This window comes from Allobosea sp. LjRoot90, from assembly GCF_964254315.1.
GTDB lineage: Bacteria > Pseudomonadota > Alphaproteobacteria > Rhizobiales > Beijerinckiaceae > Allobosea.
In genome coordinates, this window is the sequence record NZ_CAXUTF020000005.1 from 1 (window position 1) to 56,215 (window position 56,215).

General features: G+C 65.3%; 56 protein-coding genes (1 of these 56 cut by a window edge). 42 read left to right on the top strand and 14 right to left on the bottom strand.

The genetic code is table 11. The features are described 5' to 3' along the window. Positions 1-14: 14 nt before the first annotated feature. The 4 genes from phnE to psrA form a co-directional block, all read right to left on the bottom strand. Positions 15-818 carry a phosphonate ABC transporter, permease protein PhnE gene (gene phnE / locus ACSQ3M_RS18535; RefSeq protein WP_436151554.1) on the bottom strand — a complete coding sequence of 268 codons (804 nt, stop codon included), beginning with the start codon at positions 816-818 and terminating at the stop codon, positions 15-17. 15 nt (positions 819-833) lie between these two features. Beyond that, on the bottom strand, positions 834-1,643 hold the full coding sequence (phnC, locus tag ACSQ3M_RS18540; RefSeq protein ID WP_436151555.1) for a phosphonate ABC transporter ATP-binding protein: 810 nt from the start codon (positions 1,641-1,643) through the stop codon (positions 834-836). A 29-nt stretch (positions 1,644-1,672) separates the two neighbouring features. Further along, a complete protein-coding gene (gene phnD, locus ACSQ3M_RS18545) occupies positions 1,673-2,548 on the bottom strand; it encodes a phosphonate ABC transporter substrate-binding protein (RefSeq protein WP_436151556.1) in 876 nt (291 codons plus the stop codon). A gap of 78 nt (positions 2,549-2,626) precedes the next feature. Beyond that, positions 2,627-3,715, bottom strand: coding sequence for an iron-containing alcohol dehydrogenase PsrA (gene psrA, locus ACSQ3M_RS18550; protein ID WP_436151557.1), 1,089 nt, complete (start codon positions 3,713-3,715; stop codon positions 2,627-2,629). Positions 3,716-3,823: 108 nt separating this feature from the next. On the opposite strand from psrA, the gene ACSQ3M_RS18555 reads away from it, so the two are divergent. The 4 genes from ACSQ3M_RS18555 (at position 3,824) to ACSQ3M_RS18570 (ending at position 7,367) form a co-directional block, all read left to right on the top strand. Continuing rightward, on the top strand, positions 3,824-4,708 hold the full coding sequence (locus tag ACSQ3M_RS18555; protein ID WP_436151558.1) for a LysR substrate-binding domain-containing protein: 885 nt from the start codon (positions 3,824-3,826) through the stop codon (positions 4,706-4,708). 197 nt (positions 4,709-4,905) lie between these two features. Next, positions 4,906-6,192 (top strand): flavin-containing monooxygenase, encoded by a 1,287-nt coding sequence (locus ACSQ3M_RS18560; RefSeq protein ID WP_436151942.1) that lies wholly within the window; start codon positions 4,906-4,908, stop codon positions 6,190-6,192. A 79-nt stretch (positions 6,193-6,271) separates the two neighbouring features. After that, entirely contained in the window at positions 6,272-6,688 is a 417-nt protein-coding gene (locus tag ACSQ3M_RS18565) for a RidA family protein (protein WP_110490447.1), read from the top strand. Positions 6,689-6,692: 4 nt separating this feature from the next. After that, positions 6,693-7,367, top strand: a complete 675-nt coding sequence (locus tag ACSQ3M_RS18570) for a DUF1028 domain-containing protein (protein ID WP_436151559.1) — start codon at positions 6,693-6,695, stop codon at positions 7,365-7,367. A 15-nt stretch (positions 7,368-7,382) separates the two neighbouring features. On the opposite strand, the gene ACSQ3M_RS18575 is transcribed toward ACSQ3M_RS18570, so the two are convergent. From ACSQ3M_RS18575 to ACSQ3M_RS18600, 6 genes are all read right to left on the bottom strand, one after another. Next, positions 7,383-8,336: a LysR family transcriptional regulator gene (locus ACSQ3M_RS18575; RefSeq protein ID WP_436151560.1), complete on the bottom strand. Its 954-nt coding sequence runs from the start codon at positions 8,334-8,336 to the stop codon at positions 7,383-7,385. Between the two features lie 72 nt (positions 8,337-8,408). Further along, positions 8,409-9,557, bottom strand: a complete 1,149-nt coding sequence (gene argE / locus ACSQ3M_RS18580) for an acetylornithine deacetylase (protein ID WP_436151561.1) — start codon at positions 9,555-9,557, stop codon at positions 8,409-8,411. Positions 9,558-9,578: 21 nt separating this feature from the next. Continuing rightward, positions 9,579-10,277, bottom strand: a complete 699-nt coding sequence (locus ACSQ3M_RS18585) for an ABC transporter ATP-binding protein (RefSeq protein ID WP_284171972.1) — start codon at positions 10,275-10,277, stop codon at positions 9,579-9,581. Next, positions 10,264-11,064 (bottom strand): ABC transporter ATP-binding protein, encoded by an 801-nt coding sequence (locus ACSQ3M_RS18590; RefSeq protein ID WP_436151562.1) that lies wholly within the window; start codon positions 11,062-11,064, stop codon positions 10,264-10,266. Before ACSQ3M_RS18590 ends, ACSQ3M_RS18585 begins: the two co-directional genes overlap by 14 nt. 4 nt (positions 11,065-11,068) lie before the next feature. Further along, positions 11,069-12,238: a branched-chain amino acid ABC transporter permease gene (locus ACSQ3M_RS18595; protein ID WP_436151563.1), complete on the bottom strand. Its 1,170-nt coding sequence runs from the start codon at positions 12,236-12,238 to the stop codon at positions 11,069-11,071. Between the two features lie 10 nt (positions 12,239-12,248). Continuing rightward, positions 12,249-13,166 (bottom strand): branched-chain amino acid ABC transporter permease, encoded by a 918-nt coding sequence (locus ACSQ3M_RS18600; protein WP_436151564.1) that lies wholly within the window; start codon positions 13,164-13,166, stop codon positions 12,249-12,251. Between the two features lie 307 nt (positions 13,167-13,473). Between ACSQ3M_RS18600 and ACSQ3M_RS18605 the strand changes: the two genes are divergently transcribed. The 12 genes from ACSQ3M_RS18605 (at position 13,474) to ACSQ3M_RS18660 (ending at position 25,245) form a co-directional block, all read left to right on the top strand. Next, positions 13,474-14,610 carry a branched-chain amino acid ABC transporter substrate-binding protein gene (locus tag ACSQ3M_RS18605; RefSeq protein ID WP_436151565.1) on the top strand — a complete coding sequence of 379 codons (1,137 nt, stop codon included), beginning with the start codon at positions 13,474-13,476 and terminating at the stop codon, positions 14,608-14,610. 191 nt (positions 14,611-14,801) lie between these two features. Next, positions 14,802-15,722, top strand: a complete 921-nt coding sequence (locus ACSQ3M_RS18610; RefSeq protein ID WP_436151566.1) for a helix-turn-helix domain-containing protein — start codon at positions 14,802-14,804, stop codon at positions 15,720-15,722. Positions 15,723-16,192: 470 nt separating this feature from the next. Next, positions 16,193-17,440 carry an MFS transporter gene (locus tag ACSQ3M_RS18615; protein WP_436151567.1) on the top strand — a complete coding sequence of 416 codons (1,248 nt, stop codon included), beginning with the start codon at positions 16,193-16,195 and terminating at the stop codon, positions 17,438-17,440. A 16-nt stretch (positions 17,441-17,456) separates the two neighbouring features. Further along, positions 17,457-18,296 (top strand): dihydroorotate dehydrogenase electron transfer subunit, encoded by an 840-nt coding sequence (locus tag ACSQ3M_RS18620; protein WP_436151568.1) that lies wholly within the window; start codon positions 17,457-17,459, stop codon positions 18,294-18,296. Next, positions 18,293-19,255, top strand: coding sequence for a dihydroorotate dehydrogenase (locus ACSQ3M_RS18625; protein WP_436151569.1), 963 nt, complete (start codon positions 18,293-18,295; stop codon positions 19,253-19,255). Before ACSQ3M_RS18620 ends, ACSQ3M_RS18625 begins: the two co-directional genes overlap by 4 nt. Beyond that, positions 19,252-20,547, top strand: coding sequence for a hydantoinase/carbamoylase family amidase (locus tag ACSQ3M_RS18630; protein ID WP_436151570.1), 1,296 nt, complete (start codon positions 19,252-19,254; stop codon positions 20,545-20,547). Before ACSQ3M_RS18625 ends, ACSQ3M_RS18630 begins: the two co-directional genes overlap by 4 nt. Then, entirely contained in the window at positions 20,544-21,224 is a 681-nt protein-coding gene (locus tag ACSQ3M_RS18635) for an orotate phosphoribosyltransferase (protein ID WP_436151571.1), read from the top strand. Before ACSQ3M_RS18630 ends, ACSQ3M_RS18635 begins: the two co-directional genes overlap by 4 nt. Positions 21,225-21,269: 45 nt before the next feature. Next, positions 21,270-22,787: an aspartate ammonia-lyase gene (locus ACSQ3M_RS18640; RefSeq protein WP_436151572.1), complete on the top strand. Its 1,518-nt coding sequence runs from the start codon at positions 21,270-21,272 to the stop codon at positions 22,785-22,787. A gap of 49 nt (positions 22,788-22,836) precedes the next feature. Next, on the top strand, positions 22,837-23,142 hold the full coding sequence (locus ACSQ3M_RS18645) for a hypothetical protein (protein WP_436151573.1): 306 nt from the start codon (positions 22,837-22,839) through the stop codon (positions 23,140-23,142). A 322-nt stretch (positions 23,143-23,464) separates the two neighbouring features. Further along, on the top strand, positions 23,465-23,884 hold the full coding sequence (locus ACSQ3M_RS18650) for a hypothetical protein (RefSeq protein ID WP_436151574.1): 420 nt from the start codon (positions 23,465-23,467) through the stop codon (positions 23,882-23,884). Between the two features lie 186 nt (positions 23,885-24,070). Next, the gene (locus tag ACSQ3M_RS18655) at positions 24,071-24,652 is read left to right on the top strand and encodes a hypothetical protein (protein WP_436151575.1); all 582 of its coding nucleotides are present in this window, start codon (positions 24,071-24,073) and stop codon (positions 24,650-24,652) included. A gap of 89 nt (positions 24,653-24,741) precedes the next feature. Continuing rightward, positions 24,742-25,245: a hypothetical protein gene (locus ACSQ3M_RS18660; RefSeq protein ID WP_436151576.1), complete on the top strand. Its 504-nt coding sequence runs from the start codon at positions 24,742-24,744 to the stop codon at positions 25,243-25,245. Positions 25,246-25,420: 175 nt separating this feature from the next. On the opposite strand, the gene ACSQ3M_RS18665 is transcribed toward ACSQ3M_RS18660, so the two are convergent. Beyond that, positions 25,421-26,431 (bottom strand): SphA family protein, encoded by a 1,011-nt coding sequence (locus ACSQ3M_RS18665; protein WP_436151577.1) that lies wholly within the window; start codon positions 26,429-26,431, stop codon positions 25,421-25,423. A 179-nt stretch (positions 26,432-26,610) separates the two neighbouring features. On the opposite strand from ACSQ3M_RS18665, the gene ACSQ3M_RS18670 reads away from it, so the two are divergent. The 19 genes from ACSQ3M_RS18670 (at position 26,611) to ACSQ3M_RS18760 (ending at position 48,703) form a co-directional block, all read left to right on the top strand. Then, positions 26,611-26,856 (top strand): hypothetical protein, encoded by a 246-nt coding sequence (locus tag ACSQ3M_RS18670; protein WP_436151578.1) that lies wholly within the window; start codon positions 26,611-26,613, stop codon positions 26,854-26,856. Between the two features lie 39 nt (positions 26,857-26,895). Further along, positions 26,896-27,774 (top strand): hypothetical protein, encoded by an 879-nt coding sequence (locus ACSQ3M_RS18675; RefSeq protein WP_436151579.1) that lies wholly within the window; start codon positions 26,896-26,898, stop codon positions 27,772-27,774. Between the two features lie 140 nt (positions 27,775-27,914). Beyond that, entirely contained in the window at positions 27,915-29,510 is a 1,596-nt protein-coding gene (locus tag ACSQ3M_RS18680) for an arylsulfatase (RefSeq protein ID WP_436151580.1), read from the top strand. 209 nt (positions 29,511-29,719) lie between these two features. Continuing rightward, entirely contained in the window at positions 29,720-30,943 is a 1,224-nt protein-coding gene (locus ACSQ3M_RS18685) for a DUF1214 domain-containing protein (RefSeq protein WP_436151581.1), read from the top strand. Between the two features lie 174 nt (positions 30,944-31,117). After that, positions 31,118-32,569, top strand: a complete 1,452-nt coding sequence (locus tag ACSQ3M_RS18690) for a DUF1254 domain-containing protein (protein ID WP_436151582.1) — start codon at positions 31,118-31,120, stop codon at positions 32,567-32,569. 17 nt (positions 32,570-32,586) lie between these two features. Then, positions 32,587-33,618: a DUF1254 domain-containing protein gene (locus tag ACSQ3M_RS18695; RefSeq protein WP_436151583.1), complete on the top strand. Its 1,032-nt coding sequence runs from the start codon at positions 32,587-32,589 to the stop codon at positions 33,616-33,618. Between the two features lie 56 nt (positions 33,619-33,674). Further along, positions 33,675-34,658, top strand: coding sequence for an HAD family hydrolase (locus tag ACSQ3M_RS18700; RefSeq protein WP_436151584.1), 984 nt, complete (start codon positions 33,675-33,677; stop codon positions 34,656-34,658). 44 nt (positions 34,659-34,702) lie between these two features. Next, positions 34,703-35,623: a formylglycine-generating enzyme family protein gene (locus tag ACSQ3M_RS18705; RefSeq protein ID WP_436151943.1), complete on the top strand. Its 921-nt coding sequence runs from the start codon at positions 34,703-34,705 to the stop codon at positions 35,621-35,623. Positions 35,624-35,750: 127 nt separating this feature from the next. Continuing rightward, positions 35,751-37,379, top strand: coding sequence for an arylsulfatase (locus ACSQ3M_RS18710; RefSeq protein WP_436151585.1), 1,629 nt, complete (start codon positions 35,751-35,753; stop codon positions 37,377-37,379). Positions 37,380-37,563: 184 nt separating this feature from the next. Beyond that, positions 37,564-38,550 carry an AAA family ATPase gene (locus tag ACSQ3M_RS18715; RefSeq protein ID WP_436151586.1) on the top strand — a complete coding sequence of 329 codons (987 nt, stop codon included), beginning with the start codon at positions 37,564-37,566 and terminating at the stop codon, positions 38,548-38,550. 10 nt (positions 38,551-38,560) lie between these two features. Then, positions 38,561-39,562 (top strand): DUF58 domain-containing protein, encoded by a 1,002-nt coding sequence (locus ACSQ3M_RS18720; protein WP_436151587.1) that lies wholly within the window; start codon positions 38,561-38,563, stop codon positions 39,560-39,562. Then, a complete protein-coding gene (locus tag ACSQ3M_RS18725; RefSeq protein ID WP_436151588.1) occupies positions 39,559-40,026 on the top strand; it encodes a DUF4381 domain-containing protein in 468 nt (155 codons plus the stop codon). The genes ACSQ3M_RS18720 and ACSQ3M_RS18725 overlap by 4 nt, the downstream gene beginning before the upstream one ends. 2 nt (positions 40,027-40,028) lie before the next feature. Then, on the top strand, positions 40,029-41,048 hold the full coding sequence (locus ACSQ3M_RS18730; RefSeq protein WP_436151589.1) for a VWA domain-containing protein: 1,020 nt from the start codon (positions 40,029-40,031) through the stop codon (positions 41,046-41,048). Beyond that, the gene (locus ACSQ3M_RS18735) at positions 41,045-41,959 is read left to right on the top strand and encodes a VWA domain-containing protein (protein WP_436151590.1); all 915 of its coding nucleotides are present in this window, start codon (positions 41,045-41,047) and stop codon (positions 41,957-41,959) included. Before ACSQ3M_RS18730 ends, ACSQ3M_RS18735 begins: the two co-directional genes overlap by 4 nt. Beyond that, the gene (locus ACSQ3M_RS18740; RefSeq protein ID WP_436151591.1) at positions 41,956-42,585 is read left to right on the top strand and encodes a tetratricopeptide repeat protein; all 630 of its coding nucleotides are present in this window, start codon (positions 41,956-41,958) and stop codon (positions 42,583-42,585) included. The genes ACSQ3M_RS18735 and ACSQ3M_RS18740 overlap by 4 nt, the downstream gene beginning before the upstream one ends. After that, entirely contained in the window at positions 42,582-43,844 is a 1,263-nt protein-coding gene (locus ACSQ3M_RS18745) for a hypothetical protein (protein ID WP_436151592.1), read from the top strand. Before ACSQ3M_RS18740 ends, ACSQ3M_RS18745 begins: the two co-directional genes overlap by 4 nt. Positions 43,845-43,864: 20 nt before the next feature. Continuing rightward, a complete protein-coding gene (locus ACSQ3M_RS18750) occupies positions 43,865-44,125 on the top strand; it encodes a DUF3302 domain-containing protein (protein ID WP_436151593.1) in 261 nt (86 codons plus the stop codon). After that, on the top strand, positions 44,122-45,063 hold the full coding sequence (locus ACSQ3M_RS18755) for an HlyD family secretion protein (RefSeq protein ID WP_436151594.1): 942 nt from the start codon (positions 44,122-44,124) through the stop codon (positions 45,061-45,063). Before ACSQ3M_RS18750 ends, ACSQ3M_RS18755 begins: the two co-directional genes overlap by 4 nt. Before the next feature lie 1,018 nt (positions 45,064-46,081). Beyond that, complete coding sequence (locus tag ACSQ3M_RS18760) at positions 46,082-48,703, top strand: helix-turn-helix transcriptional regulator (RefSeq protein ID WP_436151595.1); 2,622 nt, start codon at positions 46,082-46,084, stop codon at positions 48,701-48,703. Between the two features lie 684 nt (positions 48,704-49,387). On the opposite strand, the gene ACSQ3M_RS18765 is transcribed toward ACSQ3M_RS18760, so the two are convergent. Then, entirely contained in the window at positions 49,388-49,645 is a 258-nt protein-coding gene (locus ACSQ3M_RS18765) for a hypothetical protein (RefSeq protein WP_436151596.1), read from the bottom strand. Between the two features lie 309 nt (positions 49,646-49,954). Between ACSQ3M_RS18765 and ACSQ3M_RS18770 the strand changes: the two genes are divergently transcribed. The 7 genes from ACSQ3M_RS18770 (at position 49,955) to ACSQ3M_RS18800 (ending at position 54,696) form a co-directional block, all read left to right on the top strand. Further along, the gene (locus tag ACSQ3M_RS18770; protein ID WP_436151597.1) at positions 49,955-50,182 is read left to right on the top strand and encodes a hypothetical protein; all 228 of its coding nucleotides are present in this window, start codon (positions 49,955-49,957) and stop codon (positions 50,180-50,182) included. A gap of 150 nt (positions 50,183-50,332) precedes the next feature. Continuing rightward, positions 50,333-50,755 carry a GFA family protein gene (locus ACSQ3M_RS18775; RefSeq protein ID WP_436151598.1) on the top strand — a complete coding sequence of 141 codons (423 nt, stop codon included), beginning with the start codon at positions 50,333-50,335 and terminating at the stop codon, positions 50,753-50,755. Positions 50,756-50,953: 198 nt separating this feature from the next. After that, entirely contained in the window at positions 50,954-51,925 is a 972-nt protein-coding gene (locus tag ACSQ3M_RS18780; RefSeq protein ID WP_436151599.1) for a hypothetical protein, read from the top strand. A gap of 178 nt (positions 51,926-52,103) precedes the next feature. Continuing rightward, positions 52,104-52,586 carry an Hcp family type VI secretion system effector gene (locus ACSQ3M_RS18785; RefSeq protein WP_436151600.1) on the top strand — a complete coding sequence of 161 codons (483 nt, stop codon included), beginning with the start codon at positions 52,104-52,106 and terminating at the stop codon, positions 52,584-52,586. Between the two features lie 164 nt (positions 52,587-52,750). Then, positions 52,751-53,596 carry a methyltransferase domain-containing protein gene (locus tag ACSQ3M_RS18790; protein ID WP_436151601.1) on the top strand — a complete coding sequence of 282 codons (846 nt, stop codon included), beginning with the start codon at positions 52,751-52,753 and terminating at the stop codon, positions 53,594-53,596. A gap of 314 nt (positions 53,597-53,910) precedes the next feature. After that, entirely contained in the window at positions 53,911-54,453 is a 543-nt protein-coding gene (locus tag ACSQ3M_RS18795) for a DUF3455 domain-containing protein (RefSeq protein WP_436151602.1), read from the top strand. Positions 54,454-54,546: 93 nt separating this feature from the next. Continuing rightward, complete coding sequence (locus ACSQ3M_RS18800; RefSeq protein ID WP_436151603.1) at positions 54,547-54,696, top strand: hypothetical protein; 150 nt, start codon at positions 54,547-54,549, stop codon at positions 54,694-54,696. 331 nt (positions 54,697-55,027) lie between these two features. Here the strand turns inward: ACSQ3M_RS18800 and ACSQ3M_RS18805 are convergent, their stop codons facing one another. Then, positions 55,028-55,969, bottom strand: a complete 942-nt coding sequence (locus ACSQ3M_RS18805) for an ABC transporter permease (protein ID WP_436151604.1) — start codon at positions 55,967-55,969, stop codon at positions 55,028-55,030. After that, positions 55,966-56,215, bottom strand: partial view of an ABC transporter permease gene (locus tag ACSQ3M_RS18810; RefSeq protein WP_436151605.1) — the 3' end only. The gene runs 848 nt beyond the window's last position; 250 of the gene's 1,098 nt are visible here — the last part of the coding sequence; its start codon lies off the right edge, out of view; the stop codon is at positions 55,966-55,968. The genes ACSQ3M_RS18805 and ACSQ3M_RS18810 overlap by 4 nt, the downstream gene beginning before the upstream one ends.

Consider the following 56,215-nt stretch of genomic DNA (forward strand, 5'->3'; position numbering starts at 1 on the left):
TGTGTCGGCGCCGATCAGCGGATCAGCGCCCTGACGCGGGACGAAATCAGGTCGGCCACCAGGACCATGGCGAGGATCACGAGGATGCAGGTCGCGGTGTCCTGGTATTTGAAGAGCTTCATCGAGGAGACGAGCTCGAAGCCGATGCCGCCGGCGCCGACCATGCCGAGCACCGTCGACTGGCGGACATTGGTCTCGAGCCGGTAGAAGATCGTCCCGAGCCAGGTCGGCAGCACCTGCGGCAGCACGCCGAAGAAGAAGGTCTTGAATGGGCCGACCCCGGCCGAGCGGAAGGCCTCGAGCGGCCCCTCGTCGATATCCTCCATCGCCTCGGCGAAGAACTTGCCGAGCATGCCGGCGCCATGGATGGCGAGGGCGAGCACACCGGCGAAGGGGCCGAGCCCGATGGCGGCGACGAAGATCAGCGCCAGGATGATCTCGTTGATGCCGCGCATGCAGTTCAGCGCCTGACGCGTGGCGTGATAGATGACCGGGCTCGGGCTGAGATTGCGCGCCGCGAAGAAGCAGACCGGCAGAGCGATGACGACGCCGAGCAGCGTGCCCCAGACCGCGACCTGCAGGCTTTCCAGCGCCGGCTGCCAGAGCCGCTCGAGGAATTCCGGGTTGGGTGGCATCATCCGGACGAGGAAATCCACCATATAGGGGATGCCGTTCCAGAGATTGCTGGCGTTGATCTGGGAGCCGATCGCGGCCCACCAGAGGAAGACCAGCATGGCGAGTGCGATGAAGCCGACGCCCCACCAGCCGAAGCGGCCCTGTGGCGGGCGGATGACGAGTTGCAGAGTTCCGAACGACATTGGTTTCTCCCCCCGTCAGGCGGTTGCGGTGGCGATCATCGGTGCCAGCACGGGCTGGCTGGTCGGGCGCGGCTTCAGCACGCGGCTGATGCCGGGGTCCTCGAGGCCGGGATAGATCTGGTGGACGATCTCGGAGGTCAGGTTGTCCGGCGTGTCGTCGAAGACCACGCGGCCACCGCTCAGGCCGACGATGCGCTCGCCGAACTCGACGGCATAGTCGACCTGGTGGAGATTGCAGATCACTGCGATCCCTTCCTCCTTGCAGATCGCCTTGAGGTAGCCGAGCACGATCCGCGAGGTCTTGGGATCGAGGCTCGCCACCGGCTCGTCGCAGAGGATCACCGCCGGCTGCTGCGCCAGCGCCCGGGCGATGCCGACGCGCTGCTGCTCGCCGCCGGAGAGCTGGTCGCCGCGCGAGTTCGCCTTGTGGGCAAGCTCGACCCGCGCCAGGCAGTCAAGCGCGATCGCGACATCCTGCCTCGGGAAGAGCTGCAGCATGCTGAGGAAGGACGACAGGCCGGCCATGCGGCCGACGAGGACGTTCTTCAGCACCGACAGGCGCTTCACCAGGTTGTGGTGCTGGAAGATCATCGCCACCGGCCGCTTGCCGCGCGCGCCCCGTTTCAGATCGAACACCTTGCCGTCGATGACGGTGCGGCCCGCATCGGGAAGGGCGAGCCCGTTGATGCAGCGCAGCAGCGTCGACTTGCCGGCGCCGCTGGGGCCGAGCACGACGAGGAACTCGCCGGCTTTGACGCTGAGGTCGATGTCCTGCAGGACAGGGCGTCCTGCATAGGACTTCTTCAGCCCTTCGATCTTGATCATGTCGCTTCCTCCGCCGGTCGCGTTCGCGACTACTTCATCCTGGTGAGATCGAGCTTCAGCACCTTCGCCGTCTCGCGAATGATGTCGTAGGCTTGGTCGTTGGTCTCGACGAAGCGGTTGAGCTTGCCCTGGTCGGCCCAGGTGATGTCGCGGATGTCCAGGAAGGCCGACTTGATCTTTGCCTTCAGATCCTCGGGCAGGTTCTTGCGCCAGCAAGTCGGCGATTCCGGGATCGGGTCCGACTCCCAGACGACGTGGATGTCGGCGCGATCGACCAGCTTCTTCTGCACGGCGGCATCGAGGATGCGGTCGGCGATCGTCGCGGCGTCGACGCGCTTGTTGGCGACGGCGAGCGCATTGGCGTCATGCGAGCCGGTGAAAAGCACACGGCCAAAATCCTTCTCCGGATCGAAACCGAGCTTCATCAGCCCGGCTTTCGGGAAGAGGTGCCCCGAGGTCGAGGACGGATCGACGAAGGCGAAGGTGCGACCCTTCAGGTCCTTCCAATCGTTGATGCCGCTATCCTTCCGCGCAATGATCTGGCTGCGATAGTAGCTGCGGCTCGACTTGGCCGTCTCGGCGGTCGCGAAGGCCTCGATGGCCGCGACCGTGGTGCCGAGCACATAGGAAAACGGGCCGAGATAGGCGACGTCGACATGGTTCGAGCGCATCGCCTCGATCACACCGTTATAATCCGAGGCGACGAAGCCCTGGACCTTGATGCCGAGGTTCCGCTCAAGCGCGGCGAGAAGCTGCGCGCTTGATTCCAGCATCGCCCGCGAATCCTCTGATGGGATCAGCCCGACGCGGATCAGCTTGGTCTGGGCGCGAACCAGGGCCGGCGCCGCCAGCACCGCTCCCGCGGCCAGTGAACTCTTCAAAATCGTCCGGCGTGAAATGGTCATGTCATCCTCCCAAGATGATCCGGCGATCTTTGCGAACTGCCGGTGAACCGTTGTGGGCGTCGTAGGCCGGTGTTGAGCTCAGGCGGCCATGGCTGCCTGCCGTCCGATGAAGTTGCGGCCGCGTTCGCCTTCGAGCGCCTTGCCGACCAGGCGGTTCCATTCGCCTGCGGAGACGCCATAGGCGGCGGGATCGGTCGCGACGCCGAGATCCCTGAGGAAGGCGCCGAGACGTTCGGCCCCCGCTTCGAGATCGGGACCGAAGACCCGGCGCAACGCCGCGTCGCATTGCGGCTGCGCGCCCATCGCCCAGCGCATCACCATCGGTAGCGAGAAGGAGCAGGCGATGCCGTGGATCGTGCCGCTCTTCAGCGTGATGTCGTAGGAGATGTTGTGGGCGAGCGCGGTCTTGGTGTTGGAGAAGGCGAGGCCTGCGAGCAGGCTGGCGCGCATCTGCCGCGACCGGAGTTCGACATCGCCCGGCCGCTCCAGCAGGCGCGGCAGCGTATCGATGATCTCGCGGGCAGCCTCGACCGCATAGTTAGCGGATACCGGATTGCCGTTGACGTTCCAGATGCTTTCAAGCGCATGGGACAGGGCGTCGAGCCCGGTCGCCAGCGTCAGGCCGCGCGGCGCACCGACAGTCAGGGCAGGGTCGAGCACTGCCGTCTCCGGGTAGAGCCTGGGATGAGCGAGCGAGTATTTGCTGCCATTGGCCGAGTCCCAGACCGTCGCCCAGGAGGTGACCTCGCTGCCGGTGCCGGCCGTGGTCGGCACGGCGATGATCGGGATGATCGTGGTCTCGTCGAGCGGCGTCTTCTCGACCAGATGCCGGCGCACGGTCTCGAAATCGCCGCCGCTGGCCGCCAGCACCTTCGCGGCATCGATCATCGAGCCACCACCGAGCGCGACGATGACCTCGGCTGGCTCGGCCGTGCCGAACTGGCGGCAGGATTCAGCGAGGTCGGCGCAATCCGGATTGGTCTCGATGTTGGTGATCGATACGACCGGCGCGCCGGCGACTGCCGTCAGCCGGACGGAGAGTTCGCGGAAGAGCGGCTGGTCATAGGTGACGAGGGCCCAGCGGCGGTTACCGATCAGGCCGGCGACCTCGTCGAGCAGGCCGGACCCAAAACGGATCTTCACGGGGTTCCAGTACGCCCAGTTCATGCGTTCCATCCTCGAAAATGCGCCTTGCCGGCTCTGTTGCGAGGATGTTCACAGAGCCCTGTTCCTATAACAAATTGATTTTTTGATCCGAATGGATAGAAATTATCTATGCGTTACACTCAACTCAGATCCTTCCATAACGTCGCGAACGCGGGTGGATTCAACGCCGCGGCCGACGCCTTCAACATCAGCCAGCCGACCTTGACGGCGCAGGTCGGCGCGCTGGAGGAGGAGTTCGGCGTCGAGCTCTTCGTCAAGCGGGGGCGGCGGCGCGAGCTGAGCGATACCGGGCGCCAGCTTCTCGCCATCACCACCCGCCTCTTCGCCGAGGAGGCCGAGGCGCTCGCCTTCCTGACGGAATCGCGCGAGCTCAGGACGGGCCGACTTTCGATTGGCGCCGTCGGGCCGGTTCACGTCACCGAGATGCTCGCAGCCTTCAACCTGGCCTATCCGGGCATCGAGCTTGCCGTGAAGATCGGCAACTCCACCGAGGTACTCGCCGATCTCGCCGCCTACCGATGCGACGTTGCAGTCCTCGCTTACATCGATGAGGACGACAGGCTCCTGACCATCCCCTATCGCCGCCATCCTGTGGCGATCTTCGTGCGACGCGATCATCGCTTTGCCGAGCGCCGCAGCATCCGGCTGCCGGAGCTGGAAGGGGAGCCGATGATCGTGCGCGAACAGGGGTCGACGACGCGGCGCGCCTTGGAGGGAGCGTTGGCCGAGACGGGTACCAAGCCCAGGTTGGTCATGGAGATCGGCAGTCGCGAGGCCGTCCGCGAGGCGGTGATCCGCGGGCTCGGGATCAGCTATGTCTCAGAGGCCGAGTTCGTTCCGGACGATAACCTGAAGCTGATCCCGATCGACGGTGCCGAGGTCTACACCTACGCGCACGTCGTGGTGATGAAACAGCGCGAGAACGGCCGGATCATCAAGGCCTTTCTCGATGTCGTTCGCCGTACACGTGGTGCTTTCGACGCCGGCATATGAGGATCGTGACATAGCGGCAGGGAATCCTTGGACACTGGCTGTGCCGGCGGCGGCGGGGACCAGGTGCCGGGTTTAGGAAAATCCAAATCACCACAGCAAGAATTCGTATTTTTACGATGCTGACGCCGCCGGTAGACCAAGGCCGGGGTTGGGATTTCCCGCAGGGGAATTCCTCCGGATTCGGCAAGAGGCGAACAATGTCAGTTGAGCAGATCGACACGCTCGTCGTCGGCGGTGGCCAGGCGGGGGTCGCGATGAGTGAGCATCTCGGCCGAGCCGGCGTGCCCCATGTCGTTCTCGAGCGAAGCCGCATCGCCGAGCGCTGGCGCTCCGAGCGCTGGGACTCGCTGGCCGCGAACGGGCCGGCCTGGCACGACCGCTTTCCGGGCCTCGAATTTTCCGACGTGGATGGTGAGGTCGGCCCCAACGACTTCCCGCCGAAGGAAACGGTCGCCGACTATTTCGTCGCCTATGCCGAGAAGATCGCGGCACCGATCCGCTGCGGCGTAGAGGTTCGGCATGTCGAGCGGCTCGCTGGCCGGCCGGGGTTCCGCGTCGAGACATCGGCGGGGATGATGGAGGCCAACCGGATCGTGGTCGCGACCGGTCCGTTCCAGTGCCCGATCGTCCCCCCGGTGGTTCCGTCGGAAACCGGCGTGCTGCAGATGCATTCCACCGCTTATCGCAATCCCGGCCAGCTTCCCGAGGGGGCCGTTCTGGTGGTCGGATCGGGCTCTTCGGGGACGCAGATCGCCGAGGAATTGCTGGAATCGGGGCGGCGCGTCTACCTTTCCGTCGGGCCGCATGATCGTCCGCCGCGGGCCTATCGCGGCCGCGACTTCTGCTGGTGGCTGGGTGTTCTCGGCAAGTGGGATGCCGCCGCGCGGGAGCCGGGCACGGAGCATGTCACGATCGCGGTCAGCGGGGCGAATGGCGGCCACACGATCGATTTCCGGCGCCTGGCGGCACGGGGACTGCTCCTCGTCGGACGGACGCAGGCCTGTGAGAACGGCGTGGTCAGCTTCGCGCCCGACCTCGTCGAGAATCTCCGGCGCGGCGACGCTAATCTTCACGCCTTGCTGGATGAGGCCGATGCCTACATCGCCCGCAATGGCCTCGACCTGCCGGAGGAACCGGAGGCACGCACTATCGTCGCGGATTCCGATTGCGTGGCAAATCCCATCGCCTCGCTCGACCTGGCGCAGGCCGGAATCGGCACGATCATCTGGGCGACGGGTTTCACCGCCGACTACAGCTGGATGAAGGTCGACGCCTTCGACGCAAATGGTCGTCCGCAGCACCAGCGCGGCGTCTCGTCCGAGCCCGGTATCTACTTCCTGGGCCTGCCCTGGCAGTCGCGGCGCGGCTCGACCTTTATCTGGGGCGTGTGGCACGACGCCAGATATCTTGCGGACCAGATCACGATCCAGCGCAGCTACTCAGCCTATCACGATGCCATGCAGCGCGAACTCGCGAACGCATGACTGTCGAACAAGAACCCGAGTTCGGCGCGCGGGCCCCGGGGCCGTTCGCGTCGAGCATGGTCTGACCAAGGAGGCCGAGATGGCACATACCCGCATCCGCAAGTTCAACACCAAGGACACCTATCCGGAGCAGAAGCTCGACAACGACCTGGCGCAAGCCGTCGTCACCCGAGGCGGCCGGATCGTCTGGCTGCGCGGCCAGTGCCCGCAGAACCTCGACGATGCCGTCAACCTCGACAGCCATGACCCGGTCGAGCAGACTCACAAGGTCATGCAGAACATCAAGCAGCTGATCGAGGAAGCCGGCGGCGAGATGGCGCATCTGGTCAAGGTCGTCGTCTACCTGACCGACGTCCGCCACCGCGAGGCCGTCTACCGCACGATGGGTGAGTATCTCAAAGGCGTGCATCCGGTCTCGACCGGGCTCGTGGTGCAGGCGCTGGCCCGGCCGGAATGGCTGGTCGAGATCGACGGCACGGCCGTCATTCCGGATTGAGCCGATGACCTTTTCTTTGGTCGCCCGCTGCGCACAGACAGGCATGTTCGGCGTCGCGATCTCGTCCTCCTCGCCTGCGGTCGCTGCTCGCTGCTCCTATGCTCGCGCGGGCGTCGGTGCGGTGGCGTCGCAGAACGTCACGGACCCGACCCTGGGTCCGTTGACCCTCGACCTGATGGAAGAAGGCCGGAGCGCGGCGGAGGCGATCGCCGAGGTCCAGAAGCGCGGCCGGTTCATCGAATACCGGCAAGTGCTGGCGGTCGACCGGAACGGGATGACGGCGATCCATTCCGGGCCGAACTCGCTCGGTATCTGGACCTCGGCGCAGGCCGAGAACGTCGCATCGGGAGGAAATCTTCTGGCAAATGACGGCGTTCCCCAGGCGATCGTCGATGGCTTCCTCGCAAGCTCCGGCCATTTCGGCGACCGGCTGATTGCCGCCATGCGCGCCGGCCTGGCCGCAGGTGGCGAGGCGGGACCGGTCCGCTCGGCAGGGCTCAAGATCGTCGACAAGGTGAGCTGGCCGGTCGCCGACCTGCGCTGCGACTGGACGGAAGACTGCCCGATCGAAGCGATCGCGACGGCCTGGGACGTCTACAAGCCGCAGCTCGACGCCTATATCCAGCGCGCGCTCGATCCGCGCGCGGCACCGTCCTACGGCGTGCCCGGAGACGAGTGAGAGAGCGACAGCCGTCTACGGGTCGATTCGCGTGCGCTCGGTCATGGCGGGGGCGACCATGCCGGGGATATAGGAGCGGGATATGCGCGCCTGGCAGTGCGCCTGGAACGCCGCGATCAGCTTGGACTTGGCCAGCGTGCGCAGCGTCGCGACGCCGATCGTCATCGGACGATGCTGCCCCGCCAGCCGGATCGAGACCAGCTTGCGGCCATCGAGCGCCTGATCCGAGCGCGGGCGGACATTGAACAGCGCATAGCCGGCGCCGTTGGCCACCATCGCCCGGACGACGTCGGGATAGGCTGATCGTGCCGTGATCGTCGGCGTGATGCCGGCGGACATGAACAGGGCGACGAAATACTCCCGGCTCAATGGCAGGTCGAGCAGCACCAGGGGCTGATCGGCAAGCTCATCCAGCGTCACGGCGCTCTCGCGTGCGAGAGGATGGGTCTCGGCGACGACGATGTAGGGCGGCAGACTGACGAGCTGCGAGAACTCGATGTCCTCGGGAATCTGCAGATCATAGGTCAGGGCCAGATCGATCTCGGAGCGCCGCAGCCCTCTGAGCAGGTCCTCCTGGTGCCCCTCGATATGCAGGATCTTCGTGTCGGGAAAGGCGGAAACGAAGCCCTGAGACAATTCCGGGACCAGCATCGGGGCCAGTGTCACCATGCAGCCGAGGGACAGCGTGCCGCGTACCAGGCCGCTGGTTTCGTCGGCGACGGTGTAGAGGCTCTCGGCCTGGGCGACGACGCGCTTGGCCTCGGCGAGCAGCGCCCGGCCGACCGGCGTCAGCGACAGCCCCTGGGCATGGTGGCGAATGAAGAGCTGGGCTTTCAGTTCGCGTTCGAGATGTGAAATCGCCGTCGAGATCGAAGGCTGGGAAATGTGGATTCGTTCGGAGGCGAGGGTGATGCTGCCCGTTTCGCCGGCTGCGATGAAATATTCCAACTGACGTAGGGAAAAGCGCATGTGGCAGCATAAAGCACGCGGAGCCCGCGCCGCAAAGCGCGCTCATGTGCTTGCGCCGGGCAGCTTTGTGCCTCAGGCCGCGACCCTGTCGAGCAGCCGCGCCATGAACCGGTCGCAGGCGGCGAGCTGGTCGAGCGTGATGAACTCGTCAGGCTTGTGGCCCTGATCCATCGAGCCCGGGCCGCAGACGAGCGCCGGCACGCCTAAGCGGCTGGAGAACAGGCCGCCTTCCGTTCCGAAGGCGACCTTGTGCGTCGCACCGTCGTCGAGCAGCGCGGCAATGAAGCGGACGGCCTTGGATTCAGCCGGTGTGGCAAGGCCCGGATAGTCGTTCAGACGTTCGATCCTGATCGCGGCCTTAGGGTGTGCCGCCTGCTGAGCGGCGGTCAGCGCAGCGGCCTCGTCCATCAGGCCATCGAGGATCGCGACCGGATCGTCGGCGGCAACGTTGCGAATCTCGAAATCGACGGTGCAGAGCGAGGGCACGATGTTCAGCGCCGTGCCGCCGGCGATCACGCCGGCATGGATCGTCGTGTAGGGAATGTCGTAGTCGTCGTCGCGCGCGCCGCTCTCGGCCAATTCGTCCTGCCGCCGCCGCAAGGCCCCGACGAAATCGCAAGCCAGATGGATGGCGTTGAGCGCTTTCGGGGCCAGTGCGGAATGGCCGGAGACGCCGCAGCAGGTCACCCGCGCGGCGAGCTTGCCCTTGTGCCCGGTCGCGATGCGCATCTGCGTTGGTTCGCCGATGACCGCGAGCCTGGCGGTGAAGCCTCGGGTGGCGAGGAGATCGATCAGGGAGCGGACGCCGACGCAGCCGATCTCTTCGTCATGGCTCAGGGCGAAGTGCAACGGCGTTTCTAGGTCGCGCGATGCGGCCCGCGCGGCCAGCGCCAGTGCCGAGGCGACGAAGCCCTTCATGTCGGCCGTGCCGCGCCCGAAGGCGCGGCCGTCGGCCACCCTGAGCTGGAACGGATCGGAGCTCCAGGGCTGACCCTCGGCCGGCACCACGTCGGTGTGGCCGGACAGCATGATGCCCGGCCGGTCGCGCGGGCCGATGGTCGCGAAGAGATTGGCCTTGCGCCCGCCTTCGGCCTCGACGAGCTCGCTCTCGATGCCGTGCCCGGCGAGGAAGGCGCGCACGAAATCGATCAGCGGGCGGTTGGGATCCCTGCTGACGGTGGAGAAGGACACCAGCTTTTCGAGGATCGCCAGCGTGTTCATGTCGGCAGCATCGCGCGAGCGTCAGAGATAGAGATGGCGAACCGCGTCGCTGCCGAGAAGCTCCGCTGCGGTGCCGGAGGCGACGACGCGGCCCTTCACCAGCATGATGCCGCGATTGGCGATCGACAGCGCGGTCTCGGCGTTTTGCTCGATCAAGACGACCGTCGTGCCGCGGCGGTTCACCTCGGCGACCGTGTCGAAATACTCGTCGATCAGCTTGGGCGAGAGGCCAAGCGAAGGCTCGTCCATGATCACGAGCTTCGGCTTGCCGACGAGCGCGCGCGCCAGCGCCACCATCGCCTGCTCGCCGCCAGAGAGCGTGCCGGCGCGCTGGCCGATGCGGTCGCGCACGCGGGGGAAGAGGGTCAGCATTTCGTCCAGCCGATCGGCGAAATCCGCCTTCAGGCCCTGCGCCTCGTAGCCGAGGCGGATATTGTCGCGCACCGTGATATCGGCGAAGAGGCGCCGCCCTTCCGGCACGAAGCCGATGCCGAGCCCGCTTAGCGCCTCGGTACGCAGGCTCGAAAGCTCCCGCCCCATGATCTCGATGCGCCCCTTCGCGAGGGGCAGGAGCGCCGATATGGCGCGGAAGGTCGTGGTCTTGCCGGCGCCATTGGGGCCGAGGATGCAGACCAGCTCGCCCTCGCCGACATGGAAGGAGACGTCGCGCAGCATGGCGACGACACCGTAATTGGTGTCGACCTTGTCAAGCTTGAGCATTCTGCGCCGCCTTTCTGCCGAGATAGGCTTCCTGCACCCGCGGAATGAGACGCACCTCCTCATAGGAGCCCTCGGCCAGCTTCTGGCCGTAGTCGAGCACCAGCACGCGGTGCGGCAGCGAGGCGACGAGGCGCATGTCGTGCTCGATGATCATCATCGCGAGCTCTGGCCGCTCGGCGCAGATCGCGCGGATGTCGTCCATCAGCGCGTCGGTATCGGCGTCGTCCATGCCGGAGGACGGCTCGTCGAGCAGCAGCACCTTGGGCTCGCTCGCCAGCGCGCGGGCGATCTCGAGCCGCCGGCGGTCGGCCTGCGGCAGTTCGGCGGCAGGGCGGTGGCGCTGCTCGTAGAGCCCGCGCGAGACGGCCTTGAGTAGCCGCTCCGCGATGGCGGCCGCCTCGGCGAGTTCCGCTTCGGCCTTGGATCGCCGCAGGATCGCGTCGAATATCCCGGTCTTCATGTGGGTGTGACGGCCGATGATGACGTTGTCGAGCACCGACAGGTCGCCGAACAGCCGGCTCGACTGGAAGGTGCGGGCAATGCCCTTGCCGACGATGCGATGCGCCGGCTGGCCGTTGAGCCGTTCGCCGGACAGGCGCACCTCGCCGGAGGAGGGGACATAGATGCCGGTGATGATGTTGAGCAGCGTCGACTTGCCGGCGCCGTTGGGGCCGATGATACCGAGGATCTCGCCCTTGCGCAGGGTGAAATCGACCTCGGCCATGGCGACGAGGCCGCCGAAGCGCATCGTCAGGCCGGAGCCTTCGAGGATGACGGGAGCGGACATAAGCTTAGCCTCCGTAGCGCCGCAGCCGCTGCGGGAAGATGCCCTGCGGGCGGATCATGAGGAAGGCGATCACGGTCACGCCGAAGAACAGGATGCGGTAATCGGAGAAGGCGCGGAGCTTCTCCGGCAGCATCGTCAGCAGGAAGGCGCCGACGATGACGCCGAGGGTGTTGTCCATGCCCCCGGCGATCACCATCGTCATGATCGTCACTGAGACCAGGAAGGTGAAGTTGTCCGGCGAGATGAAGCCGACATAGAAGGCGTAGATCGTGCCGGCAAAGCCCGCGAGGAAGGCGTCGACCACGAAGGCGAGGACCTTGTACCAGGTCGCGTTGATGCCCTGGCAGCGCGCCGCCAGCTCGTCCGCGCGCAGCGCGTTCCAGGCGAGCCCGATCCGCGAATGATGCAGCCTGGCGGCAAAGAGGATCGAGACCCCGACCAGCGCTGCCGAGAGATAGTAAAAATTCGCCTGCGACGGCAGCGAGTGGCCGAAGATGACGAGCGGCGAGGCGAAGGAATGCCCGAACAGCTCCGGCGCCGGAATGCCGACCAGCCCGTTCGGGCCGCCGGTGAATTCGAGATTGTTGAGGAGCTGGTGGACGACGACGCCGAAGGCGATGGTGACCAGCGCGAGATAGCTGTCGCGCGTCCGCATCGAGGGTACGCCGAGCACGAAGCCGAAGATCGTCGCGACCACCGCCGCTGCCGGCAACGCCAGCCAGAAGCTGACATCCCAGTTCAGGGCCAGCAGGGCCGAGGCATAGGCCCCGATGCCGTAGGAGGCACCGGTCGCGAAGTTCGGGATGTTGGCGCTGCCGAGCTGGAAGTTCAGCGCCAGCGCCAGCACCGCATAGAGCTGCGCGATGATCAGCAGGTGAAGCGCATAGGTGCTCTTCTCCAGCAGGAAGGGGAACAGCAGCACGATCGCAACGCCCAGCAGCGTCGCAAAGCGGCTCTGGGCCGAGAAGGAGCTTTCGATCCGGGCCTCGACCGTGGGCAGGCGTTGCAGCCCGACCAGCACGATGGCGAAGAAGGCGAGCAGCCCAACGACCACGCGCCAGTCTTCGACCAGCAGGAACTGCCTGAGGAAGGCGGCGCTGCCGATCTCGGTGAGCGTAACGATGGAGAGAGCGGCGGCGGCGCCGGAGGTTCCGCGCGTCGCTGTCACGGACACGGACATCGGCTCAGACCTTTTCCACGATGGTGCGGCCGAGCAGGCCGGCAGGCCGGAAGACGAGGACGCAGATGACGAGCAGGAACACGAAGACCAGCCGATAAGAGGCGCCGTTCGGGACCGTGGCCTGCACCAGCGTGTCGAGGCCCGCGATGAGCAGGCTGCCGATGATCGCGCCGGGCATGGAGCCGAGCCCGCCGACCACTGCGGCCGAAAAGCCGATCAGGCCGACGTCGACGCTGAAGTCGAAGCGGACGATGCCGGCATAGCCCGCGAAGAACAGGCCGCCAATGGCGCCGATGGCCGAGGCGATGAAGAAGGTGATCTGGAAGATCCGCGCGGGCGAGATCGAGACGAGGCGGGCCGCATCCCTGTCCTGCGAGACGGCCTTGATGTGCAGGCCGAGCCGCGTCCGCTCGAGCATGTAGAACAGCAGGCCCACCGAGAGGACCGAGACCAGGATCGCGACGAGGTTGAAGGCCGGGATGGTGACGCCGAGGACCTCGATGCTGCCGGGCACGAGCCTGGGCACGGCATGCGGGTTCGATCCCTGCGGGTACAAATGGCGGATCAACTCGCGCAGGACGATGCCGAGCGCGACGGTCGCGACCAGCGCCATCATCGCGGGAGCATTCTGGAAGCGCTTGATCACGAGATAATAGAGCACCACGCCGAGCAGGCCGGTGACGATGACAGCCAGCAGTACCGAAAGCACGATGGCGCCCACCGCAGGCGAGCCGCCGAGGGATGCGCTCACTGTCTGCACGGCCGCGAGCGCCAGGAACGGCGCCAGCAGCGACACATCGCCATGCGAGAAATGGATGATGTTGAGGACGCCGAAAAGCAGGCTGAATCCGACCGCGACCAGTGCATAGATCGAGCCGAGCGTGATCCAGTTCAGGAGCTGCTGAACCAGTTGCTCTGTCATTCACGTCCCCTCGCGTTTGCGCTGCCCCTGCCGGGACGTGCCGCAATTGGTTTTCGCTGTGCACCAGAACCGAAGCCGGCAAGAGTCGCAATTTCGGAATCCCTGCTTTGCTTGTCTTGAGGCAAGTCAGGCTCGCCCGTCATTCGCCGGCCTATGGGGCGCCGGGAGGCCTGCTTCGGCAAAACCGAAGCTCTGGGCGCAAAATATCCGATTTGCTTCAGGTTTCCTGAAGGGCAGATGGTCGAGCCACGATGTCGTCGGTGACGCTCACGGAGCCGGACACATCCAATTCCTTGAGGAGGGGATCATGCCTTTCAACCCGAATACCGGAGAGAAGTCCCTGGGCGCGTTCGTGCGCGCGGCCATCGTCGGGACGGCGCTCGCCTTGGCGTCGACCACCGCCATGGCGCAGGAAACCATCAAGCTGGGCTTCATCGGCCCGCTGAGCGGCGGCAACGCCCAGCAGGGCCTGTCGGCCCGCAACGGCTTCCAGCTCGCGATCGACCAGGCCAATGCCTCCGGCCTGCCCTTCAAGATCGAGCCGGTCATCCTCGATGACGCCGCCAATCCGCAGACCGGCGTCTCGGCCGCGATCAAGCTCACCAACGACCCGCAGGTCATCGCCGCGGCCGGCCACTGGAACAGCGGTGTCGCGCTGGCGACGATCCCGGTGTTCCAGCGTGCGGGCGTGCCCTTCATCGTCTGGGGTGCGATCTCGCCGAAGATCACCGAGCGCAATAATCCGATGGTCTCGCGCGTCGCGACCACGCTGGTGAACACCAACGAGCCACTGGCCAAATGGGCGGCGGAGAAGGTCGGCAAGAAGATCGCGATCGTCTCCGATACCAGCGATTACGGCGCGGCCAACACCCAGAACTTCGAGAAGTTCTACAAGGCGGCCGGCGGCAGCATCATCGCCACCGAGGCCGCGCCCGTCGGCACGACGGACTTCCGCGCGCTGCTGACGAAGATCAAGGCCGCGTCTCCCGATGCGATCTATTTCGGCGGTGTCGTGACCGAAGCCGGGCTGGTGCGCCAGCAGATGGTCGAGCTCGGCATGAAGCAGCCGATGATCGGCGTCGACGGCTTCCACGATCCGGCCTTCATCAAGATCGCCGCCGCCGCCGCCGAGGGCACGATCGTCGGCATCGCGAAGGAGAAGGACAATCCGCAGGTCGCCAAGCTCAGGGACGACTATGCGGCCGCCAAGTTCGCCGAGCCGTCGACGACCTACACCAAGAACGCCTATGATACGGCGAACATTCTGATCGCCGCGATCAAGAAGGCCGGCACCAAGGACAAGGCCGCGATCGCCAAGGCCATCCGCGAAACCCAGCATGACGGTGCGCTGGGTCACACCAGCTTCGACGAGAACGGCCAGACCAAGCTGCCGGTCGAACTCGAACTGCGCACGGTGAAGAACGGCGCCTGGGCGGCCTACTGATCCTGGCCCGCGACTGGGGCAGCTTCTCAGGCTGCGCCGAATGATCATTGATGACTTCGGAGTGGGCTCGCGGACGACGCGAGCCCTTTTCTTTGGCGATCTTCTCCCGGTCAACCGGCGTTCGCGCCGAGTCGAAAAGCGCTGTATCTGATATGGCATTGTGAGATTCGGCAGATCCCCAGGCAGGTTTGATGATCCGGTTCGACGAAATCGGTGAACGCCTGAAAGCCTACCGCCTGGGGCGGAGGCTTTTGGCCGAAGACGTTGCCGAGCGGCTCGGAATCTCGCGGGCGGCGGTCTACCGGATCGAAGGCGGCGGCGTCGTCAAGATCGAAACCCTGGAACGGCTGGCGGTCCTGCTGGAGACGACCGTTGCCTCGCTGCTCGGGGCCGGCGTTGAATATTATTCCAGCCCGATCAGCTATTTCGAGCGGATGCGGCAGATCGAGGAGCAGGCGGACCAGGTCATCGCCCACTTCCCGCCGCTGTCCTATCTGCTGACCTCGGACGGTTACTCCGGCTATTTGCGGCAGACTCTCATCGAAGCGCTTCCGTCTCATATCGCGGAGCCTGAGCAGGCGATTGCAGAGATCGACGCGATCATCGCGATCCTCGATGATCGCAAGCGGGCGCGCAAACGGCGCCGGCTGAGTGTCGTCAATTTCGTCAACGTCCTCGAGATCGAACGCTGGCTCAAGCTCGGCGTCGTCGGCCGGTTCAACCTGCCGGATAGCGAGTTGACCCGGCGGCGTCTGGCCGCACGAACCGAGATCGAGCACTTGATCGGCTTGATCGAGAGCGAGCCGATGGGGGTCCAAATCGGCCTGATCGAAGAGACGCTGCCGAACATCACGTTCCAGTTGTTCCGCACCTCGGAAAAGACGCTGCTTGGATTGAGTCCCTTTCGCCTGGGCGGCGAGTTGCCGAATATCCGGTCGGGTATCGCGATGCTGACCGCGGATGAGGAACCGGTGCGTCTCTACGAGGAGATCGCCAACGACCTTTGGCGCCGCGCCTTGAAGGGCAGCGAGGCCGGAGCGGTGCTGCGGGCCGCCATCGAGCGCTCGGGGATCGCGCGGTCTGCGCGAAATCAAACATCAGAGATCGCCTGACGGGGCAGCTCCGGGTCGTCGGATCGAAGGCGTTGCCTTTGTCATCCGCCAACAGGCCCCGCTCCCGATCTGGAGTCAGCTTCACCTCGATATCTTCCAGTCTGCACGACGCGGCCCCTTCGCGGCGCGCGAATGAGCCAGCTCGGTCCATCGATCAGGCTGTCTCGCAAGCCCGCGAGCTGCCTTGTCATCTCTCTTGTCGCAAAATTGAGATTAGTATTGCAATTGAGATTTTATCGTGAGATAGGTGACTGAGAAGCGGCGTTGGGCTTGCCCAGCGCAGACGGGATTTTCCGCGGCCGAGATTGATCCTTCGGCCGCCAAGAGACGCATTCGGGCGTCCTGAGAACAGTGGGCGGACGCCCAAACTTCAATGGTTTTGACCGGGCCGGCAGCGGCGCGCGGAACGCGCGCGCCGATCTATTTGCGTTTCAGCACGCAACGAAAAAAGCAAAACGGGGGAATTTGCCGTGAGTGACAACCAGGCAGCCATAACCGGCTCCATCGCCATTTCCGCTCCGACCGAGGTCGACAGCAAGGCCCGCAAGGCCCTGTGGGGCGCCGCCATCGGCTATGCCATGGACGGCTTCGACTTGCTGATCCTCGGCTTCATGCTGCGGACGATCTCCGCCGATCTGCAGCTCACCCAGGGCCAGGCCGCCTCGCTCGTCTCCGCCACGCTGATCGGCGCGGTGCTCGGCGGCATCGGCTTCGGCATGCTTTCGGACCGTATCGGCCGCGTCCGCGTCCTGACCTGGACGATCGTCCTCTTCGCCGTCTTCACCGGCATGTGCGCGCTGGCGCAGGGCTATTGGGATCTCCTGATCTACCGCACCATCGCCGGCCTTGGCCTCGGCGGCGAATTCGGCATCGGCATGGCCCTGGTCGCGGAGGCCTGGCCGGCCTCGAAGCGGGCGCGCGCCTCGTCCTATGTCGGTCTCGGCTGGCAGGTCGGCGTGCTGGCGGCGGCGATCGCCACCCCGATTCTGCTGCCGACGATCGGCTGGCGCGGCATGTTCGCCATCGGCATCCTGCCGGCAGTCGCGGCCTATTTCATCCGCCACTCGCTGCACGAACCGGAAGTCTTCGTCGCCCGCAGCAAGGATCGGCCGAAGGAGTCGGCGCTGCGCCTGCTGGTCAAGGACTGGGACACCACCAAGCTGAGTCTCGGCATGGTCGTCCTCTGCTCGGTCCAGAACTTCGGCTATTACGGCGTGATGATCTGGTTGCCGAATTATCTGGCGACCCGCTTCGGCTTCGCCCTGACGCAGTCTGCGGTCTGGACCTCGGTCACCATTGCCGGCATGGCGGTCGGCATCTATGCCTTCGGTCATATCGCCGACCGCATCGGGCGCCGCCCGGCCTTCTTCGGCTATATGCTGGGCGCCGCTGTGATGGTCATCGTCTATTCGCGGCTGACCGACCCCTTCCAGCTCCTGATCGCGGGCGCGGTGATGGGCTTCTTCGTCAACGGCATGCTCGGCGGCTATGGTGCGCTGATCAGCGAGCTCTTCCCGACGACGGCGCGTGCGACGGCACAGAACGTCCTGTTCAATATCGGGCGCGGCGTCGGCGGCTTCGGTCCGCTCGTCGTCGGGACGATCGCGGCGGCCTACAGCTTCGAGATGGCGATCGCGCTGCTGGCGACGCTCTATCTGCTCGACATAATCGCCATGTGGCTCCTGATTCCGGAGCGGCGTGGCGCCGAGCTCGCCTGAAGGCAAGGGCATCGTCATGTCGATCCAGCACGATCAGTCCCTGGCGGCCGCACCATGGAAGGCGAGCATCGTCGCCGAGCTCGCCGAGGTCGTGCAGAACGAGGCTGTGAATGCCGAGTACCGGCACCTTGTGGTTGATTGCAGCGAAGAGGCGGCCCGGGCGCAGCCGGGGCAGTTCTTCCAGCTGCTCTGCCCGCAGCCGGCGGGCGAGCAGCCCTTCCTGCGCCGGCCGATGAGCCTCTACGGCGCCGATCCAGACAAGCGCCAGGTGGAATTCCTCTACAAGGTGACCGGCGCCGGCACGCGCGGGCTCGACACGCTCCGTCCCGGCGACCGGCTCGACATCATGGGGCCGCTCGGCGTCGGCTTCACGCTGGATCCGGGCTGGCGCCACATCGTCGCGATCGGGCGCGGGGCGGGGCTGGCGACGCTTGCCCCGCTCGCCAAGACCGCGAAGGCCAATGGCACGCAGGTAACGGCGGTCTTCAGCGCGAGGCGGCCCGACCTCCTCGTCTCCGTTGATCTCTTCCATCGCCATGGTGCCGACGTCATCGCCGTCACCGATGCCGATTCCACAAGCGGCCCTGCCAATGTCGAACGCATCCTGCGCCGTCTTATCGCCGACGGTCGCTGCGATGCCTTCTTCACCTGCGGCTCGAGCCGCCTGATGCGGGTGCAACAGCGTCTCGCGCGTGAATTCGGCCTGCCCGGCCAGGTCGCGATGGAGCAGCAAATGGCCTGCGGAATCGGGCTTTGCTACTGCTGCGTGCGCGACTTCAACGTGAATGGCGAGATCGTCAACCGGCGCGTCTGCTGGGACGGCCCGGTCTTCGATCTGATGGAGGCGCTGCCATGAGCATGACGTCCGATATCGACCTCTCCGTCGCGATTGGCGGGCTTAACCTGCGAAATCCGGTGATGCCGGCGTCCGGTACCTTCGCCGAGGGACTGGAGAAGGTGATGGACTTCAACCGGCTCGGCGCCTTCGTCACCAAGACGATCACGCGCGAGCTGCGCGCCGGAAATCCGCTGCCTCGCGTCGTCGAGCGGCCGGGCGGGCTGATCAACGCCATCGGCATCCCCTCGAAGGGCGTGCCCTATTTCATTGAGAAGATCATGCCGCATTACGCGGTCTACGACACGCCGCTGGTCGTCTCGATCTCGGCGCCGACGGCGGAGGGCTTCGCCAGCCTCGCGGCGGAACTCTCGATCCCCGGCGTTGCCGCGATCGAGGCCAACATCTCCTGCCCGAACATCGAGGAGGACGGCAAGGCCTTCGCGATGCGGGCAGAATCGACCGAGAAGGTGACGCGCCTGCTCCGGGCCGCGACCGACCTGCCACTCTGGGTCAAGCTCACGCCCAACACCGGCGACGTGCCCGAGGTGGCGCGCGCGGCCGAGGCCGCAGGTGCGGATGCGGTCGTGGTCGCCAACACCATCCTGTCGATGGCGATCGACCTGAAGAGCTTCAAGCCCTGCCTCGGCAATATCATGGGCGGGCTCTCGGGGCCGGCGATCAAGCCGATCGTGCTGCGCCAGGTCTTCCAATGCGCCAAGGCGGTCAAGATCCCGGTGATCGGCTGCGGCGGCATCTCCACCGCCGAGGATGCGATCGAATACATGCTCGCCGGCGCCAGCGCGGTGCAGGTCGGCACCGCGACCTTCCTGCAGCCAGCGGCGATGACGACGATCATCGACGGGCTCAGGAGCTTCTGCCTGCATCGCGAGATTCCGCGTGTCACCGATCTGGTCCGCGGCGTCGTCATCGAGGAGGCGGACGAGCCCGATCTCGCCTGGCTGGACCCGGTCTCGTGACGGCGCAGCCTGCCGAGATGCGCAATGTCTTCAGCGGTGACGAGGGCGACCGCGCCCTTTCCGAGGCGCTGTTCGACGCCCTGCGCGAAGCGACGGGCGATGGCGTCGGCATCACCCGCGAAGCCTATAGCGAACGCGAGTCGCTGGCGCTCGACATCGTCGAGGCGAAGGCGCGCGAACTCGGCCTCGCGACGGAGCGGGACGCCGGCGCCAACCTCGTCGTCACGCTTGAGGGAGGCGAGCCGGAGCTGCCTTTCCTCGCCTGCGGCTCGCATCTCGATTCCGTGCCGCAAGGCGGTAATTTCGACGGCGCGGCCGGTGTTATCGCCGGTCTTGCCATCCTCGCCCGGTTCAAGCACGAGGGCTTCGTGCCGCGCCGGACGATCAAGGTCTACGGGCTGCGCGGCGAGGAGAGCGCCCGCTTCGGCAAGGCCTATATGGGCTCCAGCGCCCTGTTCGGGAAACTCTCGGCGGCCGACCTTTCCGTGCGCGATCATGCGAGCGGGCGGACTCTCGCGGAGTGCATGGCCTCCGTCGGTGTCGACATGGCCCGCGTCGAGAGGGCCGAGCCACTGCTCGACCCCGCCACCGTCGCGGCCTGGATCGAACTGCATATCGAGCAGGGGCCGGTGCTGGTCGCGCGGGATTTGCCAATTGGTATCGTCACCGGCATCAGGGGCAACATCCGGCATCGCACCGTCGAATGCATCGGCGAAGCCGGCCATTCAGGCGCGGTGCCGCGTTGGCTCCGGCGCGATGCGGTCTTCGCCACGGCCGAGCTGATCACCCATCTCGACCGGCATTGGCGCACGCTGCTGGAGCGCGGCCGCGACGTCGTCATAACGGCGGGCGTGCTCGGCACCGATCCGCAGGAGCACGCGATTGCGCGCATTCCCGGCACGGTGCGCTTCTCCTTCGAGATACGGAGCCAGAGCCGCGAGACGTTAGAGGCCTTCTACGACCTGTTCCTTTCCGAATGCGGCCTGGTCGGCGAGGAGCGTGGGGTCGCGTTCCGCGTCGACCGCCGGCTCGAATCCGCTCCCGCAGTGATGGATGCCGACTGGATCGCACGGCTCAAGGCGGCCGCGCGCAATCTCGGCCTGCCCGACGAGGAGATTCCGAGCGGCGCCGGCCATGATGCGGCGGTCTTCGCCAATGCCGGCATCCCCAGTGCGATGATCTTCGTGCGCAACGAGCACGGTTCGCATAATCCGGATGAGGCGATGGCGATCGACGATTTCCTCGCCGGGGTCGCGGTGATGCGGGACGCCATCAGGGAGGCGGTGCGATGAGCGCGAACGAGATCGGCCGCGAGGTCGCAGAGCTCCTGTTCAGGGCCGGCGCCATCCATGTCAGCCGCCAGCAGCCCTTTATCCTGGCCGCTGGCTGGGCGAGCCCGGTCTATGTCGATGTCCGCCTGCTGCTCGGCGATCCGCAGCTGCGCCAAGCGGTTAGCGAGCTTGCTGCCCGCTATGCCGGCGAGGCCTTCGCGCCGGGCAGCTTTGACGCGATCGCCGGCGCCGAGACGGCCGGCATCCCCTTTGCCGCCTGGCTCGCCGACAGGTTGGCCCTGAAGCTGCGCTATGTCCGCAAGCGCCCGCTCGGCATCGGGCGCAACGCCCAGGTGGAGGGCGGGCCAGTCGAGGGCTTGCGCGTGCTGCTGATGGACGACCTCACCACCGATGGCGGCAGCAAGCTCAATTTCGCCCGCGGCCTGCGTGCGGCCGGGGCAGATGTCCAGCATGTGCTGACCATCTTCTATCACGACGTGTTCCCCGGTGCCGGCACCCGGCTAAAGGAGGCCGGCTTGACCCTTCACGCCCTGGCGACATGGGGCGACGTGCTGCGCACTGAGGCCAGCCAGGGTCTCGCGCTGGAAGATCGCGCCGAGATCGAGCGTTTCCTGGCCGATCCGGTGGCCTGGTCGACCCGTCATGGCGGCCGCGCTAGCCTCGCCGTTCGGACCTAAAGCAGGGAGCGACCTGCGATGGCGGGACGTCGAAAGGAATCTGGCATGGCCGACGACGCTGGAACCGCTCCGCAACCGGATGCTTCGCGCCCGGGTACGGTGCAAGTCGCGACGACGCAGACCATTGCGCTGGCCGAGGTTTCGACCCGCCCCGAGCATGATCTGCTCGGCGAGGCCGACGTGCCCGCGGACGCCTATTGGGGCATCCACACGCTACGTGCGGTCGAGAACTTTCCGATCACGGGCGTGCCCATCGGCCATTTTCCCGAGCTGGTGCGCTCGCTTGTGCTGGTCAAGCAGGCCGCGGCCCGCGCCAATCGGCGCCTGGGCAATCTTCCGGCGGAGAAGGCGGATGCGATCGAGCGCGCCTGCGACCTGATCGCCAGGGAAAACCGCTTCCATGACCAGTTCGTCGTCGATGCCGTGCAGGGCGGCGCCGGAACCTCGACCAATATGAACGCCAACGAGGTCGTGGCCAATGTCGGGTTGGAGCTGATGGGGCGGCCGAAGGGCGACTATGACGCGCTCCATCCCAATGACGACGTCAACATGGCGCAGTCGACCAACGACGCCTATCCGACGGCGCTGCGCCTGGCGGTGATCTTCGCGACCGAGCCCCTGATCGCAGCGCTCGACGAGCTCGCCTTTGCCTTCAAGGCGAAGGCGGTCGAGTTCGCCGATGTGCTCAAGATCGGCCGCACCCAGCTCCAGGACGCCGTGCCGATGACGCTCGGCCAGGAATTCGACGCCTATTTCACGACGATCAAGGAGGATGTCTCGCGCCTGCGGGAAGCTGCTGCCCTGTTCCGGGAGGTCAACCTCGGCGCGACCGCGATCGGCACCGGCATTACCGCCGATGCGCGTTATGCGGCGCTCGCCATCGAGGAACTCGCGCGCTCGGCGCGCCTGCCGCTCGTGCCCGCCACGAACCTGATCGAGGCGACCTCGGACATGGGCGCCTTCGTACTGTTCTCCGGGGTGCTCAAGCGTGTGGCTGTCAAGCTCTCGAAGATCTGCAACGACCTGCGGCTGCTCTCGAGCGGGCCGCGCGCCGGCTTCGGCGAGATCCGCCTGCCGGCGGTCCAGGCCGGTTCCTCGATCATGCCGGGCAAGGTCAATCCGGTCATTCCCGAGGTGGTCAACCAGGTCGCTTACCTGGTCATCGGTCACGACCTCACCGTGACGCTCTGCGCCGAGGGCGGCCAGCTCCAGCTCAACGCCTTCGAGCCGACCATCGGCTATTGCCTGCTCTCCTCGCTGCGCCATCTCACCGCGGCGGTAACGACGCTGACGACGCGTTGCGTCGCCGGCATCGAGGCCGATCGCGAGCGCTGCCTGGCGCTGGTCGAGGATTCGATCGGCCTGGTCACGGCGCTTGTGCCGGCCATCGGCTACGAGGCCTCCTCGCGCCTCGCAAAGCGTGCCCTCGCCGAGAAGCGCAAGGTCGCCGACATCGCCCTCGAGGAGGGGCTGCTCACGCGCGCCGAGCTCGATGAGCTGCTGCGCATCGACGCAATGACGGCGCCGTCGCGCGCCAGACCGCCAACTCCGTCGCGCGCCTGATCCCGCCCTGGGTCCGCGACGAACACGACCTCCACCTCAGAGAGACACGATGAACGAGCTGTTGAACTGGTTGCTGCAGCAGAAGGGCAGCCTTCGCACCTATGTCGAATTCCAGGATCGGGCGCTGGCACTGCGTGCCACCGAGCCCGAGCATGCCGCGCTCCTGCGCCTGCTCGCCGATCTCGCCGGCCGCTTCGCCGACGCTTATCACGGTCAGCCGCTCTCGGCCGAAGTGGCCGGACGCGCGCTCGACCAGCTGACGGAGCTACTGGAGAAGGCCGTCGGTCAGGGCTGTGCAGGCCCGTCCGATCATCTCGCCTTGCTCAACCGGATCGGGACCAGCGAACTCGCCTAGAGCAGGATGCTAAAAAGTGGGAACCGGTTTTTCGCAAGAATCCTGCTCTAACTCTTTGATGAGAGACGGATTCAGATTTCAGTTAGCATCGCCTTGCGATTCCAACTGAAATCATCCGGCTCTAGTGCCCACGGGCGTGAATTTCCCCCTGCTAGCCGCGGTTGGCTGGATACAAGCAGCTCCGGTCGGCGACCGCGGCTTGACGAGTGTAACAGTTACCGCTCGCGCTCCGCTTCCGGCCTGCGCCGATCCGTCCGAGACTGACATCTGCGTCCCTCGCCGCAAGGAGATGACGCCGAGCGAGTGATCGAGCGGGTGGATCATGAGACAAGGCAAGAATGGATGGGCACTGCCGCTGGTGGCGGCCCTCGCTGCCATCGCCACCGGGTACCCGGCCCTGGCTTCGCCCGAGCGCCTGCAAGGTGCCTGGGCGACCAGCGCCGCGACCTGCGACCAGGTCTTCGCCAAGCGCAATGGCCGTCTGGTCTTCAACAAGCGCTCGGCCGAGGGCTGGTCCGGCTTCATCGCGACGGGCAAGCATGTCCGCGGCTCCCATGCGAGCTGTGACCTGATCTCCTCGAAGCAGAAGGGCGATGTGTCGTCGTTCCTGCTTGGCTGCGAGACCGAGATCATCTTCGAGACGGTGAGTGTCTCGGTCCGCTTCAAGCCCGATGGCGATCTCGTGCGTTTCGATCCGGATTTCCCGGAGGTCGAGACGACCTATCACCGCTGCGACAAGTGAGATGCTGACTGCTGCGTGCGGCCATCGCGCTTCGCATCACTGGCGGCTCAAAAGGCTGGTCAGGTCAGCAAAGGAGGCATGACCCCGAAGTCGTTCGGTCTGGAGATCTGGCCGAACTGAGCAGGCTGAAATCGGCATGACTGACGCCGAGCTTAAAACCGGACACATCTGAGATAGGAGGTTTCTATGTCGAGACATATCGGCGTGATCTTCGCCGTTTCGATCGCGGTGGGAGCAGCAGGCTGCGCCACCTATCCCGAGGTCACCAGCCAAACTGTCATCGTCGCCGGCGTTGGTCCGGTCGAGGTCGAGCGCCTCAATGTCCGCGTGGTATCGATCGACCGCCCCGCTCGCTCGGTTGTCGTCGAACAGCGCGGCAACACCTGGCGCGTCGAGGTTCCGCCGATCTTCGGAAACCTCGAGAATCTTCGCGAAGGCGACATGGTCGAGATCAGGCGGGTCGAAGGCGTGCTCGTGGATGTCCGGCGGGGCAAGCGCGGCGCCCGGCCTGCCATCACCTACACGGAAGCGGCGAGCGAGCCGCAATTCCAGAATCTGCCAGAGAAATACGTGGTCCGTGCCGTCACGGTGACCGCGAGGTTCGAGCGGTTCGACGCGACCAACAATGTCGTGAGCTATGTCGGCCCACTCGGCCCGCGCTCGCTCACGGTGGCCGACCCGGCCATCAGGGCAGAACTGCAAAGGCTGAAGAGAGGCGATATGGTCGACCTCAGCCTCGCCGAGGCCTTCCACATCGTTCTCAACTAGTGCTCCGGGCGGCTCTGCCTGCCCGGTATCCCGTTTGCGACCTGCAAAGGGCCGGATCCGAGTCGAGACCTGGCAAAAGGAGGAAACCCATGAAGCTGATCGGTATCTTATCTGCCGCGTTGCTTGTCGCCCTGCCTGTGCCGCAGCAAGTTTCCGCGGCAATGGTCGTCGCACCGATCAAATTCGCCGCGCCTGAATTCGTTGAGCCGGCACAATTCCGCAGAGGCGCGGTTCGAGGCGGTGTCGCGATCGGACCGAGGGGCGGTGCCATCGCCGGGCGGGGCTATGTCGCGCGCGGGCCGCGCGGCGCCGTTGCGGGCAGGGGATACGTTGCCCGCGGGCCAAGGGGGAACATCGTCGCCGGTCGAGGTGCCGTCGTACGCCCCGGCTATCGACCAGTGGGGCCCTGGGTCCGCCCGGCCGCCTATTGGTGGCATCCCGGACTAGCGATCGCTTCCGGAGCGGCGATCGGCTTCGCGACGGCCGCGGCTGCATCGGCCTATGCCAATTCGCAACCCCCGGCACCGGGCTACTGCTGGTACTACACCAACGCGCAGCGTACGCAGGGCTTCTGGGACGTCTGCCCGCCTTGAGCCGGGCATAACACACCCTGGCGGCTGCGGGCGATCCTGGGCTCACGCCTTCTCACCTGGCCGTCGACTACCGGCGCTGCAGATTTGTCCAAGGCACCAGCTTTCGTGGCCGGTCGCTGGAGTGTCCTGTCGCTTCCAGCGCTGGAGCCAAGAGTGGCGCCACGAGCAAAGCATCTCAGTGCTTGACGACTTTCGGCTCCGGTGGCGGCGCAGGGGCCGGTACATGCCCCAGGGGGAAAGCGAGGCTGACCAATGCGATCGTGCCTTGCGGACGGTTCTCGACGCTGACCTCGCGCAGGACCTTCAGGCGCGCCGAGACCGGAGTTCCGGCGACGTTGAAGCTGTAGCCGATAGTGCCGCCGACCGCAGTGACCCGGCCCTTATAGGGGCCGAGCGAGGCGCCGCTGCCGCCGTCGCCGCTGACCTGCTGGTAGTGCGAGGCGACGACGCCGATCGACAGCTCCTTGCTCAGATACTGGCTGATCGCGAGATCGGCATGGAAGGCGTTGCCGCTGCGATAGTCGGTGTCCTTGTTTTTGCCGTTGATCTCGAAGCCGGCCGCGGCCGAGATATCGAGGCCGATCTTCGGGTCGAGCCAGGTCGCCGCGGCATAGACATCGCCGACCCAGCGGTTCAGGGCGACGTTCGAGAGCTCGCCGTCCTGGTAGGCGCCGGCAGGGATGCTGACCGAGGTGCCGACCTGCCAATGGAAGTTGCCGGCGTGCCAGCCGATGAAGCTCGACACGACGGGATCGCCGATATTGAAGGTCGCGTCGCGCAGGCTCACGCCGAAGGCGCGGCCAAGCCGGGGCGCTGCGATCAGCGCACCGGCACTGATCCGCGGCGTGCCGAAGGGAATGGACACGGCGAAACCCAGGTTGCCGCCGAAGATCTCGAGCGGCGTGACCCAGGTCGGGGTCATGAAGTTGACCCTGGCCTCGACCTTAACGTTCGAGAGGACGGCACCGCCGAACTGGGTCTGCGTCCGGGCCGAGAGGCGGCCGGAGTAAGAGTAGAAATCGTTCTCGAAATAGAAGCCGGGCGGCGGAACGATGCCGGCCGTGGGGCCGCGAAGTCCCGAAATATAAAGGCTCGCTCCGCCTTCGGTCGCGGCGAGCGGCGTATGGATCAGGCTTCCGCCGAGACAGGCAGATGCGCCAATGAGAGCGGCCCCTAGTCGCTTCATGATCCGCCTCCCGCGCGTGACGCCGAAGCGTCAGCTGATTTGGCCGGGAGCGTCAAGCTGAAGAGGTAAACATCTTGGTCTTCATGCTCCCAGGGGAGCGTAACCGTTACGGCTGCATCCGACAGGGCTTCGTCACCGTATGCTTTCCATGCGCCCCACGCATGCAGTGGACAGCGACTATGGAACACGCGCAACGACGCGGGCTTGCCCGTCTCATGCTCCGCTGGCCGAGCCGGCGCGCGGAGCTGCGCGAAAAATGCGCCCGCGATCCGCGCCTGGTCGAGCTTTGCGAGGCCTATGAAGCCGCCTGCGAGGCTGCCGCCTATTGGGCGAAGTCCCCGGCGCCGATCGGAAACCAGCGCACCGAGGAATACAACGCCCTCGCATCCGCGACAGAACAGGATATTCTGGAAAGGATTTCCTAACCTCGTCGCCCCCGACCGGCGACAGGTGCGTGATGCAGCTTGCCAAACCATCTATGGTTGCGTCACTGTTACCTTGATCGGCGAATGATGTTTTTTGGTCCAGGCTTTGGAGGCGGAGCAATGGACGGAAGTGTTTCAGCTCGCGATGCCGAGCCGCCACCTGGTGAGATATTTACGGCTCTCCAAACGTTAGTTGCGAACGATGCCTTGCGATTGTCCGAACGAAACCGGCGATTTCTGTCTTTCGTGGTAACACAGACTATCGAAGGCCGTGCGGACCGGATCAAAGCCTATGCGATCGGTGTCGACGTCTTCGGCCGTGACGATAGTTTCGATCCGACGGTCGATCCGATCGTCCGCATCGAGGCGACGCGCTTGCGGTCGGCGCTGACGGCGTATTATGAGGGCGCCGGCGCTGCGGATCGCATCAGGATTGCGATGCCGCGCGGCGGCTACGTGCCGAGCTTCGCTTGGTCGCCCGAACTGGCGGCGACCGCAGGAGCGGCCGAGATCGCGAGCGCAGACGTTTCTGCCGCGGTGGTCATCCACGACCACACCGACCGCACCGATCCCGAGGCGGAATTGCGTGGCGAGCTCTTCACCGACGCCTTGCTCCTGCTGCTGCGCAAGGCATCTTGCAAGACGCTCGTCGTGCCGCCGGCCGAGCACAGCGCAGCGTCGGTTGCCATCCGCGACCTCTTTGCGCATCCCGGCGAAACCTATTCGCTCGATATCGCGGTGCGTCCGATGGCCGAGCGCCGGCGCTATTCCTGGCGCTTCAGCGATCTGCGCAACGGTGAAGTGCTGGCATCCAATTTCCGTGATTACGTCGTCAGGGCTGTGCCGTGCTTCGACCTGATCGACGAACTGGCCGAGGATGCAGCGAAGTCGATCACCGCAGCCCTCGCGGTTCGCTGACGCTGGCTGTCCCGCGTTGCTGATACAGTTACAGGCTTAAGCCAGCCAGACCCCCATGCAAACCTCGGCCTTGCGCGCCCAGGTTTGCGGTCTTGAAGACGCGCAACACCCCGGCGGCGATCCGAAACCGGGAGTGTCTCATGCGACGCCATCAACTCCTCGCCGCAGTCGGACTCGCGGTGGGCCTGGGCCTGTCGGCGATGCCGGCGCAGGCCCAGCCAGCGCCGAGCCCCAATACCGCAAGGCCGAACATCCTGGTGATCTTCGGCGACGACATCGGCCAGTCGAACATCAGCGCCTATACGATGGGGCTTGTCGGCTACAAGACGCCGAACATCGACCGGATCGCCCGCGAGGGCATGATGTTCACCGACTATTACGCGGAGAACAGCTGCACCGCCGGGCGCTCCTCCTTCATCACCGGCCAGACGCCCAAGCGCACCGGCCTGACCAAGGTCGGCATCCCCGGTGCACCGGTCGGTCTGCAGGATCGCGACATCACCATCGCCCAGGCGCTCAAGGCGCGCGGCTACGCCACCGGCCAGTTCGGCAAGAACCATCTCGGCGATCGCGACGAGTATCTGCCCGTCCGGCACGGCTTTGACGAATTTTTCGGCAATCTCTACCACCTGAACGCCGAAGAGGAGCCCGAGCGGCCCTACTGGCCGAAGAACGACGCCGCCTACGTCAAGGCCGCTTCGCCGCGCGGCGTGCTCAAGGCCTCGGCCGACGGCAAGATCGAGGACACTGGGCCGCTGACCAAGAAGCGGATGGAGACCATCGACGACGAGACCACGGCCGGCGCGATCGACTTCATGCAGCGCCAGGTCCGGGCCAACAAGCCGTTCTTCACCTGGATGAACACCACCCGCATGCACGTGTTCACGCATATCCGTGAGGCCAACAAGGGCAAGAGCGGCATGCCGGGCAATGACTATGCCGACGGCATGCTCGAGCACGACGCCGATGTCGGCAAGCTGTTGAAGGCGGTCGACGATCTCGGCATCGCTAACAACACCATCGTCGTCTACGCCACCGACAACGGCCCGAACCGCTTCTCCTGGCCGGACGCCGCGACCTCGCCCTTCCGCAACGAGAAGGATTCGAACTGGGAAGGCGCCTTCCGCGTGCCGGCGATGGTGCGTTGGCCGGGCCGGATCAAGCCAGGCGAGGTCTCGAACGAGATGTTCTCGGGGCTCGACTGGTTCCCGACCCTGCTCGCGGCAACCGGCGACATCGACATCAAGGACCGCCTGCTGAAGGGCACGCCTGTCGAGGGCAAGACCTTCAAGGTCCATCTCGACGGCTACAACCAGCTTCCCTACCTCACCGGGCAGCAGCCCAAGGGCAGCCGCACGGAGTTCGCCTATTTCAACGATGACGGCGTTCTCGTTGCCTATCGGCATGAGAACTGGAAGGCCGTCTTCTGCGAGATGAAGTATCCGGGCGGCTTCGACGTCTGGAAGGAGCCCTTCGTCTGCCTGCGCGTGCCCAAGATCTTCAATTTGCGCATGGACCCGTTCGAGCGAGCCGACATCGTCTCGGACCAGTACAATGCCTGGCTCGTCGACAACGTCTATCTCGCCGGCTGGCTGGTGACGAAAGCAGCGGGCTTCCTCGAGACCTTCATCGAGTATCCGCCGAGCCAGGAAGCTCCGAGCTTCTCGATCGACCAGGTCGCGCGTGACGTCGAAGCCAAGATCAAGGCCAACGCCGCCAAGGCGGCGCCGAAGTAGCGCTGTTCTTGCCAATACGGCCGGCGCTCGCGCCGGCCGGTTCTCTCTGACCAGGGGTGATCATGAGCAGTATTCGCGGGACTCTGCTGAATGTGACCACACGCTTCGCCGAACGATGGCTTGTTGCCGGTGCGGCTTTCGCACTGGCCATGGCCGTCGCCGTTTGGCCCGCGGCCGCCCAGAAGCCCGTTGCTCCGGACGAAAAGACCGTGGCCGACGCCTATGTCTATCTTCTCGGCCGCGCTTTGGTGATCCGGCAGGAGCAGATCGACGGCAAGGGCGAAGGCTTCGCCTACAACAAGATCAAGTACAACCCGCTCGGCTCCGCGGATTTCGCCAACCCGAACTTCGACGTCGCCTACCTCGAAGCCTGGTTCGCGGTCGACGAGAAGACGCCGGTCATCCTCAAGGTGCCGGAGGTCAAAGGCCGCTACTATACGGCGCAGATCCTCGACGAGTGGGGCGAGGTCGTCGTCAATATCAACAATCGCACCTTTGGCTCGAAACCGTTCGGGAAGTTCGCTCTGGTTGCGCCTGGCTCAACGCCGAGAATCCCGGCGGGAGCCACGCCAATCACGCTGCATTCGCGCAAGGCGAAGATGCTGGCACGCGTGGAGCTCAAGGGCGATCCCGATGGCGCGGTGAAGCTGCAGCACGCTTTCAAGTCCACGCCGCTCGGCAGGCCGGTCATCGCGAAGCCGCCGGCCATGCCGATGTTCGGCAACAAGGACCTGATTGGCGTCGAGATCTTCGACAAGCTCGACGCGACCTTTGCCAGTGCGCTCGACGTTGCTCCCAATGCCGCCGAAATGCAGCAGAAGGCTCGTGCGGTGGCGAACTATGCCGCGTCGGGCAAGGACGCGCGGGCGGCGGTCGACGCCCAGTTGAAGAAGGTGGTGCCGGCTTTCCAGGAATACGCCTTCACCAAGAGCGCGCCTTATCGCAATCACTGGGTCGGCGGCGCCAGCCTCGGAAACTACGGCAAGGACCACTGGCTTCGCACGACTGCGAACTTTGCCGGCATCTGGGCGAACGCGTCGGACGAAGCGATGTATTTCGTCGCCACGCGGGATTCCGACGAGAAGCCGCTGAACGGCAGCGGCAGCTACGTCATGCACTTTCCGGCCGACCGGTTGCCGCAGGCCGCGGTCGATTCCTACTGGTCGGTGATCCTCGTCGGCGTGCCAGATTACCGCGTCGTGCCGAACTCGCTCAATCGCTTCAACTTCAACACTTATTCGCCGCTGAAGAGCGAGCCGGACGGGTCGCTGAAAATCGCGATCGGGCCGCGGCCGGTCGCTGGCGTGGCCGAAACCAACTGGCTGCCAGCGCAGGAGGGCAAGCCGTTCTCGCTGACCTTCCGGACCTATGTCCCCAAGGACATCGTCAAGAAGGGGGAATGGCAGCCCGCGGCGGTAACGCCGGTCAAGTAACGCAAACCCATCGGCGGGCCTGCGCCAGGCCCGGCAACTGCGGCCAATGGAGAAAGCCGTGAGGCATCTTGGACTTCTGATCTCGTGTGTTGCGCTGCCCTTCGGCGCTTTGGCTCAGACCACGGGTGGCACTGCTGTGCCGGTCGGTGTGTCGCGTTGTGAGCGAGGGCGGCCATGAGCAGCAAACAGATATCAACGCGGATCGCGGGAACCGGCTTGAACCGGCGAGAGGTCGTGCTCGGTGCCGCAAGTCTGCTGGCGGCCGGCGGCGTCACGGCGCTTCCGGCCAGCGCGCAAACACCATCGGCGAGCGAGGCGCGCGCCATCGCCAGGGAGGCGATGATCTACGGCTTTCCCATGGTCGACAGTTACCGCATCCAGCATTCGTACTTCGTCGACCGCGGCGGCGCTGAGTACAAGGCGCCCTGGAACACGCTGGTCAACAATGCGCGGGTCTATACGCCTGAGGACAAGGCGATCCAGACACCGAACTCCGACACGCCCTACTCCTATGTCGGTGCCGACCTGCGGGCCGAACCACTCGTCTTCACCGTGCCGGCGGTCGAGAAGGGGCGCTACTATTCGCTGCAGTTCATCGACCTCTACACCTTCGACTTCGCCTATGTCGGCAGCCGGGCCACCGGCAACGGCGCCGGCAGCCATCTGCTCGCCGGGCCGGCCTGGAATGGCCGCAAGCCCAAGGGCATCAAGTCGGTGATCCGCTGCGAGACCGATTTCGCCTTCGTGCTCTATCGGACTCAGCTTCTCGATCCGGCCGATATCGAGAAGGTCAAGGCGGTCCAGGCCGGCTACAAGGTCCAGCCGCTTTCGCAGTTCCTCGGCCAGCCAGCGCCCGCAGCCGCGCCCACCGTGTCGTTCGCAAAGCCGCTCGGCCCCGAGCAGGAGCGCAACTCGCTCGAGTTCTTCGGTCTCCTGAATTTCCTCCTGCAGTTCTGCCCGCCCCATCCGTCCGAGCGAGCGACGTTGACGCGCTTCGCCAGGATCGGGATCGGTGCCGGCAAGCCGTTCGACGCTGCCACGCTCGCGCCTGAGATGCGCCAGGCCCTGCAGGACGGCATGGCCGATGCCTGGAAGGCCTTCGCCGAATACAAGGCGACGGTGCTCGATACCGGCAAGAAAACCAGCGCCGACGGCTTCGGCACGCGCGCCTTTCTCAAGAACGACTATATGGCGCGCATGTCCGGGGCGGTGCTCGGAATCTACGGCAACTCGAAGGACGAAGCGATCTATCCGCTTTATTTCATCGACGCCGCCAAGCAGCCGCTCGCGGGTGCCAACCGCTATGTGCTGCGCTTCGCGCCGGGCCAATTGCCGCCGGTCAACGCCTTCTGGTCGCTGACCATGTACGAGCTGCCGGCGAGCCTGCTCTACGCCAATCCCATCAACCGCTACCTGATCAACTCGCCGATGCTGCAGTCGCTGAAGCGCGACCCGGACGGCGGCATCACGATCCGTGTCCAGAATGACTCGCCGGGGAAGGACGGGGAGGCCAATTGGCTCCCCGCGCCCAAAGGACCGTTCTTCGCGGTGATGCGCCTGTACTGGCCAAAGCAGGCGGCGTTGAACGGACAATGGAAAGCGCCGCCTCTGACGCGCGCGGTCTGACGGGAAGGAAACGCATCATGCTCACCAGATACGCCATCCATGTCCTCGCCCTGACCATCGCCGGAGCCGGCGCGGCCCAGGCGCAAACGACAAGCGGGGCAGCGACGCCGGTCGGCGTCGACAACTTCGTGCGCGCCGAAACCGACCTCTACATGAGCAACATGGCCAAGGACGGCAGCTTCGGGAAATTCCTGCACCGCCGCGAGCCGGCCGCGATCGACAACCAGACGGTCATCCGGCTCAACCGCGACACGCTCTACTCGGCGGCGGTGTTCGATCTGGATGCCGGGCCGGTGACGATCACCCTGCCGGATGCGGGCAAGCGCTTCATGTCGATGCAGGTGATCAGCGAGGACCATTATACGCCGATGGTGGTCTATGGCGCGGGGACCTACACCATCGACAGGAAGAAGGTCGGCACGCGCTACGTCGCGACCGCGGTCCGCACGCTCGCCGATCCGGCCGATCCGAAAGACATCCAGCAGGTCCATGTCCTGCAGGACGCCATCAAGGTCAGCCAGAAGAGCGCCGGCACGTTCCAGGCCCCCAACTGGGATCAGGCCAGCCAGAAGAAGGTCCGTGACGCGCTGCTGGCGCTCGGTTCGACGATCCCGAGCTTCAACAAGGCCTTTGGCACCAGGAAGGAGGTCGATCCGATCCGGCACCTGGTCGGCACCGCCACGGGCTGGGGCGGCAATCCCGACAAGGACGCGACCTATCTCAACGTCACGCCGAGCGGGAACGACGGCAAGGCGGTCTACAAGCTCGTCGTCAAGGACGTGCCGGTCAACGGCTTCTGGTCGGTCAGCGTCTATAATGCCGAGGGCTACTTTCAGAAGAACCCCTATGATGCGTATTCGCTCAACAACCTGACCGCGAAGAAGAGCGCCGATGGTGCGATCGCAATCCAGTTCGGCGGCTGCGACGGCAAGGTTCCCAACTGCCTGCCGACCGTGCCGGGCTGGAACTACACCGTGCGGCTCTACCGCCCGCGCGCCGCGATCCTGAACGGCCAATGGAGCTTCCCGCAACTGCAGCCGGCATCGTGATGCCCGGCGGCTCCAACCCGTTTCCGAGAGAGGTTTGGATGTTGAGCCGGCGTACCATGGTCGCAGCGCTCCTGCTTACTGGCTTGTCGGGCTGGAGCCTCGGTGCGTCGGCGCAGCCCGATCCGCTGCCGTCCTGGAATGACGGCAAGAGCAAGCAGGCAATCGTCGACTTCGTTGCTAAGGTGACGCGCGAGGGCGGCCCGGATTTCGTCAAGCCGGCGGAGCGCATCGCCACCTTCGACAATGACGGCACGCTCTGGGCCGAGCAGCCGGTGTATTTCCAGGTCCAGTTCGCCTTCGACGAGGTCAAGCGGCTGGCCGTGCAGAACCCGGATTGGAAGACGAAGGAGCCCTTCCGCTCGGTTCTCGCCCGGGACCTGAAAGGCCTTGCCGCCTCGGGCGAGAAAGGCCTGCTCCAGATCATGGCCGCGACGCATACCGGGATGACCACCGACCAGTTCGCCGCCGCGGTCGCCAACTGGCTGGCCTCGGCGCGGCACCCCTCGAAGCAGCGGCGCTATGACGAGATGGTCTACCAGCCGCAACTCGAACTGCTCGCCTATCTCCGCACCAACGGCTTCAAGACCTTCATCGTCTCCGGCGGCGGCGTCGAGTTCATGCGCGTCTTTGCCGAGAAGGCCTATGGCATCCCGCCCGAGCAGGTCATTGGCTCGACCGGCGTGGTAAAGTTCCGCATCGGCGGCGATGGCAGGCCGGAGCTCTTCAAGGACAGCAAGGTCGAGTTCGTCGATGACGGTCCGGGCAAGCCGGTCGGCATCAACCGCTTCATCGGCCGGCGGCCGATCCTCGCCTTCGGTAATTCCGACGGGGACCTGCAGATGCTGCAATACACGGCGGCGGGCTCGGGCGCGCGCCTTGCCCTGATCGTTCACCACACCGACGCCGAGCGCGAATGGGCCTATGATCGGACCTCGAAGATCGGCAAGCTCGACAAGGCACTCGACGAGGCGAAAGCCAAGGGCTGGACGGTCGTCGATATGAAGACCGACTGGAAGACGGTCTTTCCGGCCAGCAAATGAACGGAGAGGATCACGTGCTGGACAAGCCCGCTCTCGCCACCGGCATGCGTCGCATCGAGGGCGGCAGCTTCCGCATGGGCTCCGACCATCATTACGCCGAGGAGGCGCCGAGCCACCGCGCCAGTGTTGACGGGTTCTGGATCGACGAGACGCCGGTGACAAATCGGCAGTTTCGCGCCTTCGTCGAGGCGACGGGACACGTCACCTTCGCCGAGCTCACGCCCGACCCAAAAGACTATCCGGGAGCTCTGCCGCACATGCTGCGCGCCGGATCACTGATGTTCGATCCGCCGACGCACCCGGTCGACCTGCGCGACTGGTCGCAATGGTGGAGCTTCAAGTTCGGCGCGACCTGGCGCAAGCCCTATGGCTCCGGCTCCTCGCTCAAGGGCCTCGACGACCATCCCGTCGTGCATGTCGCCTATCGCGATGCTGAGGCCTATGCCGCCTGGGCCGGGAAGTCGCTGCCGACCGAGGCGGAATGGGAATTCGCGGCCTGGGGCGGGAGGGAAGGCGCGGAGTTCGCCTGGGGCGACGAGCTGACGCCGGATGGGCGCCACATGGCCAATATCTGGCAGGGCCATTTCCCGCACGAGAACACCAAGGAGGACGGCTACGCCCGGACCTCGCCGGTCGGGGCGTTCCCACCCAATGGCTACGGCCTCTACGACATGATCGGCAATGTCTGGGAATGGACCTCCGACTTCTGGTCTGTGCGCCATCAAGGCGACGCGCCCAAGGCCTGCTGCGTGCCGCAGAACCCGCGCGGTGGCCCGGAAGCCGAGAGCTATGATCCGCGTCAGCCGGCGATCCGTATCGCACGCAAGGTCCTGAAAGGCGGCTCGCATCTCTGCGCGCCCGCCTATTGCCGGCGCTACCGCCCGGCGGCCCGGCATGCCGAACCCGTCGACACCTCGACCAGCCATGTCGGCTTTCGGTGTGTCGTGCGCGGTGCCACTCCCTGACGGGGCAGGCCGTAACGGTTACAGCCTTCAGAAGTCGCGAGCGAACATGCAAGCCTTCCGTGTCGGGCGGGCACCGGCTTCGTCGCGTGCGGCATTGCCTCAGCTCAGGGCTGAATCGAGGGCGATCATGGGTAGCGATCATCCAGGCTTCGGCTCAGCCCCGGGCGGTGGGGCAAATGTCGATCGCCGCAGTCTCCTGCTTGGCGGGACGGCGCTCGCGGCTTCGACCCTCGCCCAGCCGACCCAAACGGCGCAGGCACAGCAACCGGCGCCAAGAACTTCAACCGCCGGTCGCAAGCCGAATATCCTCATGATCATGGCGGACGACATCGGCTGGTTTAATGTCAGCGCCTACAACCACGGGATGATGGGCTACCGGACGCCAAATATCGACCGGATCGCGAAGGAAGGCGCGCTGTTCACGGATTGGTACGGCGAGCAGAGCTGCACCGCCGGGCGAGCCGCCTTCATCACGGGACAATCGCCGATCCGTACCGGCCTCACGAAGGTCGGGCTGCCCGGTGCCGATATCGGCTTGCGCGCCGAAGATCCCAGCGTTGCCGAATTTTTGAAGCCGCTCGGGTATGCCACCGGCCAGTTCGGCAAGAACCATCTCGGCGACAAGGATGAGTTCCTGCCGACCGCTCATGGCTTCGATGAGTTCTTCGGCAACCTCTACCACCTCAATGCCGAGGAGGAGCCGGAAAACCCCGACTATCCGAAGAGCCCCGAATTCCGAAAGAAATTCGGTCCGCGTGGCGTCCTCAAGATCTCGTCGGACGGCAAGATCGAGGATACCGGACCGCTCACGACCAAGCGGATGGAGACGGTCGATGAGGAATTCCTTGGTGCCGCGCTCGATTTCATGGATCGTCAGCACAAGGCAAACAAGCCCTGGTTCTGCTATTTCAATCCGACGCGGATGCACGTGTGGACGCATCTGAAGCCAGCATCGCAAGGCAAGACCGGGCTCGGGCCGTATCCGGACGGCATGGTGGAATTGGACGGCTATGTCGGGCAGCTCCTGAAGAAGCTCGAAGACCTCGGCGTTGCCGATAACACCATCGTACTGTTCACATCCGACAACGGCGCCGAGGTGATGTCGTGGCCGGATGGCGGCACGACGCCGTTCCGGGGCGAAAAGGCGACCAACTGGGAGGGCGGCTATCGCGTCCCGATGGTCATCCGCTGGCCAGGTACGATCCCGCCCGGCACGACTTATAACGAAGCCTTCTCGCACTACGACTTGGTCCCGACATTCGCGGCCGCCGGTGGCGATCCGGATATCGTCGCGAAGTGCTTGAAGGGGTCTCAAATCGGCAACAAGACCTTCAAGGTCCACCTGGACGGCTACAATCTGATGCCGTTCTTCAAGGGCGAGGTGAAGGAGACGCCCCGCAAGGAGTTCATCTTCTGGAACGACGACGGCCAGCTCGTCGCGATACGCTACGAGGCGTGGAAAGCGGTATTCCTCGAGCAGAACAACAAGGGCATCGGCGTCTGGCAGGGGCAGTTCACCACTCTACGCTTGCCCAAGCTCTTCAACTTGCGCTCCGACCCCTTCGAGCGAGGGGACGAGTCGATCTTGTACAACAAGTGGATGGCGGATCGGGCGTTCGTGCAGGTGCCGATGCAGACCTTCGCTGCCAATTGGCTCCAGAGCTTCAGGGAGTTTCCGCCGCGCCAGAAACCGGCCAGCTTTAATCTCGACGAGGTGATGCAGAAGGTCGAAGCGATGGCGAAAGGCGGAAACTAACGACGGAGCGAACTTCCAAACCCGCGCGCTGTCTTTAGGCGGTCAGCAGGAACTTGCTGCTGCCGGGCATAGAGCTCTCCCGTCAGCAGCTGTGGGCTAGCGCCCTGCCGCTGGCCATGCCGAACCGATTGATATCTCCACCCGCCATGTTGGCTTTCGTTCGCGTCCCTAGACGAGTGACCCGATGGATTCGACAGTCTCGACCACGCCGCGCGACGCTGTCCGGGAGCTCCAGAGCCGGATCAACCAGGACATCATCGGGCAGGAGCGGGTGGTCGAGCGCATCGTCATCGCGCTCCTCGCCAATGGCAACGTCCTGCTCGAGGGACTGCCGGGCCTCGCCAAGACGCGGGCGATCAAGAGCCTGTCGAAGAACCTCGAATCCGATTTCAGCCGTATCCAGTTCACGCCCGACCTCTTGCCCTCCGACGTGACCGGTGGCGAGATCCTGCGGCCGGACGGGGCCTTCGAATTCCGCAAGGGGCCGGTCTTCGGCAACCTGATCCTCGCCGACGAGATCAACCGGGCGCCGCCCAAGGTGCAGTCGGCCCTGCTCGAGGCGATGGAGGAACGCCACGTCACCGTCGCCGGCAAGCGCTACGACCTGCCACCGCTGTTCATGGTGCTCGCGACCCAGAACCCGATCGAGCAGGAAGGGACCTATCCGCTGCCGGAAGCGCAGATGGATCGTTTCCTGATGCATATCCGCATCGACTACCCGTCCGACGCCGACGAGGTGAAGGTGATGCGGCTGGTCCGCTCGGAGAGCGCGATTGCTTCCGGCAATCCGCGGCCATCGCCCGCGAAAATCCCGCAGGAAACGGTCTTTGCGGCGCGCGCCGAGATCGACCGGGTGACGACCAGGGATGTCGTCGAGAGCTATATGGTCGCGCTCATCGCCGCGACGCGGCGGCCGGCCGAATTCGGCGACAAGCTGAAGAGCTGGATCGCGATCGGCGCCAGCCCGCGCGGCTCACTCGCGCTGGATCGCTGCGCGCGCACTTATGCCTGGCTGCAGGGGCGTGATTTCGTCACGCCCGAGGACGTTCAGGCTGTGGCGCATGACTGCCTGCGGCACCGGATTTCGCTGGCCTATGAGGCCGGCGCCGATGGGATGAGCGCCGATGCGGTGCTCGACGAAGTGATCAGGCAGGTCGCGGTCGCGGTCTAGCGAGGAAACCATGGCGCTGATCCGGGAGAGATCGAGGGCGGAGCGCGGCGTTTCCGATGGCGGTGCGCGCGCCTTTGTGACGCTCGACGATCTGCTGCGTCTCAAGCACCGGGCGCGCGGCTTCAGCTTCCTGCCGCGCCAGCCCGTGCACAGCCTGCTCGCCGGGCGCCATGCCTCGCGGTTGCGCGGACGCGGGCTCAACTTCGAGGAACTGCGTCATTACTTCGAGGGTGACGATATCCGCACGATCGACTGGCTGGCGACGGCGCGGCTCGGCAGCCCGCATGTCCGGGTCTATTCGGAGGAACGCGACCGGCCGGTGCTGTTGCTGGTCGACCAGCGCAGCACGATGTTCTTCGGCAGCCAGCGGGCGATGAAATCGGTCGTGGCAGCCGAGGCTGCGGCGCTGGCGGCCTGGCGCGTCACCTCGCTGGGCGACCGTGTCGGCGCGGTCGTCTTCGGCGATCACGACCTTGTCGCGATCAAGCCGCAGGCGCGCGACCAGGGCGTGGTGAGGGTGCTGTCCGAGGTCGTCCGGCAGAACGCCGCGCTGGCGAAGCCGGCCGGGGCCGGCGCAGCAGGCCGGCTCAACGAGGCGCTGGCCGCGGCTGCCCGGATGGTCGCCCATGATGGCTTGATCTGCCTGATCTCGGACGCAGCCGGCGAGGACGACGAGACAACGCGGCTCGTCACCAGGCTTTGCGCTCATAACGATGTGCTGGCGATCTTCGTCCATGACCCGCTGGAACAGGAGCTGCCCGATATCGGCCAGGCGACCTTCAGTTCCGGGAGCGCCCAGATCGAGATCGACGCCTCGGCGCCGGCGCTCCGGAAAAGCTTTGCCGGCGAGCGCACGGCGTGGCGCGCTAGGCTGGCTCAGCTCTCGCGCAGCCGGGCCATTCCGGTCCTGCCGATCTCGACCGCGCGCGACGTGGCGGACCAGCTGCGCGAGCTGATCGGCAAGCGCCGGGCACAGCAGATTGCGAATGCCAGCGGTGCGAGCCCGCCATGAGCGATCCGGGCGATCTCAGCAGGCTCGCCGATCTGGCCTTGCCGCCGCCGGCCCCGTTCTGGCCGCCGGCGGCCGGGGTCTGGATCGTCGGTTGTGCAGGATTGGCTGCGCTTTCGGTGCTGGGCTGGCGGAGCTGGTCGCGTTATCGCACCGACGCCTATCTGCGCGCCGCGACGGTCGAGCTCGATGTGCTTGCCGCCGGGCCGGTCACCACCGAGGCCATCTCGGCGGTGCTGAAGCGCGCCGCACTCGTCGCCCATGGCCGCGAGCGCGTGGCGTCGCTGACCGGCCAGGGCTGGAGCGCATTCCTTGCCGAGACGGCGCCGGACGACTTGAAGATCGATGCTCTGACGGTCGCGATCGCTGGCGCGCCCGCCGCAGCCCGCCCGGCTTCGGGCGAGATCATTGCCCAGGCCCGATCCTGGCTTCATGGCCAGCGCGGCCGCTTGCCAGTGGAGGCGTGACGATGCTCGCCTTCGCCTATCCCTGGCTCGCCTTGCTCACCCCGCTGCCCGTGTTGGTCTGGTTCGGCCTGCCGATTCATGCCGAGCGCCGTGCCGGCCTGCGCGTGCCCTTCTTCGACCGGCTGGCGCGATTGAGCGGACAGCAGCCTTTCGAGGGCGGCGTGGTCGCGCGGCGCGGGATCGGCCGGTTTGCCGTGCTTGCCGCGGCCTGGCTGCTCGCGCTCGCCGCGCTGGCGCGGCCGCAATGGATCGATCCGCCCTTGCATCGTGACGTGCCGACGCGCGACCTGCTCCTGCTGGTCGACCTTTCCGGCTCGATGGACACCAAGGATTTCGTCGACCCGTCCGGCCGGACCGTCGACCGTCTGACTGCGGTCAAGCAGGTGCTCGATGATTTCCTCTCGCGCCGGAAGGGCGACCGTGTCGGCGTCGTCGTCTTCGGTGACGCGCCCTTCGCGCTCGTGCCCTTCACCACCGACCTCGCGCTCTGCCGCGCGATGCTGCGCGACACCGATGTCGGCATGGCCGGGCCGCGCACGGCCTTCGGCGACGCGATCGGCCTCGGCATCGGGCTGTTCGCCCGCAGCACGGTCAAGGCGAAGACGATCATCGCGCTGACCGACGGCAATGACACAGTCAGCAAGGTGCCGCCGGTCGAGGCCGCGCGCGTCGCCAAGGACAAGGGCATCGTCATCCATACCGTCGCGGTCGGTGATCCCACGGCGGCGGGCGAGGACAAGCTCGACGAGGCGGCGCTGAAGGAGGTTGCGGGCGCCACCGGCGGCGGCTTCTTCCGCGCGCTCGACCGCGCCCAGCTCGCGGAGATCTACCAGCGGCTCGATGCGATCGAGACCCGTCGGATCGACACGGTCAGCTTCCGGCCGCGGCGCGATATCTACTGGATCCCGCTCGCCGCTGGCGTTGTCCTGACGCTGCTGGCGCAAGGACTGCAGCTGGCGCGGCGATATCGCCGCGACCACGCCTCCGGGAACAGGCCGGCGACAGCAGGAGCCCGGTCGTGATCGCCGCGCTCGCCCCCTTCCATTTCGAGCGTCCGCTCTGGCTGCTGGCGCTCATCCCAGCTCTGGCGCTCTGGCTCATCGAACGCCGCAGCTCCGACATGCTGCTGAGATGGCAGCGCGTCATCGACCCCGCCCTGCTGCCGCATCTCATCGTTGGCGAAACCCGGCCGGCCATCCTCAGCCCGATCAATGCGCTGATGGCGGGCTGGCTGTTGACGACAATCGCCGTCGCCGGCCCGGCCTGGCAGCGCGAGCCATCGCCCTTCGCCGAGGCCAAGCCCGCGGTAGCCGTCGTGCTCAAGGTCGCTCCGTCGATGCTGACGGAGGATCTCGCGCCGACGCGGCTCGACCGGGCCCGGCAGAAGCTGGCGGACATCCTGGCGGCTCGTGAAGGCGCCGCGACCAGCCTGATCGCCTATGCCGGCTCGGCCCATCTCGTCCTGCCGCCGACGCCCGACAGCGCCGTCGTGCTCGATCTGGCCAAGGCGCTGGCGCCCGGGATCATGCCGCGCGAGGGCGACGATCTCGCAGGCGCGCTCGCTTTGGCCGACAGGGTGCTCGCGGGGACCGGCGATGGCGGCTCGATCCTGGTCATGACGGATACTGCCGGACCGCAGGCGACAACCGGCCTCTCGGGCCTGAGGAGCGCGACGACGATCCTGTCGCTCCTGCCGGCCGAGGCCGAGGTCGGAGGACTGCGCGAGGCGGCCCAGGCGTTGGGCGCAAGCCTTGTCGCCACGACCGCGGACCAGGCCGACGTCGTGGAGATCGTGCGGCGGCTCGACCGTGCCGACCAGGCCGCCAGCGTCGCCGGCGAAGGCAGGCATTGGCGCGAGGCCGGCTACTGGCTCACGCCGCTCGTCGCCCTCCTGGCCCTGCTCTGGTTCCGGCGCGGATGGGTGCTGCGATGACGTGGCGATTCCCGTCCTCGCCTTATGTGGTGATCGCGGCTGTCGCTAGCCTGGCGCTGCTGCTCGCCGGCTATCGTCTTGGCTGGCGCGAGCTCTGGCTGACGCCGGACCAGCGCGGTCGCGTGCTGATGAGTGAAGGCCAGGCGGCGGAAGCGGCCGAGGCTTTCCGCGATCCGCTCTGGCGCGGCGTCGCGCTGTTCCGGGCCGGCCAGTTCAAGGAGGCAGGGCAGGCCTTCGCCGCGCGCGACACAGCCGAAGGTGCCTTCAACCAGGGCAATGCGCTGGTGATGCTCGGCCAGTATGACGATGCTCTGAAGCGCTACGACCGAGCGATCGCCTTGCGGCCCGGCTGGCCGGCGGCGCTCAACAACCGTGAGATCGCCCGCATCCGCGGCGAGCGCAGAAAGACCGAGGGTGGCGAGACCGGCAACACCGACGACAAGCCCGACGAGGTGGTGTTCGACAAGACAAAGAAAGGTGGAGAGAACACAACCGTCGAAGCTGCCATGCCGATGTCGGACGAGGCGGTGCGCGCGCTCTGGCTCAAGCGGGTGCAGACCAGACCGGCCGATTTCCTGCGCGCCAAGTTCGCCTATCAGCTCCGGGCACCGGAGGCGACGCCATGAAGCTTCTCGCCATCCTGCTCATGCTCGTCATCCCCGCTCTCGCCATGGCGCAGCAACCGAATAGCGCCCCGGTGGTCCGCACCCTGGTCGATCCGGCCGACGGCATCGTCATCGGCCAGCCCGTGCAAATCCATGTCGAGGTGCTATTCCCCGGCGAGATGCCGCATCCGCCGCTGGTTCGCGTGCCGGAAGCGCCGGGCGCCCAGATCCTGCGCTTCGAGACGCAGGCGACGACGATCAGGGACCGCCTGGCCGGGCAGGACTATGTCGGCCAGCGTTTCGAGTTCGTCGTCTTCCCACGCCGCGGCGGCGAGATCGCCATTTCGGCTCCCGAAGTGACGCTGCTCGATCGCGGCGGCGACCCGGCGGGCTCGGCCAAAGGGGAGGCGATCCGGATCAGCGCCAGCGTCCCGGCCGGCCTCGATGCCTCCGGCCCCGTGCTTGCGGCCGACAAGGTGACCGCCAGCGAGAGCTGGTCGCCCGATCCCGGGACGACCGGCTTCAAGGCAGGCGGCGCGATCACCCGGACGATCCGCCGGCAGGCCGCGGGCGTGCCGGCACTGGGCATGGCCGAATTCCGTTTCACGGCGCCTGGCGGCGTGCGCGTCTATGTCGATCCCCCGGTGGTCGAGGACAGAAGCAATCGCGGCATCGTCGATGGCGCAAGGGTCGACAAGGCAACCTATGTCTTCGAACGGGCCGGCAGCTATGCCCTGCCGGAGCTGTCGCAGCCCTGGTGGAACCTGGCGGAGAAGCAGGCCCGGACAGAAACGCTGCCGGGCCTCACGGTGTCCGTCGTCGCTCCCGATGGGCGGCCGGCGGAGCCGCCAAGACGGTCCCGGCTCTTGTGGCTTGCGGCCCTCGTCGCTGCGGTGCTGCTTTCGGCGTTGATCCTGATCCGCTCGCGGCTGAGCGCGGCCTGGCAGGGTTGGCTGCAGCGCCGGCAGGCTTCGGAAGCGTTCGCGCGCCGGACCTTGTTGCGGGAGGCCAGGAGCGGCGAACCCGCCTCGATCTATCGCGCGCTCGGCACCTGGCTGGGGCGCTTGCCGCCGGTCGCCAGAGCGCGTGTGCATGCCGATGCTCGTCTGGGCCCCCTCATCGCCGGGCTCGAAGGCGCGCTGTTCAGTGCCGAGGGCAATTGGGAGCCGCGGCGTGGCGCGGACCTGGCCCAGGCCTTGGCCAATTTTTCCGCCACCTCCGCGAATGCGACACCAGCGCGTAATCTGTTGCCGCCGCTCAACCCTGTTTACCTGACCTAGATCATCCCGAGGAGGGCTTCGTGAGTACACTCGACATCTTCGCCTGGATCGTCCTGCTCGTGTTGGTGGCCAGCACGGTCCTCGTCGTGGTCTTCACGGCGATGCTGCCCGGCATGATCGCCCGCAGCCGCAATCATCCCTGGGCCGAGGCCGTTTCGATCGGCGGCTGGGTCACGCTCTTCCTCGGCTTCGTGCTCTGGCCGGTGGTCTTGATCTGGGCCTATGTCGACGTGCCGCTGCCGGCCGGCCGGGCAGTCGACAAGGTGGAGGCGGCCCGATGATCGTCGTCCTGCTCAATGTCTATCTCGCGCTGCTCTTCATCCTGGTGAAGCTGCGGGTCGTTCCCTTCAACCTGTTCTGGAAGGTCTCACCGGTTCTCGTGCTGCTCGTCCTGCTGATCGGGCTGTTCATCCCGATGAACTGGGGGGCGCCGCAGGGCTCGGCGCTCGTCGTTCGGAACTCTGTCGCGATCGTTCCGGACGTCGCCGGCGAGGTGATCGAGGTTACGGCCCAAGCCAATCAGCCGCTCAAGGCCGGCGATGTGCTGTTCCGCATCGACCCCGTGCCGTTCGAGGCGCAGGTCCGCGCCATCGAGGCGCAGCTCAGATTCCAGGAGACCCGCCTCGCCGAAATGACGCAGCTCCAGTCGCGGGGCACCGGGCGGGCCTTCGACGTCGAGGAGCGGCAGGCTTCGGTCGACCAGCTCAAGGCGCAGCTCGACGGCGCCAAATGGAACCTGGAGAAGACGACGGTGCGTGCGCCCGCCGACGGCTACGTCACCAACCTGGCCCTGCGCAAGGGCGCCCGGGTCGCAAGCCTGCCCTTGTCGCCGGTGATGGCCTTCATCGACACCTCCGCGGCCATCATCGGCGTCGAGATCAACCAGATCGATGCGCGCTATCTCGCTGCGGGCCAGCCGGTCGAGCTTACCTTCAAGATGACGCCGGGCACGGTCCAGACCGGCAAGGTCGAAAGCGTCCTGCAGGCGATCGCGACCGGGCAGGTCCAGACCTCCGGCCTCGCCGTCGCGCCGAAGGCGGTTCAGGCTGCACCGTTCGCAGTCCGCGTCCGGCTCGATGATCCGGTCTTCGCCAGCCGCCTCCCTGCAGGCGCTGCCGGCGACGCGGCGATCTTCACCGACCGCGTCCAGGCCGCGCATGTCATCCGCAAGGTGCTGCTGCGCCAGATCGCCATCACGAACTACATCAATCCGTTCTAGAGTTGGCGTGGTCGTAACAAAGGCATTTGCGGATGGTCAGCTTTTGCTTCTCAAGCCTTGAGATCGTCTGGAGCGGGCGGAGGGACTAGAACCCCCGTCTGCCGTGGCACGACCGGGATCGTAGTCGCTCATCGCCTGCGTTCTATCCAGGCGGCCGATCAGATCACGGTCTTCAACGAGGGCGGCGATCTTGGACTTCTGGGCCTCGTTGACATAGCAGACTTGGCATATATGCGGCTCCGCTCGCGTCCTGCAGTCTCGCCTGAGTATCTGCAATCGGCTGCTCGCCGCTTGGCGATCAGCATTGAGGCTTAGCGGACGGCCCATGTTGGTGGCGGAAGCAAAGTTGTTCGCTAGGGCGGATGTCGCGGCCGAACCCTGCCGGATCGAGAGCAATGATGCCGCGACCGCGGGGGTAACGACCCCTCAGAGCAGCATGCAGGGCGTGGGCGGACAGGTTTTCGTCCGCTCAGATATCGACCGCCTGCGACACGCCCCTCGGTCCTTGCGTGCGCACCTCCGGCTGACTGCGATACTTGATCTCGGTCTCCACGAAACCGGCAGCAGGCCGGCCCACTTCCATGAGCAGCCCACGCAAACGGGCAAACTCTTCTGACGCTATCGAAACACCTGCAGAGGCGACCAAGCTGTCTGTCCAGACCTATCCCCTCGGGGAACTGGTTTTCCAGGGCAAGGGGCTGCGGAGGATGGTTTTTCGCCGCGACTTATTCTCGGCGCGGCGCTTATCGGGTTCAGCGTCGGCAACGCTGCTAGCCTGTCGCTGCCGGGTGTCGCGCGGGCAGAGTTCGCAAAACTGTGATGAGCGTCACGTGGCCGCACGTGTTGTCACAGGCTCTCCCGCAGCCTACGCCTTTGCCCCGGCGGCGCCGATTCAAGACGAGGCAGGGCCCCCATCTATCGCGCTAGGCGGCCTGCACATGGACAGTCGGATCCCGCGCCCGACTCTCTATCCTGGATGAATATTCAGTGCGCCCACCGCAGCCCGCCGGAGTTGTCAATGGAGCTGCTCGAACGAGAGGCTGACCTGAAGGCGTTGGCAGCCGCCCGCGACGAGGCGATCGCCGGGCAGGGACGCATCGCGTTGATCAGTGGCGAAGCCGGCATTGGGAAGACATCCCTCGTCGATCGTTTTCTCGCGACCGGTGGTCATGCGATGCGCATCCTGAAGGGAAATTGCGACGCGCTGTTCACCCCTTCGCCACTCGGTCCGCTCTACGACATAGCCCCTCATTTGGGTGGGCGACTGCTGGCGCAGCTTGAAAGCGAGACGCCGCGCGCCGCCCTTTTCTCCAATGTGCTCGAGCAGATACGCGATCCCGCGCAGCCCACCCTCCTGTTCATCGAGGATATCCATTGGGCCGACGAAGCGACGCTCGATCTCATTCGATTCCTGACCCGTCGCATCGCGCAGACAAGCATCCTTGTCATCGTAACTTATCGCGACGACGAGATTGGCGCGCAGCATCCACTGCAGATCCTTCTGGGCGAACTGGCCTCTTCAAGAGCGACCATTCGTATTGAATTGACGCGACTGACGGTCGATGCGGTGCGCGTTCTGGCGGCGGATCAGCCCCTCGATCCGGCTGTGCTGCACCGGCTCACATCGGGCAATCCTTTCTTCATCACGGAGGTTCTGGCCAACGCCGGGCGAGGTATACCGAAGACGGTGCGCGACGCCGTGCTGGCGCGGGCCGCAAAGCTGAGTACGGCCGGCCGCCATGTTCTGGAGGCCGCTGCCGTGATCGGCAGCCGAATCGAATATAGCCTGCTGAGCGAAGTGCTTGGCGGTGCAGCCGAAGGCCTGGCCGATTGCATCAAGCACGGAATGATCGAGGCCGCAGGGCAGGGCGTCGCTTTCCGGCATGAACTGGTCCGCGACGCGATCCTGACCGATCTGGACCCAAGTCGTCGCCGCGATCTCAATCGGTTGGCGCTCGACGGATTGAAAGCCTTCGGGGTCGGCCGCGGCGACTTGGCATTGCTGGCCCATTTCGCCGAGGGCGCAGGCGACACCAAGGCCATTCTAGAATTCGGGCCGGCCGCGGCCCGCGCCGCCGCCGCCGCCGGCGCTCATCGCGCAGCGGCGGCGCAGTACCTTCGTGTCCTGGACTTCGCCGGCGCTCAAGCGCCGGCCGAACGAGCGCAGCTCTTTGAGGCTTATGCCAAGGAATGCGCCATCGTCGACGAACTGGCCGAGGCCAGCAGGGCGCACCGTAAGGCAGTCGAATGCTGGCGGCAGGCAGGCAATTGCCTGAGAGAGGGCAAAAATCTCGCAGCTCTCGCCTTGCCCCTGGTTCGCAGCGGACAGAACGCTGCCGCCGAAGATGCGAGCCGGCACGCGATCGAGGTGTTGGAAACGCAACCTCAGACGCGCGAACTGGCGGCAGCGTATCAAGTTCAGGCTCACCTGCGGATGCTCAATCGAGAATGCCTGGTCGCCATGCGCTGGGGCAGGAAGGCGATCGAGCTGGCCTCCCATTTTCACGACAATGCCACCATCGCCGCAGCTGAGAATACTGTCGGATCGGCGATGCTCGTTGTCGGAGACGAGAGAGGCCGTCCCTATCTGGACCGAAGCCTCGCCATAGCCCGTCAGGCTGGCCTGGAAGACCTGATCGGCCACGCCTATACGAATCTCGGGGCGTGCTACGGCGAGCAGCACCAGTTTTCCGAGGCCGAACGCCATCTCGTCGAGGGCATGGCTTACGCGGCCGATCGCGATCTGGATCGCGCGAGTCATTACATGGGCTCCTGGCTCGCGATCACGCGGCTCTATCAGGGGCGTTGGAATGAGGCCTGCGACATCGCAACCTCGCTCGTCGAACGCCCCAACATCGCGGCCATAAGCCGGATCGTGGCCCTGGTCGCATTGGGGCGCTTGCGCGCAAGGCGTGGCGATCCTGGCGCAACCGCGGCCCTCGATGAAGCGCTCGACCTGGCATTGCAGACAAACACCCTGCAGCGTCTTGCGCCCGTCCACGCGGCCCGCGCCGAGGCCGCCTGGCTCGCGGGCGAGCTCGAGAACGTCAAGGCGGAGGCCACCGCAGTCTACGACCTCGCCACCCGGTCCCGGCACAACTGGTATGCGGGCGAGCTGGCGTTCTGGCGCTGGCGAGCCGGCGACCCGGTCGCCGCGCCAGGATGGGGCGCGCCACCCTTCATCCTGCAGATCGAGGGAGATTGGCAGGGCGCGGCTGAAGCGTGGCGGTATCTTGGCTGCCCCTATGAGGAGGCCCGTGCGCTGACCGATGGCGACGCGCCGGCGCAATTGGCCGCCCTCGAGATATTCGACAGGCTCGGCGCCGCGCCTGCGGCCGCCATGCTGCGCCAACGGATGCGCGGCAAGGGGATGCTCAGGATCCCGCGAGGCCAAAGGGCTTCCACGCGCCAGAATCCGTTCGCGTTGACCATGCGCGAGATGGAGATTCTCGGCTGCCTTGCCGACGGGCTGAGCAACGGACGGATCGGCACGCAGCTCCACATCTCTCCGAAGACTGTCGATCACCACGTTTCTTCCGTGCTCGGAAAGCTCGGTGCCTGCACCCGCGGCGAGGCCGCTCGCATTGCCGGCGAACAGAACGTGCTGGCGCAAAACAGGGAGCGCTCGGCCGCAAAATAGGGACCCTTCCCGATGCTGGCGAACACGACAGCGCATAGCTTGGCCGGGTTGCGCAGTGCAGCGAGTTTGGGACGGGAAGCTATGGCCTACTTCGAAAAGTGTTCTTGTGGCGTGGTCCAGCCTGAGATCAAAGGACCGCTGGCAGCCATGGGCGCTCCTATCGCTGCGGCCCGGCGCGCTGGGACCGCCTCAGCCTGTGGAAGCCCGAGGCATTGCGAGTAACGCCGGGCGCCGGATAGTCCGCGATCTTGCAGAATACCAGATTCAGCTAGCGTCAGTACTGCGGGCATCCCATGGCTGACCATTTGTCTTTTGGTCCCGTCGCCGCTTTCGCCACGGCGATGCCGTGCTTGCTTCGCGCTCAGTGTTCCCCTCAAGGACACTCAGGCGCGGCTGCTCAAGCTGAATAACCTTCCCCCGACTGCGGCTCCGCCAGAGAAATGCCGAACGATGACCGGGTCATCTAACGGTGCCTGAGGCGGTGATACGCCGCATCGGGACTCCGATATCAAGAGTCCAGTGCACAAGGCTCTTGCCGGGCAGTCTAGTGCGCCTCAACAGAGAGATAATGTGAAAACATCTATCGTTATACTTGAAAAAAGCATACTCGATTCCGAGGTGTACCTGAGACAGGTTTGGTCCTGGCAACGCTGCAGCGCCGATGGCCCTGCAATGTCGGCGCTGTCAGCAAACCCGGCTACCGGTCCCAACATGGCTCACCTTGTCATTGCTGGAACGGGCAACCAATGTCTTGCCACGGGATCGGAGTTTTCCCAGCGGCGGCGCAGTGCGCTCACCCGGATGCTTTCGTCTTGCAAGATCTTCTTGATCGAAATGCTGCGGTGGCGGCCGATACGTCAAGATACGCGTCTCCTCATGCCGATGGATGATCGCATTCTGGCGGATATTGGCCTCCGCCGTGATCAGGTCGAAGGCGCGCATCGCTACAGTCTCTTCGATGCGCGCGACTAGAGCCCGTTCCGATCGGCTTGCACCGCAAGCAGATCGGAAAAACGGTCTCTAAACTCAAAGTGAGAGACGGATTCACCGATCAGATTGATTCAATCTGATCGGATCCGGCTCTAAGCGCCGCCGGCGGGCCGCATCGTTGAGACGGGCAGCCCTGCGCCGTGCCCCCTGAGCCTCGCCGATACAAAGCGCTGGGGCGCGGCTCTTCCAGGGTGCCTTCGGGTGAAGATTGGCCCGCTGCAAAACAAGCGGGAATTTCAGGGCGATGGAGAATCTCCGATAATGACGACACCCGTGATCGATAACCTTGCCGTAGGTGAGTTGACGCCGGCCCCGATCGAGCCGCGCTTCGGCGAGATCGGCATTGCCGCCGTCGCCGGCGCGCTCACTGCATCTCGCCCGAACGGGGCGGGTAGGGGCTCCACCACTCAACCGCTCCTTCGCTCTCCGAAAGGGGCGGGTGCCGACGCCGCAGCCGAAAGCCTCAGCTACGAGCTTTCAAGCACGTGACGCGATTGGTGGCGCCGGCAAAAGGGGTTCGCGGCTGCAAAATAGGGAGGTTCCGGCCGCAAAATAGGGAGGTCTTCCCGATGCCGGTGTCTGTCGCGGCGCCTAGCTTGATCAGGTTAGCACGGTTCAATCAGCTGGAAATGGGACGCCATGACGCACTCCGGACAATGCTTTTGCGGCGCAGTCGAACTTGAGGTCAGCGGCGAGGCGGAGGCGATGGGTTATTGTCATTGCAGCTCCTGCCGTTCGTGGTCCGGCGGCCCTGTGAACGCTTTCACCCTGTGGAAGCCGGAGGCGGTGCGGGTCACGTCCGGGGCCGAGCATGTCGCGACTTTCCAGAAGACCGAGCTGAGCCAGCGCCAGTATTGCGCGAAATGCGGCGGCCATCTGATGACCAACCATCCGCCCCTGGGTCTCGTCGATGTCTTTGCCGCGACACTCCCGACGCTGCCCTTTGCCCCTGGCGTTCACGTCAACTACGCCGAGACCGTGCTGCCGATGCGGGACGGCCTGCCCAAGCTGAAGGACTTCCCAGCGGCGTTCGGCGGCTCCGGCGAGGAAATCGCGGAGTAATGCGTGGCTCCGTTGAAGCTTTTCAGGCAGGCGGATGGCTCTGACCAGTCCAGTGGCCAGCTTTCGGCCCGCTTCGGGGAGGCCGAGTGGACGATCACAGGGCGCTGACTGGCCCCGTTTGAACGAAGTGAATGAGAGGCAAGCAGCGCTGGCGCGCCAGCGCCGTGGAGCTCATTGCTCCGACGTGGAAGGGGTATCATGATCATTCGCGATCCAGGAGAATTCAAGGGAAAGATCAATATCAGTCCGAAGCTGATAATACATGGTGATATTAGCGAAGAGCTAGATTTTGTTGACAATTCAGCCGTATTTATACCTAAAGGGTGGCATATAAAGTGGAAGAATGTTACAAGTATAGAAATTATTGTAAGAATAGACTACAAGCTTTTGATAGCCCCATTTTTTGGCAGTCTAACGATTGGTGATGGCCACTATAGTTTCTCGAACTCCTGGCTTGTTCATTACGGTGATAGCGGGATAACCCTGGACCCGCAACTTGGTGTCGACCTGGGGTCAAGCCCGGGAGCAAAGGGTATCGTTGTTGCCGTAGGTCTGGCCATGATCCAGAGCGCCCATGAAGCCGACGCCGCATTCGTTTCCCTGCACGTTCAGATGAAAGGCGGCTACTCTGACGACGGCATAAGCTTCGGATTATTCGGGGTCGGCGTCAGCGGAGTCTTTGCGTCGGCATCGGCTTTTTCCCGCGACGTACCGCTCAAGGTTTTTTTGTTTGCCAAGGATCGTCCAAGCAAGGAAAAGCAGGTCGAAATAACTGATGATTTGCTGTCATCCTCCGTTTATTTTGAAAAGAATAAACACCTTATCGACCGAAGTTCGCTGGGAGATCTGGCCGGTTGGATCAAAAGCCTGCAAGGGAAAGCTCCGAACTTAACAAAAGCCATTAAGGACGGCAAGGTGACGATCACGCTTTCGGGTTATGCGAGTACGGAAGGTTCTACCAAGGTCAACGACAATATTAGCAAAGAGCGCATCGGCTCGCTTGAAAAAGAGATCAAGCGAAAGTTCGATAGCGAGGCCATTCGCATTGATGCTCAGCCTCATGGCAAACGCGATGCGAAGCAGAAAGGCAACGTGCCGGCCGAAATGCGGGTCGATATCAAGCTTGATCGCGCAGAAGCGACCAAGGCGGTGCAGGGACGCGGGCTTTGAGGCTCGCCGGCACCTGGTGGCATCGCGCCTGCGCGTCCCGGCCCGCGAGCCAACCATCATGACAGTCTGCGTCGCGCCTGTCGCGCCGGGCTGAGGAGCGGCGCGTGGGATCATCCTGCCGGCCGCGCTTGTTCGAAATCGGATCTGTCTCGAAACAATCCAAATTTTGGAGAGAACTATGGCGAGCGATTTTCTACTTGAAATCGATGGTATCAAAGGCGAGAGCGGCGACTCCAAGCATAAGGAGACGATCGAGATCGAGTCTTTCTCCTGGGGCGCCGGCAATTCCGGCAGCCATGCATCCGGCGGGGGCGGCGGCTCCGGCAAGGCGAGTTTCCAGGACCTGCGCTGCACGGCCAATGTCAGCAAGGCGTCGCCCGTGCTGATGCTGAAATGCGCCACCGGCGACCACATCAAGAAGGCCGTGCTGTTCGTCCGCAAGCAGGGCAAGGACCAGCAGGACTTCTATACGGTGACGTTGGAGGACCTGCTCGTCTCAAGCTACCAGTCCGGCGACAGCACCGGCGGCAATCCGGTCCCGACCGACCAGTTTTCGCTGAACTTCGCCAAGATCAAGTTCGAGTACAAGATCCAGAACAAGGATGGCTCGCTCGGCGCGACCACGACCGGTACCTGGAATCTCAAGGCCAACAAAGAGTAAGGCGCCGGCCTGCTGGCGTCGCGCTAGCGATTTCCGCCGGGCTGCGGGGCATTCCAGCACTGCGGCGCGAGCCAGGCCCGGCAAGGACGCCATCGCCAAAGCCTCTCTGCTCCAGCCTTCACGCAAGGCCTTCCAATACTTCCTAATCCCATAGGAGAGATACTATGCAGACCATTGTCGCCTCATCTCCGCACGTCACAGACCCGGGCGCGATCGACCTGTCCGTTCTCAAGTCGCGCCAGCAGGCCGCATGGGCATCAGGCGATTATGCCGTGATCGGCACCACGCTGCAGATTGTCGGTGAAAGCCTGTGCGAAGCGCTTGATCTGCGCGCCGGCCAAAGCGTGCTGGACGTCGCTGCCGGCAACGGTAATGCGAGCCTGGCCGCTGCCAGGCGCTGGTGCAATGTGACGTCTACAGATTACGTGCCAGCCCTGCTGGAAAGGGGCGGCCAGCGTGCCGCAGCTGAAGGGCTGGCGGTGGTGTTCCAGACTGCCGATGCCGAGGCGTTGCCCTTTGCCGACAGTAGCTTTGATGCTGTCGTTTCCACATTCGGCGTGATGTTCGCCCCCGATCACGACCGCGCAGGGTCCGAGATGCTGCGGGTCTGCAAATCCGGCGGCAAGATAGGAATGGCCAACTGGACGCCCGAAGGCTTCATCGGGCAGGTATTCAAGACGATCGGCAGCCATATCCCGCCTGCGCCCGGAGCCAGATCCCCCGCTCTATGGGGCACGCAGGACCGGCTGGACCAGATGTTCGCGGCGCATGCCTCTGTCGCTGTCGCAATGCGATCCTTTGCCTTTCGCTACCGGTCACCCGCGCATTGGATGGAGGTTTTCCGCACCTGGTATGGCCCAGTGCTCAAGGCTTTCGCGGTATTGCCGGAAGCGCAGCAGACGGTCCTGGAGCGCGATCTCCTGGCGCTGATCGACCGTTTCAACCGGGCCGATGACGGAACGGTTGTGGTACCGGGCGAGTATCTGGAGATCGTGATTACGAAGAAATAGCGGTCGATCATCTGTCCGGGATCAGTCGCGGTTAAGTGTGCGGTCGCGCTCGCGACAGCTACAGATCAATTCCGGTCAAGGCGATGCGCAAGCCGGCAAAAGGTCGGCTTGCAGACGGGGTTCGGTGTCTGCGCGCAAAGGCGCGATCCAGAACTGAAGATCCGTCGACGGACAGAGGATTAGCGGGAGCGCGCCAGCGCGACCCCTACGGCGCCGATTCACATCCGGAGCCTCCGAATAAAAACCCTGGTGGGGCGTTCACCACGCGCCAAGCGCCGAAATCGGCAGCCCTATCGAGATTGCGAGGAGTGGCTATGACTGAGAAGAACCTGGCGGCGGCATCTGCACACGTCCCGCGCATCGCAGCGATCCTGAGCGGCGTCATCGCTGCAGCAGCCATCCTGGCCGGTGGCCATGTCGCAGCAGCCGAGCTGCCGGGCGCGATAGCCGCTCCCGGTAGAACCGAGATACTGAATTTGCACGCCGAGGGCGTTCAAATCTACGAGTGCAAGGTCAATCCGACAGGCGACGTCAGGTGGCAGTTCCGCGAGCCGCTCGCCCTTCTGCTGAAGGACGGCAAGACCGTCGGGCGCCATTTCGCTGGGCCGAGTTGGGAGCTGGCATCGGGCAGCACCGTCGTTGGCAAGGTCGAGGCACAGGCGCCAGGACGCACCTCCTCCGACATCGCGCTCCTGAAGCTCGCGGCGGTCGAAAAGCGCGACGGTGGCGAGTTGGCGAAGGTCGTCGCGATCCAGCGCCTCGAAACGCGCGGCGGTGCTTTCGGCGGCCCCTGCGAACGGCCGGGCGCGTTCCATCTCGACCCTTACTCTGCCGATTACGTCTTCCTCGGCGAGTGAATCTCATCCCGCTTGGGTGGGCTGTTGGCCAGGCAATTCCAGCCGTCTCGCCGCATGAGCGGGGGCTTCCGCTCTGACAAAGGACTCTGTGACATGAACAAGCTCGCTCTCGGCCTCGGCGTGGCCCTGCTGACGGCCGCGGCCCCGGTCTACGCCGCCGACCTCCCCAGTCGGAAGGCCGCACCGGCTTATCCTGCGTTGACGGCGTTCTCCTGGGCCGGCCTCTATGTAACTGTGGTGTAACCACGGGCTCTCTGATGCCCTCGCAAACGGGGGCGAACCTACCAAGCCCGAAAAGCAAAAAGCGCCGGGAAACCCGACGCTTACGTGCCTCTCAAGCCTTGAGGTTGTCTGGAGCGGGCGAAGGGATTCGCAACCCTTGCCCCCAACCTTGGCAAGTGATTTACCGAGGTGTTTCAGCGTTTTACCGCAGTGGGCATCATTTTCTTGGAAGGCGCCCAGTACATTTAGCTCGATTCATAATGTCGAGATCAAAGCGAAGTCGCGCGACTCGTGCGAATTCCCGCGGAGCTTGAAGACTGCAACCGCGATGTAACCGTCGAGAAGCGAGCAGCTAGCGCTGCTCACGTACGTAGATCAGGCCCGCGGCCGCCGGCTGGCGCGAGCGACCAACTGTCCAGGCGAGGGCTGCGATCGAGACGAGATAGGGCAGGATCTGGAAGATCTGGTAGGGCACGCCGGGAATGGCGAACTGCAGGCGGAATTGCAGCGCGTCGCAGAGGCCGAAGAATAGCGCAGCCAGCGCGACGCCGGCCGGATGCCAGCGGCCGAGGATGATTGCGGCGAGGGCGAGGAAGCCTTTGCCGGCGCTCATCCCGTCTGAGAAGATGTGGACCTGCGCCAGCACGAGATGGCAACCACCGAGCGCCGCCAGCATGCCCGAGAGCATCAGCGCCAGATAGCGGATGCGCATCACCGGCAGGCCGGCACTGTCGGCAGCGCGCGGGTTCTCGCCGGTTGCGCGCAGAGCGAGGCCCCAGGGTGTCAGGAAAAGCAGGGCGGCGACGAGCAGGCAGAGCGCAACGAAGACATAGGTCAGCGCGTCGTGCGCGAAGAGTGCCGGCCCCAGTATCGGCAGGTCCGAGAGAGGCCCGAGATCGAGCGTCGGGAAGCCCGGCACCTGCGTGCTGGTGGTGAGGCCGAAGACGGCACGTGCAAGGAAGGCCGTCAGTCCCGCGCACAGGATGTTGACGGCAATGCCGGCGACGAGCTGGTTGACGCGGAAGGTCACGGTCAGCAGCGCGACGAGGAGGCCGCCGACCGCGCCTGCGCCGAGGCCGGCGGCCAGGCCGATGAGCGGCGAGCTGGTCGCGTGGGCTCCGGCCGCCGCGGCGAGCGCGCCGCTCAGGATCAGGCCCTCCAGCGCGATGTTGTAGACGCCGCTGCGCTCGGCGACGACGCCCCCCAGCGCGGCGAAGGCGATCGGCATGGCAAGACGGACCGAGGCCGCCAGCAAGGCCGCGAAGAAGGCGGCGTCGAAAGCAAGATCGGTCATGGCGCGGCCTTTTGCGTGCTGAGATTGGTCGGCTCGCCAGCTGCCGGCCTCGAACGGAGGAAGGCGAGCAGCGAGGCCGGTGAGGGCTTCCAGGCCAGGCCCGCGGCAACGGTCATCACGACCAGACCGAGGATCGCCTCGACGATGCTGCCGTCGAGGCCGATGGCGCGCTGCATGCTGCCCGAACCTGCCTTTAGCGCCGCGATCAGCAACCCCGCAACCGGCACCAGCAGCGGCTGCGCACCC

Coding starts and splice junctions, on each gene's coding strand:
- ACSQ3M_RS18620 (WP_436151568.1), top strand. CDS start 17,457: ATGTCGATCCAGCACGATCAGTCCCTGGCGGCCGCACCATGGAAGGCG.
- ACSQ3M_RS18610 (WP_436151566.1), top strand. CDS start 14,802: ATGATCCGGTTCGACGAAATCGGTGAACGCCTGAAAGCCTACCGCCTG.
- ACSQ3M_RS18710 (WP_436151585.1), top strand. CDS start 35,751: ATGGGTAGCGATCATCCAGGCTTCGGCTCAGCCCCGGGCGGTGGGGCA.
- ACSQ3M_RS18780 (WP_436151599.1), top strand. CDS start 50,954: ATGATCATTCGCGATCCAGGAGAATTCAAGGGAAAGATCAATATCAGT.
- ACSQ3M_RS18570 (WP_436151559.1), top strand. CDS start 6,693: ATGACCTTTTCTTTGGTCGCCCGCTGCGCACAGACAGGCATGTTCGGC.
- ACSQ3M_RS18745 (WP_436151592.1), top strand. CDS start 42,582: ATGAAGCTTCTCGCCATCCTGCTCATGCTCGTCATCCCCGCTCTCGCC.
- ACSQ3M_RS18725 (WP_436151588.1), top strand. CDS start 39,559: ATGAGCGATCCGGGCGATCTCAGCAGGCTCGCCGATCTGGCCTTGCCG.
- ACSQ3M_RS18590 (WP_436151562.1), bottom strand. CDS start 11,064: ATGTCCGCTCCCGTCATCCTCGAAGGCTCCGGCCTGACGATGCGCTTC.
- ACSQ3M_RS18755 (WP_436151594.1), top strand. CDS start 44,122: ATGATCGTCGTCCTGCTCAATGTCTATCTCGCGCTGCTCTTCATCCTG.
- ACSQ3M_RS18680 (WP_436151580.1), top strand. CDS start 27,915: ATGCGACGCCATCAACTCCTCGCCGCAGTCGGACTCGCGGTGGGCCTG.
- ACSQ3M_RS18775 (WP_436151598.1), top strand. CDS start 50,333: ATGACGCACTCCGGACAATGCTTTTGCGGCGCAGTCGAACTTGAGGTC.
- ACSQ3M_RS18625 (WP_436151569.1), top strand. CDS start 18,293: ATGAGCATGACGTCCGATATCGACCTCTCCGTCGCGATTGGCGGGCTT.
- phnD (WP_436151556.1), bottom strand. CDS start 2,548: ATGACCATTTCACGCCGGACGATTTTGAAGAGTTCACTGGCCGCGGGA.
- ACSQ3M_RS18765 (WP_436151596.1), bottom strand. CDS start 49,645: ATGCGCGCCTTCGACCTGATCACGGCGGAGGCCAATATCCGCCAGAAT.
- ACSQ3M_RS18670 (WP_436151578.1), top strand. CDS start 26,611: ATGGAACACGCGCAACGACGCGGGCTTGCCCGTCTCATGCTCCGCTGG.
- ACSQ3M_RS18560 (WP_436151942.1), top strand. CDS start 4,906: ATGTCAGTTGAGCAGATCGACACGCTCGTCGTCGGCGGTGGCCAGGCG.
- ACSQ3M_RS18805 (WP_436151604.1), bottom strand. CDS start 55,969: ATGACCGATCTTGCTTTCGACGCCGCCTTCTTCGCGGCCTTGCTGGCG.
- ACSQ3M_RS18600 (WP_436151564.1), bottom strand. CDS start 13,166: ATGACAGAGCAACTGGTTCAGCAGCTCCTGAACTGGATCACGCTCGGC.
- ACSQ3M_RS18605 (WP_436151565.1), top strand. CDS start 13,474: ATGCCTTTCAACCCGAATACCGGAGAGAAGTCCCTGGGCGCGTTCGTG.
- ACSQ3M_RS18695 (WP_436151583.1), top strand. CDS start 32,587: ATGCTCACCAGATACGCCATCCATGTCCTCGCCCTGACCATCGCCGGA.
- ACSQ3M_RS18795 (WP_436151602.1), top strand. CDS start 53,911: ATGACTGAGAAGAACCTGGCGGCGGCATCTGCACACGTCCCGCGCATC.
- ACSQ3M_RS18700 (WP_436151584.1), top strand. CDS start 33,675: ATGGTCGCAGCGCTCCTGCTTACTGGCTTGTCGGGCTGGAGCCTCGGT.
- ACSQ3M_RS18760 (WP_436151595.1), top strand. CDS start 46,082: ATGGAGCTGCTCGAACGAGAGGCTGACCTGAAGGCGTTGGCAGCCGCC.
- ACSQ3M_RS18665 (WP_436151577.1), bottom strand. CDS start 26,431: ATGAAGCGACTAGGGGCCGCTCTCATTGGCGCATCTGCCTGTCTCGGC.
- ACSQ3M_RS18555 (WP_436151558.1), top strand. CDS start 3,824: ATGCGTTACACTCAACTCAGATCCTTCCATAACGTCGCGAACGCGGGT.
- ACSQ3M_RS18650 (WP_436151574.1), top strand. CDS start 23,465: ATGAGACAAGGCAAGAATGGATGGGCACTGCCGCTGGTGGCGGCCCTC.
- ACSQ3M_RS18655 (WP_436151575.1), top strand. CDS start 24,071: ATGTCGAGACATATCGGCGTGATCTTCGCCGTTTCGATCGCGGTGGGA.
- ACSQ3M_RS18575 (WP_436151560.1), bottom strand. CDS start 8,336: ATGCGCTTTTCCCTACGTCAGTTGGAATATTTCATCGCAGCCGGCGAA.
- ACSQ3M_RS18720 (WP_436151587.1), top strand. CDS start 38,561: ATGGCGCTGATCCGGGAGAGATCGAGGGCGGAGCGCGGCGTTTCCGAT.
- ACSQ3M_RS18770 (WP_436151597.1), top strand. CDS start 49,955: ATGACGACACCCGTGATCGATAACCTTGCCGTAGGTGAGTTGACGCCG.
- ACSQ3M_RS18640 (WP_436151572.1), top strand. CDS start 21,270: ATGGCCGACGACGCTGGAACCGCTCCGCAACCGGATGCTTCGCGCCCG.
- ACSQ3M_RS18730 (WP_436151589.1), top strand. CDS start 40,029: ATGCTCGCCTTCGCCTATCCCTGGCTCGCCTTGCTCACCCCGCTGCCC.
- ACSQ3M_RS18715 (WP_436151586.1), top strand. CDS start 37,564: ATGGATTCGACAGTCTCGACCACGCCGCGCGACGCTGTCCGGGAGCTC.
- ACSQ3M_RS18740 (WP_436151591.1), top strand. CDS start 41,956: ATGACGTGGCGATTCCCGTCCTCGCCTTATGTGGTGATCGCGGCTGTC.
- ACSQ3M_RS18785 (WP_436151600.1), top strand. CDS start 52,104: ATGGCGAGCGATTTTCTACTTGAAATCGATGGTATCAAAGGCGAGAGC.
- ACSQ3M_RS18635 (WP_436151571.1), top strand. CDS start 20,544: ATGAGCGCGAACGAGATCGGCCGCGAGGTCGCAGAGCTCCTGTTCAGG.
- phnC (WP_436151555.1), bottom strand. CDS start 1,643: ATGATCAAGATCGAAGGGCTGAAGAAGTCCTATGCAGGACGCCCTGTC.
- ACSQ3M_RS18585 (WP_284171972.1), bottom strand. CDS start 10,277: ATGCTCAAGCTTGACAAGGTCGACACCAATTACGGTGTCGTCGCCATG.
- ACSQ3M_RS18660 (WP_436151576.1), top strand. CDS start 24,742: ATGAAGCTGATCGGTATCTTATCTGCCGCGTTGCTTGTCGCCCTGCCT.
- ACSQ3M_RS18800 (WP_436151603.1), top strand. CDS start 54,547: ATGAACAAGCTCGCTCTCGGCCTCGGCGTGGCCCTGCTGACGGCCGCG.
- ACSQ3M_RS18705 (WP_436151943.1), top strand. CDS start 34,703: ATGCGTCGCATCGAGGGCGGCAGCTTCCGCATGGGCTCCGACCATCAT.
- phnE (WP_436151554.1), bottom strand. CDS start 818: ATGTCGTTCGGAACTCTGCAACTCGTCATCCGCCCGCCACAGGGCCGC.
- ACSQ3M_RS18790 (WP_436151601.1), top strand. CDS start 52,751: ATGCAGACCATTGTCGCCTCATCTCCGCACGTCACAGACCCGGGCGCG.
- psrA (WP_436151557.1), bottom strand. CDS start 3,715: ATGAACTGGGCGTACTGGAACCCCGTGAAGATCCGTTTTGGGTCCGGC.
- argE (WP_436151561.1), bottom strand. CDS start 9,557: ATGAACACGCTGGCGATCCTCGAAAAGCTGGTGTCCTTCTCCACCGTC.
- ACSQ3M_RS18690 (WP_436151582.1), top strand. CDS start 31,118: ATGAGCAGCAAACAGATATCAACGCGGATCGCGGGAACCGGCTTGAAC.
- ACSQ3M_RS18645 (WP_436151573.1), top strand. CDS start 22,837: ATGAACGAGCTGTTGAACTGGTTGCTGCAGCAGAAGGGCAGCCTTCGC.
- ACSQ3M_RS18565 (WP_110490447.1), top strand. CDS start 6,272: ATGGCACATACCCGCATCCGCAAGTTCAACACCAAGGACACCTATCCG.